Raw genomic sequence first — 45727 nt, 5'->3', positions numbered from 1 at the left:
ATAAACCCAAAAGAAAAAAGAGCAAAGGAGTGTCGCCCGTGATAGCAGACCTGTTCGACTGTTTCTTTTTCGACCTCGACGGCGTGCTGTACGTCGGGGGTGAAGCCACGCCGGGAGCTGCCGAGAGCCTCGATACGCTGAGAAGCATGGGAAAGACCGTGCGGTTTCTGACGAACAACCCCACCACTCGGGTGAGGATAGCCGACCGCCTGCGGGGGCACGGTATCGCCGCCGATATGGACGAGATCGTCACAGCCGGTTCGGCCACGGCCAAGTACCTCGCCGAGCAGGGAATCACCAGGGCATGGGTTATCGGCGAATCGGGGCTTCACAAGGAGGTGGAGATGGCGGGAATCCTCGCCGCAGGCGAAAAGGACTGCGAAGCGCTCGTTCTGGGCTGGGATGAGACCGCCACCCTGGCCATGGTCCGCCGGGCGGCCCTGGCCGTTCGGAACGGGGCGCTCTTCGTGGCCACGAACATCGACCGGACCTTCCCCACGGCGGAAGGACCCGTAGCAGGGGTAGGCGCCCTGGTGGAGGCAATCCGCACGGGGTCGGGCAGGGATCCCGTGGTGGTGGGGAAGCCCTTTCCGCCCATGTTTGCCGAGGCCATCGACTCGGCAGGTTTTCCCAGGGAGCGGACCGTCATGGTGGGCGACACGCCCGATGTGGACATCCTGGGCGCCCACCGGGCCGGCATCTCCGCCATCCTCATGGGCGAAGCCCTTCATTCCGGAGAGGGGGATTTCAGGCGCCCCGACGGGTACATATCCTCCCTTCCCGACCTTTTCTCGCCTGCGGGAACCTGCGGCAGATGGTCCCTTCCAAGGACGGAGTGACCATCCTCGCGGATCCGGCCGGGATTCCTCCGGGGAAAAAAATCCTCATGTCGGCTATCAATCGGTTTATCTCCTCTTCAAGAGCCTTTGCCGGGGGAAGAATTTCGTCCGCCGGATAGTGTCTTTTCGCAGAAGTTTCTCGATCTCCTCCGAGAGGAAACAAACCGGCCCCAGGCCGACGGCGGGGAACACTCCCCCTGAGTTCCGCCCCGGCCCCTTACCCGCAGCCGGCGCCGGATCGGAACGGAGTTCAGCTCATCGATGCCAGGAAATACCCGGCGACGATGGACACTGCCCAGAGAATACTGCCGAAGAGCATGCCCCCCGCTCCCGCTTTCTTCATCACGGAACGGTGGAGGCCGAACCCCACCATGTAGAGGGCTGCGGCCATGAACACCTTCCCCGCCGAAGCGAGGCTTTTGAAGAGGGCCGGGAAGGGAAGCACCGACGCGGCAACCGACGCGAGAAGAAAGAGGACGATGAAGAGGGGCACCGAGAGTTTCCCCTTTTCTCCCTGCCGGAGGGAGAGGACAAAGACGATGGGAGTGATCCACAAGGTCCGGGTGAGCTTCATGATGGTGGCCGTGGACAGTGAGGCGTCCCCGAGAAAGGCGGCGGCTCCCACCACGGAACTCGTGTCGTGGATGCTGAGGGCGCACCAGATGCCGTACTGTTCAGGGGAAAGAGACATCCCCCGGGCCAGCAGCGGAAAGACGAAGAGGGCCACGGTGTTCAGCAGGAAGACCACGCCCATGGCAACACCTATCTCCTCGTCCCGGGCCTTTATCACCGAGGAGACGGCGGCAATGGCGCTGCCGCCGCAGATGGAGGTGCCGAAGGTGATGAGTTTCATGGTGTTCCCTTCGAGGCGGAAGAACCGGAGCAGGAAGTACCCCAGGGAGATGATCACGCCGAGGCTCACCGCCGTCTGCCGGACTCCCTGCCCCCCCACGGAGATCACCTGGCCGATGTTCAGGCCGAACCCGAAGAGGACCACCGCCGTGTTGAGGGCGAGCTTCCGCATTTTCCCGAGGCCGGACGGAGCTGCCGACGGCACCGTATTGCTCACCGCCGCTCCGAGAAGCAGGGCGATGCCCACCGCCCAGGTCTTCGTGGCCGGAAGGATGGCCAGCAGCGCTGCGACGGCGAGAAAGAGAAGAAACGGGGCGTTCGTTCGCTTCAATTCCATAAGGGATTACCTCCGCCCGTCCTCCGGAAACAGTTCCGGGTCGAAATATTTCTGGTAGTGGAAGAGGGCGGGCATGCCTCCCGTATGGATGAAGAGGACCTTTTCTCCCTTTTTGCAGAAACCCTGTCGGATGAGGTCGATCATTCCGGCGAAAGCCTTGCCTGTATAAACGGGATCGAGCAGGATGGATTCCATCCGGGCCAGCAGGACCACCGTCTTCGTCATGGCGGGGGTGGGCAGGGAATAGCCTTCACCCACATAACCGTCGAAGCACTGGATGAGGCCGTCGGGGAGATGATCTCCGATCCCGAGAAGGGCGGCCGTCTCACGGGCGACCTTTTCGACGAGAGGAACCTGCAGGGAATTCGGCCGGCTGATGTTGATTCCCGTGAGGGGAATCCCCGAACGGTTGCCCCAGAGCCCCACGGCCAGTCCTGCGTGGGTGCCGGAGCTGCCGCTGGTGGTGAAAATCCGGTCGAAGGAGACGCCCTTCCGGAACGACTGGGAGAGAATCTCCTCGGCACAGGCCACGTAGCCCAGGGCTCCCACGGCGTTGGAACCCCCGCCGGGAATAATGTAGGGCTTCCTGCCCGATGCCCTGAGTTCCGCTGCGGTCGTTTCCATTTCGGCGGTCATGTCTGCTCCTCCGGGGACCACCCGGATGGAGTCCACTCCCATGAGCTGGAAGAGGAACATGTTCCCCGAGGCTCTCTCGGAATAGGTGCCGGGGACCCTCTCCTCGATGACGAAGTGGCATTCCATGCCCTCCCTGCGGGCTGCGGCGAGGGTGAGGCGGCAGTGGTTCGACTGGGGGGCACCGCAGGTGATCACGGCGTCCGCTCCCTTCTCAAGGGCCTCAGCCATGAGGAATTCGAGCTTCCTGGTCTTGTTGCCCCCGGGGAAGAACCCCAGAAAATCATCTCTCTTGATCCATATCTCGGGGCCGTCGAGATATGCGGACAGCCTGTCGAGCCTTTCCAGAGGCGTTTCTCCTTCGGTGTACCTGCGGCGGGGAAAACGGGCGAGATTCACTTTTATCCAGCTCCTTTAATTAATAAAAATCGAATCTGTCATAAACAGTATACCTTACAGAGGGACAAAAAGAAAAACGTCTCTCCCGGACAGGACAGCCGGGAGAGACGCCGAACAATGCTCGTATAAGAGGAGCTAGGCCGCCCCTTCCTCCAAGGATTTCGCGAGGATGTACATCTCGCCGCTTCCGCTGGAGGTCTGAAGCCGGCCCGTAATCCGGACCGGTGAGCCTTCGCCCTTTCCGCGGAGCCATTCCTGCAGGACTGGATCGAAGACCCGGACAGGAAGGAAGCTCGTCCGCTCCACGCCGTCATACCCGAGGCTCGGGTGCTTCAGCGAAAATCTCAGGTAGACGCCGTTCCGGTTTCTTCCGGCCATGTCGCCCTTGGGAAGGTGGATCGATCCGGTAACCGTGACAGAATTCTCGAAGTTCAACAAAACCCAACTCCTTGTTCGTTATTGATCCCCCCGTCATCAAGGGGTACAGAGAAGAATACCACTCGTTAGCCTTTTTCGCAAATTTTTCTTTATTCCCTAAATCCGCAGGCAGCGGGGAGTGTCACCAGTGCTCGCTTGGGCCGCCGGTGCAGATTGTCGTCCTTGACAACTGCACCTGAAACCGACATCCGTGTCGGTTTCTCGGCCCGGGCGCTGTGCCCGGCGACACTCCCTCTGCCTGAAAAACCTGCGGATTTAGGTATTCCCTGAATCCGCAGGTAGCGGGGGTATCCGACCAGGCGGGTGTCGAAGTTCTCGTCGCCGCCCAGTTTCCATTTCGGGGCATGCTCCGCCGGGTCGGAGGCCTTTTTGAGGCCGAGCCCACCGCCTTTCTCACTCCGGGGATCATATCCTCGCCCCCTTCCGGACCTTCACTTCGATGATGGACGGTGTAGGAACCTCAAAGGCCGACTCCAGCGCCTGTCCGATACCCGCGCCCCCTTCGGGAGCGAAATAGGGAATCCCGTAGGCTCCCGCCAAGACCCGAAAATCGGGGTTCCAGTGATCCACGGCGATCCTGGGGCCGCCGTTCCTGTCCTGGGTGCGGCGGATTTCGCCGAAACCGCCGTCGTTCCAGAGCACCACGGGGAGGCAGATCTTCTCCTGGACCCCCACCGCAAGCTCGGGAAGGGTGAACTGGAATCCTCCGTCTCCGGTGAGGACCGCAACCCTGCGGTCCGGGAAGGCGCACCTGGTCCCGAGGCCTCCGGGGAGGGCCGCTCCGAGGGCGCCGAAGCCGACGGGATGGAGAAACGTTCTGGGCCGGGAACAGGGATATTCGCTGATAGCGCAGTACGCCGCCCCCGTCATGTCCGCCCAGAGGATACCGTCGCCGCCAAGGGCCCCCGCAAGCGCCGAGACGGTGTCATACAGCAGGGGAAGCTCCTCTTCCACGCCGAGAACGGAACCGAGGGCCTCCCGGCATTCGCCGAGAAGGGCCGTCCTGCCGGGAAAGGAGATGTTTCCCCTGTCGTTCACCGCTTCCGCAAGCATGGGGACCACGTCCTCGCACCTGCCCCCGAGGAACAGTCCTTTCCGGGACGAGGCGAAGCCGCCGTCCGTGTCTACCGAGATCATCCTGTCGGGGAAGGGAAATTCCTCCTCCCACAGGTCCGCGGGGGAAAGCTCGGTTCCAAGGGCGAGGATGCAGTCCGAATTCCGCAGCAGCTCCTTCACCGCCGGGAAATGGAGCCGTGCACCGAGGCAGAGGGGGTGATTGTCCGGGAGGATACCCTTCCCCGCCGACGTCAGCACCACCGGAGAGGAGAGCTTCTCCGCCAGCGACCTCACCGCTTCAGCGGCTCCCGCGGCACCTCCGCCGGCGATGATGAAGGGCGACCGGGCTGCCGACAGGCTCCCGGCAGCTTCGCCGACAAGCCCTTCAGAAAGAGGGTACCCCTCCCGGCGCACCGGTTCTCCGCCGGGCAGGCCGCAGGGTTCGTCGAGATAGTCCAGGGGAATCTCCACGTGCACGGGCCCCGGCCGTCCCTCGACGGAGAGTCTGAGGGCCTGTTCCACAAGACAGGGAATCTCCTCCGGGGACGATGCCCGGAAGGAGCCCTTGGTGACCGAGGAGGACATGACGGTGGAATCCCGAAGTTCGTGAAGGTAGCCGGAACGGCCTGAAAGAAACCGCGAGGGAATCTGGGTGGTGACGGCCACCATGGGAACTGAATCGTGAAAGGCCTGGCCGAGAGGCGTGAGGATATTGGTGAGTCCGGGTCCGGTGATGGCGAAGACCACTCCCGGTGTTCCCGTGGATTTGCCCCATCCGTAGGCCATGAACCCGGCCCCCTGTTCGTGGCGGGTGGTGATGTGCCTTATGGGGCTTGTTGAGAGACCTTTATAAAGAGAAAGGTTGTGAATGCCCGGTATGCCGAAGAGAACGGACATGTTCATGCGCTCCAGGACCCGGACGGCTGTTCTTCCGCCGGTATTCCCTGCCATTGAATCGACCTCCTGATTTGAAATGATGGTGTTGTACGAAACGGGACGCCCCCGGAGGGAGAGCGTCCCGATGAAAACGGTGCGGGAGAATGAGAAAAAGACAATGAAATCCCGGCGACGGCGTTTTTCGGAAAAAAGAGCAGATTCGAATCAGGGAACCGGATAGAGTCAGAATTGTTCCGGCACCGGGATCACCCAGTCTCTATCCCTGATGCACCACACCATCTGCACGCACTGCAATGCGCGTCCCCAAGCAACCTTTCGGCCCGCTGGACGGAACGGGGAAGTCCTTAAACCAGAACTTCGATGGCGGTCACGTTGATGTACATCTCGCCGCTTCCCAGGGATGAGCGCACATCCCCATGCACTCTTACAGGCACCCCTTCCTTCAGGTTCTTCATTTCTTCCTGGATGCGGGGATCATAAATCCTGGCGAGAAGAAAGTCCTTTCTGACGCTCCCATCCGTCCCCGGCGTGTCCTGGCGCACCGAAAAGGGTATGTATTTCTTCGGCTTGCCGGCGCCTGCCTCGACGCGGATCAGATGGAGCGTCCCCGAAACCGTCACGATGTTCTCCGTCAGCATCCGGACATCAACTCCCATTCCCCGAAAGTGTGTGTTGCCTCTGCCTGGAAACCTCGTCATCATCCTGTTCTTGACATAACAGGTTCATATTGTACCTTTTTCTCCCCCGTTTGTCTCCCGTCTTTTCCATGTAAATGCTTTGTGCATCCTGTCTTCTATCCTTCAATCCCAAGCCGAAGGAGGGTTTCCTCCAGGGGAGCGCCGGTTTCCCTGTCCCATCCCCTGGCGTCGTAATATTCGTTCAGCATGAGGTCGTAGTTCCGGACAGCGCTTTCCGGGCTGCCGGCATATTTCCCGAAGGCAGGCAGGGACCGTGCCCTGTCCGGAAGACGGTCCTGCTCTCTTCCAAAACCCTCCCGGCAGTTGAAAAGGCGCTGAAGGTTCGTCACCCGCTCCGCCGTCTCCAAAAGATCCTCGCCCGTCACGTTCCATCCCGTCAGCGCCGAGAGCATGGCCGCATATTCCCTTGGGGTAATGCCCACGTACATGTAAAACTTGCAGGTTCCGAGGATATCCGGGAGGGCCCCTCCGTCCTGCAGGATCCTGGTCGCCTCGCCCTTTCCTTCCTCGTCCCACCGGCCGAACCGTTTCGGGTCGGGCAGGCCGAAAGGGATCAGCCCGAAGTCGGTGTGGGCGCAGTCGTAAGCCACCGTTTCAAGGGGATGGATGTGGCACATGCCCCGGTTGCCCGTGCCGTAGCTGACAGCAAGGGTCTTGCCGGCCCGGGGGTCGTGGCAGGGACCCTCCAGGCCCTTCACGTGGACGGCGAACCGCTCCGCCCCTCCGCCGATCTTTTCCGCCGCTCTCCTGACGCCGCCGGCGAGAATATCGCCGATGCCTTCCCTGAGGGCAATCATCTCCACAAGCCGGGGAAGGACGGCGCCGTTCCCCCACGAGAGGTCCAGCCCCCCCGCTGCCTCCGGTGAGACCAGGCCCTTCTCCGCGCACTCGAACAGGAAGCCGATAACCGCTCCGGCGGAGATGGTGTCCACGCCGAGCTCGTTGCAGAGATACCCGCAGTGCACGGCACAGTCCACATCCTCGTTGAGGACATAGGCAGTAAAAGATCCCACGGTCTCGTACTCTCCGCCGTCGTGTTCGGGGGTCTTCCAGGGGCCGTTCTCCACGCGGACCTTCCTCCCGCACTTCATGGGGCATCCCTTGTAGCAGCCGGTGGAGGCAACCTGGTTTTTCCCGAAGAAATGGGAGGAAACCGCCTCCCCCTTCCCCCAGGAGTTGGACTGCCAGTTTTTCGTGGGAAGGTCCCCGATCCGGTCGGAGTTCTCGTACCCTCCCATGGTGCCGAGTTCCGTAAATCCCGGCGTATTGGGGCTTTCCTTCACGATCCCGTGGGCTGCACGCACCTCCCGCATCCAGGCGGCTGGGTCGGCGGGGGCGATTCTCCCTGTCCCCTTCACCGAGACGGCGGCCACGTTCTTCGAACCGAGGACGGCTCCCGCACCGATGCGCCCTGCAGCCCGGTGCCCCACCATGACGGAGGCGAAAAGCACGCCCTTTTCTCCCGCAGGGCCGATGGTCAGGACGGAATGCCCTTCAAGACCGTCCTGTTCCCTCACGAGCTTCTCTCTTTCCAGCACCTTCCTCCCGGTGAGAAAAGATCCGTCCCGGAGTACCACGCTGTCGTCGGTGATGACGATGTGCACGGGACTATCCGAGATTCCGGAGAGCACGACGAAATCGTACCCCGCCCGCTTCAGCTCCGGTCCGAAGTCGCAGCCGACCCTGGCCTCGCCCCACCCCCCGGTGAGGGGAGACTTGCAGCAGACCGACAGGCTTCCGCCGCCCGGAACGCCATTGTCCGTGAGGGGACCGGTGGCGAGAATAAACAGGTTTTCCGGACCCAGGGGGTCCGCTCCGGGAGGCACCCCGTCGTAGAGGAGACGGGCGGCATACCCCGTTCCTCCAAGCCAGGGCCGTATGGTTTCAGCTGAAAGTTCCTTCCGGGAAATCCCGCCGGACGTGAGGTCGATCCACAAAATCGTGCCGGCGTAGCCGAACAGTTTTTCCATGAGGGCAGCTCCTTTTCTCCTTTTACCATACCAGACGGCGCCGCGAAGTCTCTCGGCAGGCCAAACGCCCCGTCCGGACCCCGGACGGGGCGTTTGGGCCTGCCGAGACTGAGGACTTCGGGGCACAGAAGGCTCATTCCACGTCAGCTTCGGTCCTCGGGCGATGGACGTAGACGCTGCACGGGGCATTGGCCACCACCTTCGCCGCCACGCTGCCCAGGAAGAACCGCTCCATGGCGCCCAGCCCCCGGTGACCGACCATGATCATGGACGCCCCGTTCTCCTCGGCGAACTTCACTATCTGATCGTAGATCTTTCCGGATCTCACCGAAATGGACATTCTGGGAATGGTCTTCCCGAGGGCTTTTATTTCCTCTTTGATGAACTCCTCGAACTGCGCCTTTACCTCTTCGTCGGACGGCGGGACAACCACCGTCCCTTCCCCGTAGAACACTGGCTTATACTCCGAAAGGTCGATGACATGGAGAAAGAGCATTTCGGCATCCGGTTCGCGATTTGCGTAATGGATGGCGTAATCCACCACGCCCCTGCTGGCCTCGCTTCCATCGATCGCCACAACGACTTTCTTCATCTGAATCCCTCCTTCGCCGCCCGGGAAAGGGGCGGGCAAATACCTGATTCCACCAGCCTTGGAAGGTTCTCCAGAAGTAATTATACCACAAGATTCCGTACCTCGATTGAATTTTTAGTTTATTTAATCCCTCCGCCGAAACAGACTGAGGGAACCCCGTTTCACCGTCCGTTCCATTTTCTCCAGGCTGAAATTACCCTGAATATACCCGCTATTTTCGGTGAGGCTGGTCATTGTGAATCGTTCCGCAGGTTTTCGCGCTGCCTTTTCTTCTCTTCTTTTTTGTTTGCGGCGGGTTCCTGCCGACCCTGCGTTTGCCCAGGATGATGCCACGAACCCTATCAAGCTCATCCTGGACGCTTCCGGGAGTATGGGGGCAAAACCCGGCGGCAGCACCCATGAATACTCCTTGGTCCCCGGTACCTACCATCAGGGTAAAGGAAGAAGAGAAACGGGAAATATGGATACGGGACATCGAACAGGCGAAAAACGACACGTTTTCAAAGGAAGTTACGTTAAAAAAAGACTGATTCCTTCCACTGACTCCGAAACCGGACAGGGGGCACCTCTATGGCGCCCCCCGATTTTTTTCCGTTCAGGACTTCCCATCCTTCCTGGCCAGCCCGGCGAGAAAATCGCCCCCGGCCTGGCAGAGCTGTACCAGGAGGATGAGTACCGCCACGGTGGCGAACATGACGTCCAGGCGGAAACGCTGATAACCGTAACGGATGGCCAGGTCGCCCAGTCCGCCGCCTCCCACCGCCCCGGCCATGGCCGAGAAACCGATGAGACTCACCACCGAGAGGGTCAGACCGGAAAGAATGGCCGGGAAAGCCTCGGGAAGGAGCACCTTCCGGATGATCTGCCATGACGTGGCTCCCATAGCCTGGGCCGCTTCCACCACTCCCCGGTCCACTTCCCTCAGGGCTCCCTCCACCACCCGCCCGACGAAGGGAGCGGCGGCGATGGACAGGGGCACGACGGCCGCGGCGGTGCCGATGGACGTTCCCGCGATCAGCCGCGTTACCGGGATCAGAAGCACCATGAGGATGATGAAGGGTGTTGACCTTGCGGCATTGACCACCGCCGACAACAGACCGTTCAGCACCCGCCTCTCCAGGAGCCCTCCCTTCGACGTCACGTGAAGGACCACGCCCAGCGGCACTCCGGAAGCGAACGCTATGGCCGACGATGCCCCCACCATGAACAGAGTCTCCCCGAGAGCCTTAAACAGCAACGCTGATACCTGAGCCCACATGGCCGATCACCTCCACTTTCAGGTCGAGCGCCCTGAGATAGCCCAGCGCCCCGCTTTTCGCCCTTTCGTCCCCTGAGAGCCGGATCACCAGGGTGCCGCAGGGGACGTTCCGTATATGGCCGATCCTGGCCACGAGGATGTTCACATCCACCTCGAAGCGGCGGATCATCCCGGAGATTACGGGATCGGCGGCGATATCGCCGAAGAACTGAAGCTGCAGGACAGGGTCTCCCGACCCATGGATTCCCGGACTGAAATCGAGCCCGGCGAAGGTCTCCGGCAATTCCACTCCCATCACGTCCCGGAGCATGTCCAGGGTGACCTCAGCGCGGGGATCGGTGAAAATGTCCAGCACGGGCCCCCGCTCGACGATACTCCCCTTGTCGATTACAGCCACGTCGGTGCAGATCTCCCGGATGACGTTCATCTCGTGGGTGATCAGGACGATGGTGAGGCCGAGCCTGCTGTTGATATCCCTGAGAAGAGACAGGATCGACCGGGTGGTGAGGGGATCCAGGGCTGACGTGGCCTCGTCGGAAAGAAGCACGTCCGGCCTGTTGGCCAGTGCCCTGGCGATTCCCACCCTCTGTTTCTGGCCGCCGGAAAGCTGGGAGGGATACCGGTCCCGCTTGTCGGCAAGGCCCACAAGGTCGAGCAGTTCGTCGACTCTCCCCGCAATATCCTCCCTGCGCCATCCCGCCAGTTCCAGGGGAAAGGCCACGTTCCCGAAGACCGTGCGGCACGACAGGAGGTTGAAGTTCTGGAAGATCATGCCGATCTTTTTCCGGGCCTGCCGGAGCTCCCCTTCATCCAGGGCGGTGAGTTCCAGGCCGCTCACGGCGACCGAGCCGCAGTCCGGACGCTCAAGGAGGTTCACGCACCGGACGAGAGTGCTCTTTCCGGCGCCGCTCCGTCCGATGATCCCGAAGATGGAGCCGTCGGGAATTTCAAGGTCAATATTGCTCAAAGCCTTCAACCGCTTTTCCCCGGCGCCGTAGGTTTTCGTCACGCCCTTCAGGAGGATGGCCATGTCCGAACCTTCCCTACCAGGCGGGAATGAAGCCGCCCTTGTATCGCTCCAGCATGAACTTCGCGGTCTCTTCCGTCCGGTAGGCCTCCACGAGCTTTTTCACCAGGGGATTGTCCCTGTCCTCCTCCCGGACGGCGATCACGTTGGCGAAGGGGGAGGTTTCGGCATCCTCGAGCAGGATCGCGTCCTTCAGGGGGGACAGGCCCGCCTCCACCGCGTAGTTCACGTTCACGGCGCCGATGTCCACGTCGTCCAGAACCCTGGGAAGTTGGGGAGCCTCGATCTCGATAAACCTGAGATTTTTCGGGTTTTCCACGATGTCAAGCACCGAGGCGGTATACCCCGTTCCTTCCCGCAGCTTAATGAATCCTTTCTTTTCCAGCAGGACCAGGGCCCTGCCCACGTTTGCCGGATCATTAGGAACGGAGACCTTCGAACCATCCTTCAGGTCGTCGATGGTCCCTATTTTTTTTGAGTAGAACCCCATGGGGCAGACCACGGTCTTGGCCACAGAGACAAGCCTGTATCCCCGGTCCCTGTTCTGGGTGTCGAGAAAGAGCTGGTGCTGGTAGGAGTTTGCGTCGATATCTCCCTGGTCGAGGGCGGCGTTTGGGGTGATGTAATCGCTGAAGGGAAACACCCTGAGGTCCACGCCTTCGTTCTTCAGTCTCTCCGCCAGGAATTCCAGTATTTCGGCATGGGGCCCCGAAGTCGCCCCGACCTTCAGGGGAACAAGAGCGGCGGCTTCCGCCCCTGCGGCTGTGAAAACGGCTATGGCTGCTGCTGCGCACAGTGCTGCGATTTTTTTCATTCTCTTTCCGTCCTTTCGTCCTGTACTGACATCTTTCGGACTCGTCCGTCCGGCCCGAATGCCATCGTCCGCTTCTTTCATGTCGCTCATGCCGTCGTCATCGGCCATTGCATCCCCTCCTTCCAGGATAAAAAAAACGGGACCCCCCTTGAGCTGCGGGGATCCCGTTCCGGCAAATCAGCGCACGATGTCAGCCGCCGACCCTTCCCGGAGGAGATCCGCCGTTGCCGCACATCATCATGGTGAACATATCGCAGAATCCGTTTCTGATGGAACCGGTCATGGTGATTCCTCCTTTCCGTCGGGCCGGGGGACCGACAAAAAATAAAAACATCTTCGGGAATGCTGGAAGAGGCGTCGCTGGTTCATTCAGCCTCGATCATCTTCCAGGGAAACCTGCAGGAACCGGCACCCTTCCGCAACCTCGCGGAGGTTGCCGCAGCTTCACAGGGCCTGTCCCTCCGTCGCTCCGGATGATTCGATTCAGTATTCAGGTATGACGGAGATTATAGGCTACCTCCGCCGGATCTGTCAACAGTCCGATTTCAACCTAAATCCGCAGGCAGCGGGAGTGTCACCGGTGCTCGCTTGGGCGGGGGGTGCAGATTGTCGTCCTTGACAACTGCACCTGAAACCGACATCCGTGTCGGTTTCTCGGCCCGGGCGCTGTGCCCGGCGACACTCCCTCTGCCTGAAAAATTTGCAGATTTAGGTTCAACCTAAATCCGCCGCAGGGGACGGCAGAGCGGCAGCGGTGAGCAGAAAAAGAGCGGCTGCCGCAAAAACGGCAGTTTTTCTCATGAGGGACACTTCCCTTCGCTGGTGTTTTTTCCGGGACTCAGACCCTTTCCTCGAACTCCTTCTGGTAGACCTTACCGGACCCCATCATGACGCTGATGAAGTTCAGGGAGGGGATATTCTCGCAGATGATCTTTATGATGGCGGCGATGATGGTGGAGATGAGGGCGCCCGCCACGCCCCAGATGAGGCTCCAGAAAAGCAGGGAGATGAGCACCGCGACTGGGCTGAGGTTCAGCCGGTCTCCCATGACCTTGGGGGTTATGAAGTTGCCGATTGTCACCTGGATGGTCAGGAGGACCAGGGCGGTGACGACCGCAGGCATGTAGCTCGGGTAGAACTGTACCAGCGCCACCAGGATCGGGGGGATTGAGGCCACGATGGATCCCACCGTGGGAATAAAGTTCAGGATAAAGGCCAGCAAACCCCAGGTCACCGCAAAGTCCACCTGGAGGAATTCAAGGGCGAACCACACCAGGAATCCCGTCACGGCGCTGATGAAGGCCAGGGCGCTCAGGTACCGGCCGATCTGGAAGGAGATGGTGCCGAGGATGCGTTTTACCTTTTCCGCGGTGCCGGGAGAGAAGGCCTTCTGCAGCTTGTAGTCGAAATAGGGGGCGCCGAGGAGCAGAAACACGAGGAACACGATCACCATGACGAGCTTTGAGACAATGGTGACGAAGGAACCGGACAGCTCGAGAAGGTATCCCCTGACAGTGACGCCCCAGTTGATGGACAACCAGAAGTCAGGCGGAAGGTCAAAGTTCACGGTAAGCGACTTTCCTATATCAAGAAGCCTGGCATAGTATTTCGGAAAGGCCTCTGTGAAGGTGAGAATGCGGGCGTTGAGGAAAAGAGCCCCGAGAACGCAGACGCCGAAGAAGATGGCCAGGACGACGATGACGTTGATGAACGTCGGGATTTTCAGCCGCGAGAGGAACCGCACGATAGGGCCGAAGATGTACGACAGGAGCCATGCGATAATCAGCGGAATGAACACCGCCTGGGCGAAGTTGAGGACCAGCCCCGTGGCCACAATGGAGATGATGCTTACGAGACCGATGATGATCTGGACATTCCCCACAGTATCCACTCCCTTGATAAAAAGGCTTTTTCCATATCCTATTTTACAGGAGGATAGGCATTTTGGAAGAAGGTTTTTCCGTTTCTTCGGAAAAATTGCAATCGTACAGGATATAAGAAAGGATGACCCGGTCCTCCATAAACAGGACGAAGGGGAGCGGAAAAGCCCGCAGGCATTTCCGCTCCCCTTCGTTTCGTTTCACGATTGTTTCCTACAGGCCCCGGTCTGCCTCCAAAATGGCACGGGCAAGAATGTCCGCTCCCCTGGCAAGATCTTCCGGGGTCGTATACTCCTCTTTCGAGTGGCTGATGCCGCCCGCGCTCGGCACAAAAATCATTCCCGCCCTGGTGATCCGGGCCATGGGGTTCGCGTCGTGGGATGCGCCGCTCGGCATGCGCACCCAAGAGACTTTCGTCTCCTCGCAGACGGCTTCCACTGCCGTCTGGAGAAACGGATCGAGATCCACGGCCCCTTTCCAGACCACGGGCTCCATGGAGACGGAAACGTTCTTCCTTTTTTCGAGGAAGGAGCGGAATTTGGTGGCGATCTCGTCCATGACGGAATCCTTCAGCGAACGGATCTCGAGGAGAAAGTCCGCTCTTCCCGGAACGATGGCCACGGCCCCGGGACGGAGGGAGAAGACCCCCACATTGCAGACAAAGTCATCCCTCGTATCCGTCCAGGCATACCACTCGGCGAGCAACTCCGCGGCCTCTCTCATGGCGTCCTTCCGCTCTTTCATGGGCGTGGTGCCCGCGTGGTTGGCCTCGCCGTCGATCCTGACGGCGTACCTGCTGATGCCCACGATACCCGTGGGAATGCCGACGGAGATGTTCCTCCGCTCGAGGTAGGGACCCTGCTCGATGTGAAGCTCGAAGTAGCAGGCGATCCGCCCAGGGTCGGCCTTCGCGGAACGGACTTCTTCCGGCGTCAGACCCACCCTTGCCGGCCTTTCGGCCGGCAGGGGCTCATCCAGCAGTCCGGCAAAGGCCCTGCTCCCGAAGGTACCTCCCATCTCGCCCCCCTCTTCGCCTGTGAACCCGGCGACCACAAGAGAGTGGCGAAGGGGAAGCTTCTTTTCCCGGATGGTCCGGGCTGCCTCCAGGGCCGCCATCACGCCCAGGGAACCGTCGTACTTTCCTCCCCCGGGCACGGCATCCAGGTGGGACCCCGCATATATGGCAGGCAGGGAGGGATCGCTTCCCTCCAGCCTGCCGAAAAGATTTCCGACCCCGTCAACGGTCACGGCGAGCCCTGCCTCCTTCATCCTGTCCTCCACGAACTTCCTGGCCGCCTCGCAGGAAGGGGAAAAGGCGGGGCGGTCCATGCCCTCCCCGTCCACCCAGCCTATACGGCCGAGGGCTTCCAGATCCGCGAGGAAACGGTCTGCGGAGATGATCACGGGACTATACCGTGGGGATCCCCAGCTCCTTGAGGATCCTGGCGATTTCCTTCCTCGTCTCCTCGCCGGCTGGAAGGATGGGCAGGCGGGGCAGTCCCCCCTTGAAGCCGACCATGTCCATGGCTGCCTTCATGCCGCCGATGCCGAAGCGGCTGGTGACGGCGGCATTGAGGGGAAGGAGGGCGAGTTGCATCTTCCGGGCTTTCTCAATATCGCCCTTTTCGAAGTTCTCCTGGATTTCGGCGCAATAGTCGGGAACCACGTTGGCCACCGCCAGGGTTCCGCCGACACCGCCGAGCAGGAGGGTGGCGAGAAGATAGCTTCCTGAGCCGGCGAAAACAGAGAAGCCCTCGGGAGCCTTCGCGAGCACTTCGGAAATCTGGACGATGTTGCCTCCGCTGTCCTTGATGCCGGTGATGTTGGGGTGGGCGGCGAGCTTCAGGGTCAGGGACGAGGGGACGTTCACCCCGGAGTTGCCGGGCATGTTGTAGATCATCACGGGGATGGGAGAGGCGTCGGCGAGCATGGTGTAGAAATTCCCGAGGGCGGCCTCGTGCATGTCCTTCTTGTAGTAGTTGGGGGTCACGACGAGGGCCACGTCGGCCCCGACAGCGGCGCATTCCTTCGTAAGCTGCAGAGTCTCCTTGAAGGACTCGCAACCCGTTCCGGCGATGACCATTTTTTCCGCCGGAAGGTGGTTTCTCGCGGTCTCCACGAGCTTCACCTTTTCCTCGTGGGAAAGCAGGGTGAACTCGCCGTTGCTGCCCAGCACCACGAGGCCGGACAGTTTCGTTGCGCCGAAGGCCACCGTGTTCTCTGCAAAGGTCGAATAATCCACCTCTCCGGAAGCGTCGAAGGCGGTGGCGATGGGGGCGAAAATTCCACGGACTTTTTTCATTTGGTTTCTCTCCTCGTCAAAAATATATGATATTCCGTATATGATACTTCAAAACCTGGCGAACCGGAAGATGGTCTCCCGGCACTTTGCCCTAAACCCGCTTGAAGCTGTTTACTTTTTGGTCCGAAAAATGTTGTCCCCACCTAACAATGGCGGAAGGGGCGTGAAATAGGCTACAATAGGACTGCCCCCGGGAAAGGGATAGCTGCCGCATTGTGCGGACCCCCGCCGGGAGCGGATTCGCATTCATTTTCGGGGAAAGAGTCACATTCCAGGAGTGGAGGGGAAATATGAGAAATTTTTTTGAGGAACTTCTCGGGATGCTTGAGAAGGGGGCAAGGAAGGAACAGCGGTTCGACGGCGAGGAGTGGGGAACGCCTCCGCCAAGGGAGAGGAAAAAACTGAACCTGGGGTTTTTCAAGTATGCGGTTCTCCTGATCGTGGCCGCCCTGGTGGCCTACCAGGGATTCTACATCGTTCCCGCCGGGTCCCGGGGCGTGGTCTTCCGGCTGGGAAGGGTCTCCGGGGTGGCTGACCAGGGTATCAACTTCAAGCTGCCCGTCATCGACCTCGTCACCATAGTGAACACGGAGCAGATCCAGCGTTTCGAATACGGCTACAGGACGGTGAATCCGGGGCCGCCGGCGACTTTTGCCGACCGGCCCGACGAGTCGAAGATGCTCACCGGGGACAACAAAATCGTGGAGATCGACTGGGTTCTCCAGTTTCAGGCGGGAGACCCGGTCTCCTTCGTGGTGAACCTCCCCGAGGACAGGGCTTTTCGTGAGAAACTGATCCGGGACGTGGCGGAGTCGACGCTCCGGGAAGTCATCGCCTCAAGACAGCTCGACGACGTGCTCACCACAGAAAAAGAGGCCTCCCAGACGGAGGCGAAGAAGCTCATCCAGGAAAAGCTGGACTTCCTCAAGACCGGTGTGTTCATCCTGGCGGTCCAGTTCCAGGACGTGAATCCGCCGAAAGCTGTCCAGGCGGCCTTCAGCGAGATCAATACCGCGAGGGCCGAACGGGAACGTTTGATTCTCGAGGCGGACAAGTACTCCAACGAAATACTGTCCAGGGCGGAGGGAGAAGCAGACAAGATCCTCAACGAAGCCGAGGCCTACAAGTTCCGCCGCATCTCCCTGGCGGAGGGCGAGGCGGCAAGGATCAGGTCCCTTCACGGGGCCTACAGGGAAAACCCTGACCTGGTGCTGAACAACCTCTGGCTGGAGAACATGGAGAAGGTCTGGCCGAAACTGAAGGTGTTCATCGTGGACGCCGGGGAGAACGCCCTCCAGGTGCTTCCCCTGGAGCAGTTCTTCAAATCCGCGGGAGCGACGTCTCCCGACGGGGCACAGTAGGAGGGAGCCGGGATGAAAAGAAAACTGTTTTTCCTCGCGCTGTTCGCGGTTTTGCTGGCGCTTTCGGGATGTTTCTACATCCTCCGGGCCGACGAGCAGGCAGTGGTCCTGAGGCTGGGAAAGGTGAACGCCACCCGGACCGATCCTGGAATATACTTCAAGCTTCCCTTTGTCGACCAGCTCACGAGGTACTCGAAGAAGCTGATAGAATACGACGCCGACCCGGTGGCGGTGGTCACCAGCGACAAAAAAAACCTGGTGTTCGATACCTTCGCCCTCTTCCGGATCTCAGAACCTGAAACCTTCTTCCGGAGGGTGCGCACGGTGGGTTCCGTCCAGCAGCGGCTTGACGACTCCATTTACTCTGCTGTCCGGATCGTGTCCGGGCGGCTCACCCTGGATGAACTGGTGAAGGACAGGCGGCAGTATGCCATCGAGCAGGGCACCCTCATCGCCCAGGAACAGTCGAAGGAATACGGTGTGGAAATCCTGTCGGTGGCATTCAAGCGGGTTTTCCTGCCCCAGGACAACGAACAGGCGGTCTACCGCTCCATGCAGGCGGAACGCAACCGTGTAGCGGGACAGCTCCGGGCGGAAGGCCAGGCGGAGGCCATTACCCGCAGGTCCATCGCCGACAGGAAGGAAGTGGAGATGATCGCCGAGGCGAGAAGAAAGGCCGAGGAGATCAAGGGACAGGGGGACAGCACCGCCCAGGACACCCTGGCGAAGGCCACTTCCGAGGCGAAGGACCTTTACCTTTTCATCAAGACCATGGACTTTTACCAGAACACCCTTCCGGGCACCCCGATCCTGCTCCGCCCGGGAGAAGGAATCCTGAAGTACCTCAAGGGCGTGGGAACACCGCCGGCGAGGAACGAGTAGAAAAGCGGCAGCAACCAGGCGCTGCCGAGGAGGAAGACTGCGCTCCTGCCTGTACGGAACCATTGTCTCATGTTCTCAGGACGCAGGTTTATGCGGTGACCTGCTTTCCTTCACTTTTTGCTACCGCACGTTGATTAATTATACGAGGAGGAGGAAGAATGAACGAATTCACACCCTGGCACAACGAGACCCTTGGAAAAAAAGTTGCGGAGGCCCTGAAGAAAAACGGGTTTGAAGCGGAATACTGCCCCTCCGCCGCCGCGGCCGCGGACAAGATCCTGGAGCTCATTCCCGAATCTGCGTCTGTGGGCTTCGGCGGCTCGTGGACAGTGAAAGCCCTTGGCCTTCAGGACAAACTGGCGTCCCGGGGGAACACCATTCTTGACCATGGAGCCCCCGGTCTCTCCAATGAGGAACGCATGGAGGTCAGGAAAAAGCAGCTCACCTGCGACGTGTTTCTCTCCGGAACGAACGCCGTCACCCTTGACGGGCAGCTCGTCAACAGGGACGGGAACGGGAACCGGGTGGCCGCCATGATCTTCGGCCCGGGAAAGGTTATTGTCGTTCTGGGGACGAACAAGATCGTGAAAGACCTAAACGCGGCCGAGGAGCGGATTCGGATGGTCGCCGCTCCTGTGAACAACAAAAGGCTCGGCCTGCCCAATCCCTGCACCCAGACGGGGCTCTGCATGGACTGCCGGACCGGGACGAGGATCTGTAACGTCACCACCATCATCAGCAGGCGCCCGGGATCCACACCATTCCACGTGTTCGTCGTCGGGGAAGAACTGGGCTTCTAACGCTCCCCTGTGAGCGGACGGAAAAAGGCCCTGGCCGGAGCGTTCCTCCGGCCAGGGCCTTTTTCCATGTTCTTCGGGATGCTTATTCCGCTTCCTTTTCCATCTCTTCGAGGATCGCGGCGGCGTCCCCCACAAGGGCGGGGCACATGGTCCGGAAAAGATTCAGTTCCTTCGCCTTTGCGAGTCCTTCCGAGGTGCTCGTGTCCACCCCGAGGAGATCACGGCAGAGAAGAAATTTGTTCCGTTCCCGAAACCGCCTGATGAACTTTTCGACTTTCCCGTACACCGCAGCTCTTCCCGCCGCCGTGACGCACTCTTCGGACCCGTAGCGGAGTCCAAGGACCATAATGGCTCCCGCCACGGCGCCGCAGGTGTCTCCCGTACGCATTCCGCTTGCGAAACCGGATGCGATACGGACCGCCGTTTCCCTCGATAGTCCCAGCCCTTTCCCGCAGGCCGCGAGAACAGCCTGCGCTCAGGCAAAGCCGTCAAGCATGAGCTGGGGGGCTTCCTGTACACAACTCACCGAAAAACACCTCCCCAGGAAAAAAGGAACGGCCGAAATACCAAAATCGAGGGGACGGAGCACCCGTCCCCTCCCCGTTCTTCACAGGGAAATGCTATTCGTTGACGAGCCCTTTCTGGAGAACGCCAAGGGCTTTTCCGAGCTCGATTGTATACCCGCACTTCACGCAGCTCCGCTCCACGGCGGCGATGGCCGAGACGAGGGTGTGCTTGTCGATGTTGCCCATGTGCCCCATGCGGAAGCCCTTGCCGGCAAATCCGCCCAGGCAGCCGGCAGTCTGCGCTCCCTCGCCGGCGAGGACGGTACGGAACTTGACGTCGTCGATGCCGGAACCTTCAGGATAAAGATAGACGGAGAGCGTCGGCGCGCGGAAGGCCTTATCCGCGGCGACCCTGAAGCCGATGGCCTCCAGGGCGGCGTCGAATACGGCGGCCTGGCGGCGGTGGCGGGCATAGCGCTCCTCGAGCCCCTCCTCCTTCATGATGCGCACGGATTCCTTCAGCGCCCAGACAAGGTTGATGGCGGGAGTTCCCCAGTACTTCGAGGGATCGTGCATGACTGGAAGCCACTTGTCGAAGTCGATATAGGACTCCGGGATAGTGCCGAGGCTCTTTCTTCTCTCCATGGCCTTCGCGCTGGCCCACACCATGGTCAGGCCCGGCGCCACGCCGAAGGCCTTCTGGGAGCAGGAAAGAACCACGTCGATACCCATGGTGTCCATGTACTGATCGGCGCCGCCGGAAGCGGCCACACCGTCCACGATATAGACGATCTCAGGATGCTTCTTCATCACTTCGCCGATGGCCGCGATGGGGGCCTCCACGCCTGTGGAGGTCTCCACGTGGGTCACCGTGACCGCCTGGTACTGTTTCTCGGCCAGTTTCTTCTCCACCATCTCAGGGGTCACCGATGTGCCCCATTCGGCGGAGAGGACATCGGTGTTGAGCCCTTTCCGGGTGCACATGTCGATGAACCGGTCGCCGAAGTAGCCGTTGGAGCAGATGAGGACGTTGTCCCCCCGCTTCGTGGTGTTGGCGATGGCCATTTCCATGCCCATGGTGCCGGAGCCGGCGACGACAAACACTTCGCCGTCACATCGCCACATGGCCTTAAGGTCAGCGATGACCTCGGAAAAGTCCTTCACGAAAGCGGTGTCGCCGAAGGCCACGGTTTCCCTGCCCATCTGGTCCTGGATGGAGCGCACCACCGGTGTGGGTCCGGGTATCATGACGAGCTTGTTGGTCTTGATCATACTGTCTTCCTCCTTTGTTTTCTCTTTTTCTTTTATCCGGCGGACCGTCCGCCGGAACACGGACACTCTTCGAAGCAGGCAATCTCCCTGCCGATGGCCTCCGCCGCCCGTGCGACGAGAGAGCCGTATTTCTCCAGGAGTTCGGTGGGGAATCGGTACACCGGGGCGGAGACGCTCACGGCGCCCCTCGGACGCCCCGATCCGTCCAGGATGGCCGCTCCGACGCACCGGAGCCCCTGCTCGTTCTGTTCGTCATCCACGGCATACCCCCTTGAACGGATGCCGGGAAACTCTGCGGCGACTTCGCCGGGAACAGGCTCATGGAGTTCTTTCAGGTCGTCGGGAGATAACCAGGCGAGAAGGGCCTTTCCGGCGGAGAGGCGGAAAAGGGAGGCCCTGCCGCCGATTCGGGAGTGCATGCGCACCTGGTAGGGGCTTTCTATCTTGTCGAGGTAGTAGAACTCTCCTCTTTCGTAGACGAAGAGGTGGACCGTTTCCTTCGTTTCGTTCCTGAGGGAGAGAAGGTGAGGCCTGGCAGCTTCGGCAAAGCCGACCTGGCTGCGGTAGGCGTCCGCCAACAACAGCGTCACTGGACCGAGCTCATACTCGCCGCCCCGGTTCAGGACGGCCCGCTCGGCCTCGAGGCTGTCGAGAATGCGGTACACGGTGGCCTTGGGAAGGGAGACGGCAGAGGCGATCTCGGTGATTCCGAGAGGCCGTTTCTCCTGCGCGAGATGAACCAGTATGGAAAAAGCCCGTGAGATAACCCTAATGTTCCCGTTTTCCATTGTCGTTTCGCTCCATGGATTTTTTATCCGCAATGTAAAATACATTCTAGCCAATAAATCCCCGAGTGTCAATGTCGCCTTGGCCTAAATCCGCAGGCAGCGGGGAGTGTCACCGGTGCTCGCTTGGGCGGGGGGTGCAGATTGTCGTCCTTGACAACTGCACCTGAAACCGACATCCGTGTCGGTTTCTCGGCCCGGGCGCTGTGCCCGGCGACATTCCCTCTGCCTGAAAAACCTGCGGATTTAGGCTTGGTTGGCGGGGAAGACGCATTTGAATTTGCTGATTTTTTCTGTTACACTCCCCCGTAATTTCACTAAGAGTGCAGAACGGGGGTGCTTTCCCGTTCTAGAAGGAGGCCTTTCATGAATTATCCCCTGGAAAATCCGGCGTTCGGCTGCCTGGAGCGGGAGCGGGATTCCCTTCTCGGCTTCTGGGAAGAACTTGTGAACATGGAAAGCGGTTCGAGAGACAAGGAGAACGTGGACAGGGTAGCGGAGAGAGTTGAAAAAGAACTCCGAAACATAGGAGCCGAAACGGAGGTTCTTCGTTTCGAAAAGGCCGGAAACAGCGTAGCGGCCGTCCTTGGTCATGATCGCCCTGGTGCGCCCGTGGCGCTGATCGGACACTACGACACGGTTTTCCCCGCCGGGACCGTTGAAAAAAGGCCGTTCCGCATAGAAGACGGCAAGGCTTTCGGCCCCGGCGTCCTGGACATGAAAGGAGGGGTCGCCCTCCTCATCTTCGCCGCAAAGGCCCTGGAAGAAGCAGGGTACAGGGAGAGGCCCATCCGGTTCATCCTTGCAGGGGACGAGGAAACGGCCCATTGCAATTCCAATATGGCGAAAGAATTCGAAGAGCGCTCAAAGGGCTGCATTGCCGCCTTCAACTGCGAAACAGGGGACCCCTCGAACAAAATCGTTGTGGGAAGGAAAGGAGTCGTCCAGTGCGAGATGACGGTGAAGGGTCTTGCGGTCCATGCGGGCAGGGAGCCCCAGAAGGGACGGAGCGCCATCCTCGAGCTCTCCCATAAGATCGTGGACATTCACCGCCTCACCGACTACAGTCGGGGGCTCACCTTCAACGTGGGAACAGTGAAGGGCGGAGTGGTTCCCAATGCCGTGCCCGACTTCGCCTGGGCCGGAATCGACGTCCGGTGCATGACCACGGACCAGATTGCGGAAGCGAAGGAAAAGCTTTTGGCGGTCGCAGGCACAACCTACGTCGAAGGAACGTCGACGGAACTTTCCTTTCCTGCCTCCTTTTTCCCCATGGAACAGACCCCGGGAAACGAACGGCTTTTTGAGTACGTGGCCGGCATTTACCGGGAACTCGGCCTTCCCGCCCCTTCCATGGAATTCTCCGGCGGCGGCTCCGACTCGGCATTCTCCGTCTGTGCGGGAGTTCCGACGGTGGATCAGATGGGAGTGAAGGGAGAGTGGAATCACTCCGACAGAGAGTACGCCTTCGTGGACTCGATCTTCGAGCGGGCCAGGGTTCTTGCTGCCTGCATCCTCAACATCTGGCGCTTCGAAAGGTAGAGGGTTCCGGCCCCCGGCGAAGAGAGCGGGAGTCCTTCTGTACGAAAAGCTCGGGCTGGACAGGTTCTACACCCCCTTCACCTGCCTCGGTGTCACAGCCTTTTTCGCTTGGCTCTCCTTCTATCTTCAAGGAGTCTCGAAGGGAATGGGCATGACGGTGAGCTATTCCATCTGGGCCCTCATCCTCGGTGCCGTAGCGGGGCATATAGGCATTGTGCCGGAAAAAATCCTGGACAAGGGCAAATCGTCCGGCTTCTTCTCCATGGTGGTCTTTGCGGCCATCATCCCGTCCCTGGCCACCATCAAGGTAGGAGATCTTCAGACCCTTCTCTTCCAGACAGTGGTGATTTTCATCGCCGTCGCGGCAGGAACCTTCCTGTTCATATACTTCCTGCCTCTCTGGAAAATCGTGGGGTCGAGGAATCTTTCCGTGGGCATCGCCATGGCCCAGATGCTCGGCTTCCCCGCCACCACCATCAGGGGAGGCGTCAAGGCGAACGTCATCCCCTAAATCCGCACCTCAGAGGGAGTGTCACCGGAACTTGCTTGGGCGGGGAGTGCAGATTGTCGTTCGTGACAACTGCCCAAGCGAGTCCCGCGGCTCCCTGCGTTCGCCGGTTGCCTGCTTGTGAAACCGACATCCGTGTCGGTTTCTCTCACCTCAGGCGCCCTTCCCCAGGGGATATCTCCGCAAGGAGCGCGGAGCGAGATCTCTTCGCCCCCGGGGAGGGCGAATTCACCGTATGCCCGGCGACACTCCCTCTGCCTGAAAAATGAGCGGATTTAGGTGTTCTGTCGAACATTGACGAATCTCCCCTTGATCGGTAATATTGAATATACACCGTGATAGAAGAGAACTCTCTCTCCCGGCTCCAGGAGGGAATCGCCATGGGAATCATCCGGTGGGGAATGATTGGATGCGGTTCAGTCTGCGAGGTGAAAAGCGGCCCCGACATCGACACCGTCTATATCGCCGCTCCTCCCGATTCCCACAGGGAGTACGCCCTTTTCTGCGCGGAACAACGGAAGCCCGCCTACATCGAAAGACTCCTCGGAAGAACCTGGGAGGACTGCGCGGCCATCGCCCGGGCGTTCAGGGCAACGAAAACGCCTGTCTTCGCCTCTTTTTACTGAAGGTCCATGCTCCGCTCCATCAAAATCCGGGAGGTCCCCGTCTCCGGCGTAATAGGAAAGGTGAGAGGCTTTTCCTCCATTTCGTCCTTTGCTCCCGAAAACGGTGAACTGACCGGCGAAAGGAAAAGCCCGTCGCGGCTGGACAATGCCCGGAAAGCTTCCTTCACGGCGGAGATGATCCTCGCCCCTTACTACGGGCGGCCCGTCCTGGCCCGATGATCTTCCGGCTCCCGGCCGGAGAAAGGTGTGGTGCCCATGAGAATACCCTACGATGAAATGAAGAACCTCTTTGAGAGAATCCTCCTGAAGTACGGCTTTCCTGAAAAGACGGCGGCCCGGGCAGCCGTGATGTTCACCGACAACAGCTGCGACGGCGTGGCATCCCACGGCCTGAACCGTTTTCCCCGGGTTCTGTCCTACATTTCGAAGGGACACATCGACCCCCATGCCGAACCTGCCCCGGAAGCTTCCTTCGGCGCCCTGGAGCGCTGGAACGGCAACCGGGGCATGGGGTGCACCAACGCGGCAGCCGCCATGGACAGGGCCATGGAGCTCGCCAGGCAGTACGGCCTCGGGTGCGTGGCCCTGAGGAACACGAACCACTGGATGAGAGGCGGCTCCTACGGATACCAGGCGGCGAAGGCGGGTTTCATGGCCTTCTGCTGGACCAATACCCTGCCGAACATGCCCCCCTGGGGGGCGAAGGAATGCCGTGTGGGAAACAACCCCCTGGTCATGGCCTTTCCATGGAAGGACGCTCCCGTGGTCATGGACGGCGCCCTGGCCCAGTACTCCTACGGCGCCCTTGACGGATACCGCATGGCTGGAAAGCAGCTCCCCTTCCCCGGCGGCTACGACCGGGAGGGAAAACTGACCACCGATCCTGCGGCCGTGATGGAGACTTGGCGGGTCCTGCCTATCGGCCTCTGGAAGGGCTCGGGCTATTCCCTCGTGCTGGACCTCATAGGTTCGGTACTGTCCAAGGGGAACTCCGTCCACCAGATCGGGAAGCTCGGCGACGAGATCGCCGTGACCCAGGTCTTTCTCGCCTTCGACGTGGAAAATACTTCCGGCAAGGAATACGCCGAAAAGACGGCGGCTGCCATACTGGAGGATTTCAGAAGTGCCGAACCGGCGGAACCGGGAGGAATCTATTACTATCCCGGCGAAAAGGCGGCCCGCACCCGGAGGGAAAACCTCGAAAAGGGAATCCCCGTTGTTGAGGAAATCTGGTACAATCTTCTGAAAGAACTGAACTGACATCGGAAGTTCTTTGCGGCAAACCCGCAAAAATTCACACACGAAAGGGGTACCAAATATGAAGAAACCTGTTGTATTGCTTCTTGCAGCCGTTCTTGCGCTCGTTTTCGTCCTGCCCGTGCAGGCGGCTCCCCTGAAGCTGGTGGCGGCCCATAACCAGACATCCCAGGAGAACCCCTACCAGTACGGGATGCTGAAGTTCAAGGAAGTGGTCGAGAAGCTCTCCAATGGCGAGATCTCCGTGGACGTCCATGCCGGCACCATCGGCACCAACGAAGACGAGCTCGTGGAGAAGCTGAAGCTCGGTGCCGCCGACGTGGTCGTTGCCTCCCCCGGATTCATGACCAAGATCGGCATTCCCGAGGTGGACCTGTTCTCCCTGCTGTACCTCTTCAACAGCTTCGATCACTGGGAGAAGGCCGTGGACGGCGAAGCCGGACAGGCCCTCGCCAAAATCATCAACGAGAAGTCAAAGAACACCTTCCGCATCGCCGCCTACTGGTCCGCAGGCGTCCGGAACTACTACGGCAAGAAGCCCATCAACACCATGGACGACCTGAAGGGTATGAAGATCCGCACCCAGATGTCCGGCGTCGTGGCCGATTTCTGGAAGCAGACCGGCGCCATCCCCACCCAGGTTGCCTGGGGCGAACTGTACCAGGCCCTGCAGCAGGGCATCGTGGACTGCGCGGAAAACGACTACACCAATTTCAGCCTTCTTGACCACCACAAGACGCCCAACGGCAAGTTCATCACCGAGACGGAGCACGACTTCACCACCCGCTTCGTCCTCATGAACGGCAAGAAGTTCGACGCCCTCACCGACCAGCAGAAGGAATGGATCACCGAGGCCCTGAAGCAGGCCACCGCCGAGGAGCGGCAGATCACCTACGCCATGCTCTCCAAGTCCAAGGAGAAGGTCATCGCCGAAGGCGGCATCGTGAATACCATCGACAAGGCCCCCTTCATCGCCATCGCCGTCCCAATACAGGACAAGCTCGCCGAGAAACTGGGCATCCAGGATCTCCTGGAGATGGTCCGCGCCGCCGGCAAATAGGGCGCGCCGCTGAAAGGAAGTCTCCATTTCCATTCCCCGCGCTCCTTTCGAGGGAGCGCGGGGAATGTTCCTTTTTCTTTTAAGAAAAATACTGCGCCCGAGAGGGTTTCAAAGAGGAGGAGAACCGTGAAAAGACTGATCGAACTGCTGGTCCGCATCCAGGAAACCCTTGGAATGGTCCTGCTCTCCATTTTCTTTCTAGCCATCCTGGCCCAGATTACCGCCCGCTATATGGCCATCCCGCTGCTCTGGACAGAAGAGGTGGCCAACTACGCCTTCATCTGGGCCGTTTTTATGGGGGCTTCCGTCATGGTCCACTACAAGGCCCACTTCGCCTTCAACTTTTTCAGGGACAAATTCCGGGGGAAGAGGGGCGCCTTCTACGACGTTTTCATATCCGTCATTCTACTCTGCTTCACCGTTCCCATGACCCTCTACGGGAGCACGGTAGTCACCGAATTCTGGGATTACAACTGGATCACCCTCACCTGGGTGAAAATGGGGTATACGTGGCTCTGCCTGCCCATTGCGGGAGGAGCCATGACCCTCTACCTGGCGGGACACATCGTGGAAGACATCAAAATTCTCACCTCCCGGGAGGCCTTATCATGACGCCCCTGCTTATCGTCGGCCTTTTTGTTCTCCTCATCTTCCTCGGCGTGCCCATCGCCTTCGTCATCGGGATCATCTCCCTGACGGGCATCGCTACCATTCCCTTCATCCCGAACCTCACCGTGTTCATGAAGATGTTCAACGGACTCAACTCCTTCGTCCTCCTGGCCATCCCTCTCTTCATCTTCGCGGCGAACCTCATGAACCACGGGAAAATCACCCAGAAGCTCGTGGATTTCTGCATCACCCTCGTCGGGAACATCCGGGGCGGACTGGCCCATGCCAACATTCTCGTCTCCATGATCTTCGCCGGCGTCTCCGGCTCCTCTCAGGCAGACACTGCCGGGGTGGGAAAGATGCTCATCCCCGCCATGATCAGTACGGGCTACGACAAGGAAAATGCCGTGGGCGTCACCGCCGCGTCCTCCACGATAGGCGTCATCATCCCTCCGAGCATCCCCATGGTGGTCTACTCCGGCCTGACCAACGCCTCCGTGGCGGCCCTCTTTCTCGGGGGAATGATCCCCGGCATCCTCGTGGGATTGGCCATGATGCTCATCGTGTACTTCATGGGCCGCAGGCGCAACTTCCCGAAGTATGAAAAAGCGGTGCCCGGAGAAGTGGGAAAGCTTTTCAAAGAAGCTTTTCCCGCCCTGCTCACACCCCTGATCATCGTGGGCGGCATCACCACGGGCTGGTACACCCCCACGGAGGCCGCAGCCTTTGCGTCGGTGTACGCCATGATCATCAGCTTCTTCTACTACAAAACCCTGAAGATAAGGGACCTGCCGGGGATCATCAAGGAAACCCTGAAGCTGAGCTCCATGTCCCTCTTCGCCCTGGCCACGGCCAGTGCCCTCGGGGAGCTGCTGGGCTACTACAAGGCCTCGGAGCACGTGGCGGGCTTCTTCGCCGCCCATGTGGGAAGCCCTGAGATCTTCATGCTCATCGTCATCGCCTTCTTCCTCTTCGTCGGCACCTTCATGGACGCCATCCCGGCCATGATCCTCTTCATACCGGTCATCCTGCCCTCGGCACTCAGGATGGGGATCAGCCCGGTCCACCTCGGGGTGGTGGTGGTCATGACCCTGGCGGTGGGGCTGGTGACACCTCCCTACGGGCTCTGTCTTCTCATCGCGGGCTCCATAGCCGATTTATCCATCGAACGGGCGCTGAAGGGCGTGCTGCCCTATATCTCCGCCCTGATGCTCATCCTGCTCGCCGTGGCCATGTTTCCCGACGTGGCCTTCTTCGTGCCGAAGCTGCTCGGCATAATGTAACGGGGAACCCGCACGAAACAGGGGAGGATGCCTGCGGGCCCGCGGGCATCCTCCCCTGTTTTTGTACCTGCTTTCCTTAAAGAGCCGTCAGATGTACTGCCGTGCCGTCTCCGTGCCCTTCAGGACTCTGAAGGCGCCGTCCGCAAGAGCCTGCATCTCGTCCTCCCCGGGGTAGATCCTCACAGGGGCGATAAAGGAGACCCTGCCGGCGATGATACCGGTGAATTCCTCGCTGTAGGCAAGACCGCCCGTAAGGACGACCGCATCCACCCTGCCTTCCAGTACGGCCGCACAGGCCCCGATTTCCTTGGACATCTGGTAGGCCATGGCCTCGAAGAGCAGCTTCGCCTTTTCGTCTCCTTCGTGCATGCGCCGCAGGACTTCCCTGAAATCGCTGGTTCCGAGGTGGGCGACGAGCCCCCCCCTGCCGGTGATCATCTTCAGCAGGGTCGGCTGGTCATACCTGCCGCTGAAGGCCAGCCGCACAAGAGCGCCTGAGGGAAGGCCGCCCGCCCGCTCGGGCGAGAAGGGCCCGTCGCCGTCCAGGGCGTTGTTCACGTCGACAACCCGCCCGTGGTCATGGGCACCCACGGAGATTCCCCCACCCATATGGGCAATGATGAAATTGCACTGCTCATAGGGCTTGCCCAGATCTGATGCCGCCCTGCGGGCCACGGATTTCTGGTTCAGGGCGTGGAAGATGGACCGCCGCTCGATCTCCGGCAGGCCGGAGTACCGGGCAAGGGGGCCAAGCTCGTCCACAACTACGGGGTCCACGATAAAGGCCTTCCCGCACCCTCCTTCGCGGGCAAGGCGCACCGCCAGGAGAGCGCCGAGGTTGCTCGCATGAGCCCCCCACCTGCAGGACCGCACGTCGGAGAGCATTTTATCGTTCACTTCATAGGTTCCGCTTTCAATGGGGCTCAGCAGCCCGCCTCTTCCCACGACGGCGTCGATCTCGGCCAGGTTTGTTCCGTGGGTCTCGAGACATTTCCGTACCTCCCCGAGCCGGAATCCCTCCTGGTCGGAAATGGAAGCAAACTTCCCGATGACGTCCGTATCATACCGCTGGGTTTCGCTCCACAGCTCCCTGCCGTCCTCGAAGAGGGCGACCTTGGTGCTCGTGGAGCCGGGGTTGAGCGCAATTACCTTCATGGCCGGCCGTCTTACTTCTGGAAATCGGACAGGGCGACGGCGGCGGCGATGGAGAGGAGCTTCGCCCTGGCGGAGTCGGCCCTGCTGGTGAGCACGACGGGCGCGGACGCGCCGAGGATCAGGCCGGCGGTCTCGTTCTTCGAAAAGTAGACGATGGCCTTGGCGAGCATATTTCCTGCATCGATGTCGGGGACGATGAAGACATCTGCCTTGCCTGCCACGGGGGAGATAATGCCCTTGGTCTTTGCGGACTCTTCGCTCACGGCGTTGTCCAGGGCAAAGGGGCCGTCCACGACGCAGTTCTTGATCTGCCCCCGGCGGTTCATCTGGGTGAGGGCGGCGGCGTCAAGGGTGGCGGGCATATCGGGGTTCACCACTTCCACCGCTGCGAGTACTGCCACCTTGGGCTCGGCCACGCCGAAGGCCCTGGCGAGGTTTACCGTGTTCTGGGTGATGTCTGCCTTGGCGGCGAGGTCGGGATACATGTTGAAGGCGGCGTCGGCCAGGAAGAAGATCCGGTCGTACCCTTCAACGCTGTGGAAGTAGCAGTGGGAGATGATGTTCTTGCCCTTCCGGAGCCCCACTTCCTTGTTAAGCATGGCCCGGAGGAAGTTATTGGTGTGGATCTGGCCCTTCATGTAAATATCGGCCTTCTTCGAGGACACCTGGGAGACGGCGGTGATGCCCATGGCGGGCTCGTCCCGCTCGTCGATGACCTCGTAGTTGGCAAGGTTCACGCCGGCCTGGTCTGCAGCTGCCTTGATCTTGTCAGCGTTTCCGACAAGAATGGCCTCGGCGAACCCCGTCCGCCTGGCCTCCTCGATGGCGGAGAGCAGGCCGGCCTCTTCGGCCATGGCCACGGAGATCTTCTTCGGGCCCTTCTCGGCGCCGATTTTCTTCGCGTACTCGAGAAGCTGTGACAGTGAACGGATCTGTTCCATAATGCAATTCCTCCTCTGAAATTGGGTCTGAATTTTCAGCTCCGGGCGACTACCGCGCCAAGGGCGATTGAAAGCAGCTTGGTTTCCATGCTGTCGAAACGGCTTGTGAGGACGATGGGTTTCCTGGCCCCGAGGATGACCCCGGCGCCCTTGCCTCCCGTCATGTAGAGCAGCACCTTTCCGACGAAGTTTCCCGACTCGATGTCGGGGACCAGGAGCATGTCGGCGTTTCCTGCCACAGGGGAGCTGATCCCCTTGATCTTCGCCGATTCCTCGCTTACGGCGTTGTCAAGCGCCAGGGGCCCGTCCACGATGCATCCCCGGATCTGCCCTCGTTCGTTCATCTTCGCCAGGGCGGCGGCGTCGAGGGTGGCCTGCATGTCCGGGTTGACGGCCTCCACCGCGGCGAGGGCGGCGATCCTGGGCTGGGGAACACCGATCTTGTGATAGCAGGCAGCCGCGTTTTCTATAATCTTTGCCTTGGCGTTCAGGTCGGGGTACGTGTTCATTCCCCCGTCGGAGATGCCGATAACCCGACGCCCCATGGCGGGAACCTCGAAGAGGAAAAGATGGGAGAGTAGGGAACCTGTCCGGAGCCCCCACTCTTTGTCGAGGACTGCCTTGAGAAGGGTCGATGTCTTCACGAGCCCCTTCATGAGGAGGTCCGCCTCGCCGGAGGAGACCATCCGGACGCTCCGCTCCACCGCTTTTTCGTCGTCCTTCTCCTCCACGATGCCGACCCCGGAGAGATCGCACCCGTCCTGCTCGGCGAGGGCACGAATCCTGGCGCCGTCGCCTATAAGCACTGCCTTCACCACACCCTCCCGGCCTGCCCGGGCCACGGCCGCAAGGGCGTCGTCGCTGTAGGGGCATGCGAGCGCGAGGGTCATGGGGCGCCCCTTCCTGCTTTCTTCAAGGAGAAAATCCAGTTTCTGCATGGTCATGCCTTTTCGCCTCCCGAAATAAACCGGCCATAGATTTTGCATTCCTCTTCACCGCGGAGGACACGGAGGGCCCCTTCCGCGAGGGCGGGCATTTCATCCTCTCCCGGATAGACCAGCACGGGGGCTATCCACTGGACCCTTTTCTGCACGGCGGCCACAAAGTCGCTGTCGAAGGCCACTCCGCCGGTAAAGAGAACGGCGTCCACCCTGCCGGAAAGGACCGGGGCCTGGGAACCTATCTCCTTCGCGACGGCGTAGGCCATGGCGTCCAGGACTTCCCGCGCCCGTTCGTCTCCTCCGGCGGCCATGGCTCTCACTTCCCTGACGTCCGACGTTCCCATGTAGGCCATGAGGCCTCCCCTGCCGACTATCTTCCGGAGCATGTCCTTTTCGGTCATGCTTTCGCCGAAGCACATCCGCACGAGATCCCCCGCCGGAAGGCCTCCGGCTCGCTCCGGGGAGAAGGGGCCGAACTCGTTGGTGTTGTTCAGGTCGGTCATCCGCCCCTTTTCGTGGGCGCAGACGGTGATGCCCCCGCCGATGTGGGCCACGATGAAGTTCAGTTCATCCCATGGCTTGCCGAGATCCTTCGCGGCGCGGCGCACGGTGGCCTTGATGTTGAGAGCATGTCCCAGGGAGATTCTCGGAAGTTCGGGGAGCCCGGTGATCTTCGCCACGGGGTTCATCTCGTCCACCGCCACGGGGTCCACGATGAAGGCGGGGATGTTCCGGGGACGGCAGATGGCGTCGGCAAGAATGCCCCCGAGGTTGGAGGCGTGCTCCCAGGGCTTGCCCATGCGGAGATGCTTCAGCAGCTGGTCATCCACGGCGTAAGTTCCTCCGGGGATGGGCTTCACAATCCCCCCTCGCCCGACCACGGCGGAAAGTTCGTCGAAGGATGCCCCGTGAGATGCCACGACCGCCTCGATTGTCTCCAGGCGGAAGGCGAACTGGTCGACCACCGATGAGAAGGCGGCGAGGGCGTCCGGGTCATGGCGGACCGTCTCTCTCCACGCTTCCGTGCCGTCGGAATACCATGCGATCTTGGTGCTGGTGGAACCGGGATTGATTGCAAGGATCTGAAAGGCCATGGTTCGTTCCTCCCCTTTGTACTGCGGATCCTGTCTATAGTTTTCTGATTCCGTGTGTCGAAACTGAACATATTATACAGTATATCCTTTTTTCGGGACACTTACGGAAGGAAAAGACGGTAGCTCCCCCCGTCGAAGGAAAACCCCTCCTCAATGACGGCAATGCAGAGGTCCACCGCCTCAGGGTCGAACCAGGCTCCCCGGCGGGACCGAATTTCGTCAAGAGCGGCGCCGATTCCCAATCCGGGCCGGTAGGGCCTGTCGGAGGTCATTGCCTCCACAACGTCGGCCACGGAGAGGAAGCGGGCCTCCCGGCCGATGGCGTCCCCCCTGAGCCCCTTCGGGTATCCCGACCCGTCAAGGCGTTCGTGGTGCTGGACCACGATCTCCGCAAGGGGCCAGGGCAGATCGACGGAGGAGAGAATGTCCCACCCGTAGGCCGCATGATTCCGGATGATGGCGAACTCGATGTCGGTGAGCTTCCCAGGCTTGGAGAGGATGGCCGAGGGAATGGCGATCTTCCCCAGGTCATGGACGAGCCCGGCGTAGTACACCCTCTCCTGGAACGCCTCGTCGCATCCTCCCTTTTGTGCCATGGCCCTCGCCAGGCCGGCCACGTTGACCTGGTGCCCTACCGTGTAGGGATCCTTCATGGCAAGGGCGTGGCCGAGAATCTCCACGATGCCCCTGGAGGCGCCGTCGAGCACCCTGCCGTTTTCCTCCATCAGGCGCAGCCGCTCTTCCCGGTGGAAAGCGCTTCCGACGAGGTCGCAGTACATGACCGGAAGAGCATCGTCACCATGGGACAATTCCGTACGGCCCGGCCGGAGGATCAGGAATCCCTTCACCGCTCCCCCGGAATAGACGGGCCGGATGTGCAGAGGAGCTCCCCAGACCCGCAGAAACTCTCCGGCGAAGGGTGGAAGAGGGGCGTCGCCCGATCCGGAATCGTCAAGAACCAGCCCGCCTTTTTCCCGAAGATGCAGGGCCGCATTTTTGAAGGAGTCCTGAGAAATTCCTGAAGAATATTCCGGCGGCGACAGAGTTTCCGCCTTTCCTCCCGAGAGGGAGAATTCCCGGACGGGAAGACCGTCGCCGTCAGTCTCCACCAGGCATCCCCGAGAGACTCCGAGAAAGGCCGCGAGCTCCTCCAGGGACGGGGGAACGCCTCCCCGGACACCCTCCTCGAGGAGCCTGGCGGAAACGGAGGATATGAGGGCTTCCCTCTGCAGGTTCCTCAGCATCTCGTCCTCGGACTTTTTCCGCTCCGAAATATCCCGGTAGATGGCGAAGCCCGTAAAGGTTTCATTCCTCGTAGGGAAAGCCACCCCCACGTATTCCACGGGGACCAGACTGCCGTTCTTCCTGCGCCGGCAGGATTCACCGGTGACGGTCGCGCCGGCAAACACCCTGGAGGAGTTATTTTCCGCCTCGGCTTTTATCCCCGGGAAATCCGCCACCACGGAGTCCAGGTTCCTGCCGGCCACCTCGTCGGGGGTGTACCCGAAGAGCCTAGTGAAACCGCTGTTCACCGTCACGATGTTGTTGGCCCCGTCGAAGACCGCGTAGGCCTCCGGGGCATTGCGGAAGAGTCCTTCCCACTGGGCCGTCTTCAGCTCAAGGTCCTGTTCCGCTGCCTTCTTGAGCCGCTCATTCACGAACAGGGCGAGGAGGTAGACCATGGCGGCCGAGACAACAAGAGCGTTGGCGAGAATAAGTTTCCAGTGCCTGTAGAGAAACGTCTCGGGTTCGGACAGGAGAACCGATCCTGCGGGAATGTCGAACCGGGAGATACCGAACCGGACCATCTCCCCGTAGTTGAATACAGGAATCAGGTGCCGGTCCGTCACGGGAGGAATCTCCGAAGGGGACGTTCCCTGCAGGATGCGGACAGCCATTTCCGCGGCCAGGGCGCCGTGGTGTTCAGCGACAAGGACGCTTCCGCCCAGGGCTCCCCCCTCCACCATCATGGACCAGAGGCCGAAGACCGGGAAGGGACCGGCGCTTTTCACGATGGCGACACTTCTGGCCGGTGAATAGTATTCACCGGCGTCATCCTGGAAATACACCAGCAGCAACACCGCCGTGTCCGGAGGAAGCATGGAGAGTTCATCCCGGAGTTCCTCGCCGGAAAGGCCGAAGAGGTCCACGACCTTCAGGCGGTCGAGAAAGGGAGCCATGGCTTTCCGGGCCAGGCTGACGGCCCCCATGCCGGAGATGGAAAGGTCGCTTACCAGGGCGAGGTTCCTGGTCTGCGGAAAGAGCCGGAGGATCAGCTCCACCGTTCCGGGGATGTCCATCTCCTCGAAGACGCCCGTAACCTGGGCATCGCCCCCGGAATCGATAAAACCCGGGGTGTTCAGGCCGCAGAATACGATGGGGACGCCGGGAAAGAGCTCCCTGCCGTGGCGGAGCAAAAAGACGAGAGCATCGTCGTCGGAGCAGAGAAGAATGTCGGGGCGTTTCCCGGCGTACTTGGTCCGGAAATACTCCCCGAAGGCCACCGTCGTCCGGACCGACATTGTGCGCTTCGTGTCCATGTATTCCACGTCCAGGTTGACCCTCAGGCCGCGGGCGGCAAACGTCGAACGGATGCCCTCCGTTATGCCGTCGGTCCAGGGAAAGCCGCTGTGGTAGGAATTCAGAAGAAGGGCGGAATAGGACATCCCGCTCCCGGAGGCGCACCGGGGAAGCACAAGGAGAAAGAACGCCAGAACCGTGATTGCCAGGTAGGTACACACCGTCCTCTTCATCGCCCCCCCCCTTTCTCCGCCCCGGGAAAAAGCCCGTGCATATTTTCTATAATACCCTTATACTGCAAAGGTTCCAAGACCGATTTTTTCGAGGTGATCGTTCATGTCTCTCTGCTATATCAACGGGACCTTCCAGCCGCTTGAGAAGGCGTCCCTTCCCGTTTCCGACTACATTATCCTCAGGGGGGTGGGGGTCTTTGAATCCATCTGCACCTTCCACCGGCGCCCCCTGATGCTGACCCCCCATCTGGATCGGCTCGTCCGGTCTGCGGAAAGCGCCTCCATCGCCCTCCCCCTTCCGGCGGACGACATCAAGGACATCATCCGCGAGGGCATTTCCCGAATGAAGGAGGACTGCCTGGTCCGGCCCTATATCACAGGCGGAGACATCTTCCACGAGGGAGGCTTTCCGGCGTCGCGGCTCTTCGTCCTTTTTGAAAAGGTCCGGAAACCCTCGCCGGAAGTGTACGACAAGGGAGTGCTTCTGCTGCCCGTGGATGGGGGGAGACACATTCCCGGGGTCAAGAGCGTCGATTACATGTTCGCCTACACGGGGTACGGCAAGCGCCACGACGTCTACGAAATTCTCTACTGCCCCGAGGGAGAGATCACCGAGGCGGCCCACAGCACCTTCTTCCTCTACAAGAGCGGAACGCTGATCACGGCCCCCCTGTCGAGGGTGCTCAAGGGAACCACCAGGGACATCATCCTGCAGCTGGCCCGGGAAAAGGGCATGAAGGTCGAGGAGCGGTGCCCCCTGCTCTCCGAGCTTCCGGAAGCAAACGAGGCCTTCATCACCGGATCGGTGAAGGAAGTGGTACCCGTGGTGCAGATCGGCGACCAAGTGGTGGGCTCAGGGAAACCCGGCCCGGTCACCAGGATGCTCCACCACACCTTCCTGGAGGAAATCATCCGCTGGCTGGAATAAGCAGGTGAAGAAACACCGTCACGGCCAAAAGATCCGCGCTTCCGCCGGGACTGAGATTGCGCCGCGTGAAGAGGCCGTTCATTTTCTGGACGGCTTCTTTCCCTTCTTTCGACGACATGCCGCCGAGTTTCACCGCCTTTTCAGCTTCTTTCCGCACGGTCCGCTCCCCTTCCCGGCCGCCCCTTGAGAGGATGTTCGTGTCTTCCACCACGGTCATGAGGGCAAGCAACCCGTCCACCATGGCATCGTTCAGGGAAAGCCCCTTCGACAGGGATGAGCGGAGAGCGGGAAGGGCCGTTCCGGTCACCGAGGGGAAGCCTCTTTCCGCCTCGCCCCGGATGCCCGTTACCCCATCGCTCAGGAAGAGCCGCTCCCCCGCCGTAAGAGGGCGCCCGCCCGGCGTTCCCTTCAGGAAGGCGAAATCCCGCTCCGTGATGCCCCGGACGATGGCAGCTCCCCGGGAAGCGCATGCCTCCGGCGAAAGGGGGATTCCTTCCGAGGCGAGCATGCCCGCCGACGCACAGAGAACCCCCAGGGAAAAAATCAGCCCCTTGTGGGTATTGATGCCCCCTGTGGCGGAAAACATCTTCCGCTCCGCCCGAAGGCCTTCCTCCCGCAGGGAGGAGAGAAGTCCCGCGGGGTCATCCCCGCGGAAACGGGCGCCCAGGCGGGCGAACCGCTCCCATTCGGAGGCAAGGGCCGCCGCGGACGCGAGAAAGGTAAAGTAATCCATGTCCCCGTGGGCTCCCCTGGACAGGGGGTCCACGAGCCCCGGCTTGGGAGAGGCGGCCGTTTCGAACAGGACTGCCTTCCGTGCCGTCTCCGCTGTGAACGAAACGGGCTCTTCTCCCGGGACGCCGCCGGGAAAGGAGAGAATACGCTCCACCGAGGCGCGGATTTCCTCAGTATTGTGGGTCCTGCCCGCAACGCATTCCGCGGCCCTGCGCCCGCAGACGAGGCACCGTCTCGGGGGCAGGGCCAGGCTCTCCCGCCCGACCTCCCCGGAGAGAGAATCCATGACGTCACCGTCGGCCAGGCAGCCCCTCGGGTGCTCCTCCTCGAAGACCACCGCGGCCCTCTTTACCGCCGCCGCGCCGCCCCGGACCGAGCAGAGGCCCTCGGGTCCGTCGGCCCGAACTGCAAAAGCCGTCGATTCCACGGAAAATCCCCGGCTGCCGAGATGAAACACCAGGTCCCTGAAAAGCCCCTCCGCGTCCCGGTCGAATTCGCCCCCCAACCGCAGGGCGGCAGGCATCCTGAGGGTGAAGGAAAGGACAGACCATCCCGCCGGGAGGGTCGCCGCAAGGGCCCTCCTCCTGTTCCAGCGACCCTCCCGGGCATCGAGGACGGAGCTGTTCATGCCTTTCCGGCAGCCCTCTCGATGGCCGTCTCGAGCCGGGCCCGGAGAGTGCACTCCAGGGCTCCCCTGTCCTGAATTCTCACGGCAGCCCCCTCAAGGCCCGAGGAGGCGATAACTTCCTCCGCCACCGAGCGGATCCGCCCGCCGAACTGCCTGAACACGATGCTCTCCACAGAGAGGGTGTTTTCCTCCCCCCCCGCAGGAATCACCGTCACCAGCACGTCGCTTGATTCGAGAGACCCGGCTGCCGCGTCCTTCACTGCCTTCATGATTCATTCTCCCTTCGGGGCCATGGGCCCGTGTTCTGTCTAGTGCCGTGAACCGCTCGTCCGTATCTTCTCAAGAACGGGAGCGGCCTCTTCTGATTTCAGCCATTCCGCCGTCGTCTTCGGGACAAGGGCCGTCGCCTCGCCGAGCCGCCCCTCCCGGATAAGCTCCCTGACCAGGGACGCGCTCACCGGCCGGCCGTCCCTTTCGAACCGGGGAATCTCCCGGACTTCCACGGGAGGGCAATCTTCCCCCCCGACCGGGAGAATCCGTTTCATCCGGTCATTGTAGACGGACGTCACCGGGCAGTAGGGTTCCGTTCCCACGTAGCGTATGGCTATGCCGAGGGTGGGGGCCACGTGCCGCCGGAACATCTCCAGGTCGAGAGCGGCATAGAGCTCGGTGATTTTCCGGGGATCGCCGCCGGCGGGAACCCTGGTGAAATAGGCCGGAAAGGTGGCCGAGGAGATGACGTAGGGGCCTCCGGGCAGCACCGTCACGTTCTCCAGGTCCGCCGTCCCCTCACGGACAAGGCGCAGCCTGACGTCGAAGGGAAAGAGAGACCGGTCTTCCTGGACCACCAGGACGTACAGCCAGGGGCTCACCCCTGCGGCGTACTCGAGAAGTCTCCGGTGCCCAAGGGTGAAAGGATTGCAGTTCACCACCGCGGCCCCGGCCCGGGCAGGCTTCCCTTCGGCAATCTTCGCCGTCCTGGCCTTCCAGCCTTCTATCCCCTCGGCTCCCCATTCCAGCAGGGCCGCCCCCAGGCCGGATTCTTCCACCGCCGCCGTGGCGAGGAGAGAAAACCCAAGCTCCTGGAATATCCGGGCCTCCTGGGGCTTGGAGTAGAGGAAAACCTTCCTCATTCCCCGCTCCACGGCCTTTTTGAGCAGGGCCGATGTCACCGCCGCAGCGGCCCCCTCGCCCTCCATTTCCCTGGCGACGGCGATGCCCTGGAGAATGTTCCCCACCAGCGCCCCCGCGGCGACCAGCCGGTCGCCCTGGAAAAGGCCGAGGACAAGGTCCTCGCCTTCCGGCACCGCAAGATCCCGGGAGGCGAGCAGGGCGGCCCGTTCCTCCAGGTCCCTCTTCGTTTCAAGCATTCGTTCCTCCAGCCCGAACAGGGCCTTCACCCCCTTTCCGGACAGCCTCAGCAGGCGGCCCGGCACGCATTTGCCCCAGAACCGGCTTGCCGCGTGTCCTGAAAAATATACCAAAAAACGGGAATCATACCACTTTACACTTTTCCTTTCCGGGGATATTATACGATATGGATACTGGATCTAGGATCCAAATTTTATCGGAAAAGACAAAAATCTTTTTTCCGGAGGAACGACAATGCCCCTGCTGAAAAACGTTCCCGATCTCCGTACCAAGCCTATGAGGGACGTCATTTACGAACACCTCCGCAAGGCCATCGTCCTCGGTGATCTCAAGGCCGAATCCACCTTCACCGACGGTGAGATCGCGGAGGAGTTCGGCGTCAGCCGCACCCCGGTCCGGGAGGCCGTACAGAAGCTCGAGGCCGACGGCTATATCGAGCGGGTCCCCATGAAAGGGAACAGGGTCTGCGGCGTCTCCCCTTACGAACTTGCCCATGCCATGGCCATCCGGAAGGCACTGGAAACACTGGCCGTCCGCTACGCCGCCCTCCGGATCACACCCGAGGAACTCCACCGCCTTGAGGAACTGCTGGCCGAGGCGGACATCGTCTTCACCCAGTTCACCGGAGACGAACTTCTTGAGCGGTTTTTCCCCATTGTAAAAAACTTCAACCATACCCTCTTCGAGGCGTGCAAATCCACCAGTCTCTCGGCCCTCATCTGGGCCCAGCGGGAGATTTTTGACCGCTACCGGGTCATGAGAATCATCCTGCCCAACAGAATCCACAAAAGCCTTTCCCGCCGGAAGGACATCTACTGTGCCCTCCGGGACGGCGACCCTGACCGGGCCTGTGCCGTCTGGACGGATCACCTGAACGAATCCTTCACTATCTGGAGGGACAAGTCGGGATACGGAAAGGAACTTGAAGGTTTCACCTTCTTTTAGGGCTTTTCCCGCGCACCGCGGTGCGCGGAGACGCATCATCATATTTTAAAGGGGGAAACAGAGGAATGAAAAAGTTGTTCGCAGTTCTTATGCTCATCGCGCTGTTCGCGACCGCAGGGGCGGCTTCGGCGGAGTGGAAGCCCTCCCGGACCATCGAACTCATCGCCCCGGCCAACCCCGGCGGGGGATGGGACATGCTCTGCCGCACCGTGCAGAAGGCCCTGACCGACGAGAACCTGGTCGAGAAAAACGTCATCGTTGTCAACAAGCCCGGCGGAGGCGGCGCCACGGGATGGAACTACCTGAAGGGCAAGAAGGGGCAGGGCGAGTACCTCGCCGCCACCTCCACCCTCATCATGCTCAACAACCTCCTCGGCAAGAGCGAACTGACCTACCATGACTTCACCCCTATCGCCGCCCTGCAGACCGAATGGATCTCCGTGGCCGTGGAACAGGATTCTCCCTGGAAGACCGTGAAGGACCTCTTCGAGGCCATCAAGGCCGACCCCTCCTCAGTTCCCGTGGGCGTGGGACCCACCCTCGGCAACAATGACCACCTTGTCTTCCTTGAACTCGCCAAGGCCAACGGAGTCGATCCCGCAAGCATCAAGTTCATAGTCTATCCCGGCGCCGGCGGAGAAATTGTGCCCGCCCTTCTCGGCGGCCACGTGAAGGCGACGGTCATCGGCCTCGCCGAGGTTCTCGAGCAGCACAAGGCGGGCAAAATGAGGGTCATCGGCGTCAGCTCCGAGAAAACCCTCGCCGACATCCTTCCCGGTGTTCCGAGCTTCAAGGAGCAGGGAGTGGACGTGGTATTCCCCCACTGGAGGGGCATCATCGGCGCCCCCGGCCTTACCGAGGACCAGGTGAAATACTGGGACGACGTATTCTCGAAGATGGTGGAGACCGAGACGTGGAAAACCCTCCTCAAGAACCTCGGCTGGGACAATTTCTACCAGAATTCCGCGGAGCACAAGGCATTCCTCGAGAAGCGCACCAAGGAATTCGACGAACTCCTCACGCAGGTCGGCCTGAAGAAGTAGCCGAACCGGACAATCCCGGCGGAAGGGGCGTTTCTCCGGCCTCTTCCGCCCCTTTTCTTTTGTGAGATTTCTGGAGACGGAGGGAGCTCAATGAGCAAAAATTTTACCAGCGGCTTGATTTCCATCATCCTGGGAGCCATATATTTCTACACCGCCATGCAGTTTCCCGAGGTCCAGGCTGGAGACAACACGGGGCCGAAACTCTTCCCCTTGATCGTCGGAGCTGTGGCCGTGATCGCCGGCATCCTGCTCTGCATCACCGACAGGATGTCTGGAAAATCTGAGCCCGTGGCCTGGAATTTCATATCGGACCGGGCCGTCTGGCTCAAAATTCTCGTCACCATGGTCCTCGGCGTTGTCTACGGGATGGTCCTCGATACCTGGGGCTACCTGCTTGCCACAACGGCCTTCATGTTCTTCGCGACCATGATGATCAACCGGGGGCGGTTCGTCCAGAACGTCCTCATCTCCGTCCTGTTTCCAACGGTCACCTACGGAGCCTTCGCCATAGCCCTCCAGCTGAGCCTGCCCCGGGGGATCATAGAGAACATGCTTCCCTTCTAGGAGGAAGAACATCATGGACGTCATTTTCGATAATCTCGCCATAGGGTTCGCCACGGCCATAACGGCCACCAACATTATGTGGGTCTTCATCGGCGGCCTGCTGGGCACCATCATGGGCATGCTGCCCGGCCTCGGGCCCGCCACGGGGGTGGCCATCCTCATCCCCATCACCTACGGGATGAACCCGTCCACGGCCCTCATCACCATGTGCGCCGTCTACTACGGTGCCATGTTCGGCGGCTCCAGGGCTTCCATCATGATCAACACCCCCGGTGACGCGTCGGCCATCGTGTCGTGCTTCGACGGCTATCCCATGACGAAAAACGGCGAAGCCGGAGCGGCCCTGGCCATCTCCGCCATCGCGTCCTTCATAGGGGGTACCGTCGGCATGGTCTTCCTCGTCTTCCTGACGGGTCCCATCGCCGCCGCCGCACTGAAGTTCGGCCCCGCCGAAATGTTCTCCCTCATGCTCTTCGCCCTCGTGGCCACCATCACCCTTGCCGAGGGAAGCCTGCTCAAGGGCATCATCGCCATGTGCATCGGCTTCATGCTTTCCACCATCGGCATCGACCCCCTCACGGGCATCATCCGCTTCACCTTCGGCGTGGAGGAACTACAGGACGGCATCGACTTCCTCGTGGTCATGATCGGGGTGTACGCCATTTGCGAGGTCTTCAAGAACTATAAAAACCTCGACACCAGATACACCCTCGACTCCCGCAGCATAGGCAAGGTCTGGGTGAGCTGGGCCCAGTTCAAAAAATGCATTATGCCCATGCTCCGCAGCTCTCCCCTTGGATTCTTCGTGGGCGTTCTCCCGGGAATGGGGGCGAGCATCGCCACCTTCATGTCCTACGCCATGGAGAAGAACCTGAGCAAGACCCCTGAAAAGTTCGGCAAGGGAGCCATCGAGGGTCTCGCCGCCCCCGAGGCGGCGAACAACTCCTGCGCCGCCGGCGCCATGGTCCCCCTGCTCACGCTCGGCATTCCGGGATCGGGTACCACGGCGGTCATGCTCGGCGCCCTCATGATGCTCGGCGTCAGACCCGGGCCCATCCTTTTCTCCCAGTATCCCGAGATCGCCTGGGGCGTCATCGCGTCCATCCTCGTGGGGAACATCATGCTCGTCATCATCAACCTGCCCCTGGCCATCCCCCTGGTGCAGCTCCTCAAAATCCCCCAGAGGATCATGCTGCCCCTGATTCTCGGCATGGGCTTCATGGGAACCTACTTTCTGAACTACAGCGCCTTCGACTTCATCCTCGTCATGGGCTTTGCCCTCGGAGGGTACATTTTCTCCAAGCTGGAGATTCCCCTGCCGCCCCTGGTGCTCGCCCTCATTTTGGGAGGCACCACGGAGCAGTCCTTCAGGAACTCCATGTCCCTCTCCGACGGGTCGCTGGCCATCTTCTTCCGGAAGCCCATCTCCGTGACCCTCATCGTCCTCGCCGCCGTCTCCCTGGTCTATTCGCTCCTGAAGAGGAGGAAGTATTCATCATGAACCGAATTGACGGCCGGCCCCGGCGGTCGCTGCTCTACATCCCGGGGAACAACCCCGGAATGATCCAGAACTGCGCCATCTACGGATCGGACGGAGTCCTCCTTGACCTGGAGGACTCCATCTCCGTCACCGAAAAGGACGCCGCCCGGAAACTGGTGAAACATGCCCTGAAAACCCTGGATTTCGGCTCCGTGGAACGGGTGGTGCGGATCAACGGCCGGGACACGCCCTTCTTTGAACGGGACCTCGAGGAAATCATCCCGGCGAGGCCGGATGCCGTCCGCATACCCAAGATCGACTCCCCCGACGACATCCGGGCCGCGGACGACATCATCACCCGCCTTGAAGAAGAGAACGGCATGGAACGAGGATTCGTAAGAATCCACGCCATGCTCGAGACCGCCCGGGCCATCGTGAACGCATCCGCCATAGCGTCGTCGTCTCCCCGCATCCTGGGACTCACCATCGGAGGCCAGGACCTGGCTGCCGACCTCGGCATCAAAATAACCAAGGAAGGCCTGGAGATGCTCTATGCCCGGAGCGCCGTGGTCCTGGCGGCGAAGGCTGCCGGCCTTCTCGCTTTCGACACGGTCTACACCGACATCGACGACCTAGAGGGACTCCGCGAACAGGCAGCCATGAGCGTCGCCCTCGGGTTTTCCGGCAAGGCGGCCGTCCATCCGTCCCAGATCGCCGTCATCCACGAGGCCTTCCGCCCCGAAGAAAAGGACGTGCGGAAGGCGGAGCGGATCGTCAGGGGAGCCCGGGAGGCGGAGGAACGGGGACTGGGAGTGGTGGCCGTGGACGGTCGCATGGTGGACGCCCCCGTGGTGGCCCAGGCGCGAAGAACCCTGGAACTTGCCCGACTCGCGGGAATGGAGGTGGAGACCGAATGAAAATTGAAACCGTGAAGAACACCATCGGCAGGGAGGTGCCTGTCCTCGTTCCCGGCCTCGGGGAATTCACCCCCTTTGCGGGCCCCTATGCCAGGCTCGGCGGGGACTATACATGGACGCCCCGTCTCTTCCCCAGGAAGGTGCCCGCCCCGTCCACGGACAAGGTCGCCGAAAGCCTCGAAGAAGCCGTCCGCCGCTCGGGCCTGGCGAGCGGCATGACCATCTCCTTCCATCATCACATGAGGAACGGAGACTCCCTGGTCTGCCAGGTTCTGTTTCTTCTTGAAAAGATGGGCATCCGGAACATCACCCTCGCGCCAAGCTCCCTGGGCGACTGCCACGACTGCGTGGCCGAGATGGTCCGGAAGGGCGTGGTCACACGGCTGAACACCTCGGGCGTCCGGGGCGAGGTGGGCCGGGCCGTCTCCGGCGGCATGTTCGAAGTGCCTGTGATGATCCGGAGCCACGGAGGTCGGGCCCGGGCCATCGAGGAAGGCAGCCTGCACATTCACGTGGCCTTCCTCGCCGCCCCGGCGTGCGACAGGCTCGGCAACTTCACCGGCTCCTCGGGAAAAACCGCCTGCGGCTCCATGGGCTACGCCATGGTGGACGCCCGGTACGCCGACCATGTCATCGCCGTGACGGACAACCTCGTCGATTACCCTCTCGCACCGCGGATCTCCGTGCCCCAGTACCTGGTGGACCAGGTAGCCGTAGTGGACTCCATCGGCGACCCGTCGAAGATCGCCAGCGGCGCAGCCCGGGTCACCCGGGACCCGGTGCAGCTCCGCATCGCCGAGCTCGCCTTCGGCCTCATTCGAGCGTCGGGGATGCTGAAGAACGGCTGTTCCTTCCAGACGGGAGGAGGCGGCCCGAGCCTTGCCGTTGCGCGGTACGTGAAGGAGTACATGAAAGAGAAGGCCGTCCGGGGAAGCTACTGCATAGGCGGCATTACCGGCTACATGGCCGACATGCTCCGGGAGGGCCTCTTCACCGCCCTTTTCGACGTGCAGAGCTTCGACGCCGCGGTGACCACATCGATGGCGGGCAACCCCTACCACATGGAAGTGGATGTCTCCTGCTACGCCAACCCCTTCAACAAGGGCTGCCTGGTGAACGACCTGGACGTGGTGGTCCTGGCGGCCCTGGACGTGGACACCGACTTCAACGTGGACGTCCTCACGGGACACGACGGCATCCTCCGTGGAGCCTCGGGAGGACACTCCGACACGGCGGCGGGGGCCAAGCTCTCCGTCATCACCATCCCTTCCATGCGGAACGGCGTGCCGTCGATCCGGGAGCGGGTCCAGACCGTGGTCACCCCGGGGGAGACCGTGGATGCCATCGTCACCGAGCGGGGCATCGCAATCAATCCCCGGAGGGAGGACCTCCGGAAGGCCGCCCTGGACGCAGGCCTTCCGGTGAAGGACATCCGGCAGCTCAAGGCGGAGATCGAAAAGATCACGGGTATCCCCGACGAGGTGCGGTTCTCCGACGAGATCGTGGGGCTCGTGGAATACCGGGACGGCACCATCATCGACACTATCCGGAAGGTCCTGTAAGCCCGGAACTCTTTGAAGCGAACGAGCCCGCCCCTTTTGACCGGGGCGGGCTCGTTGTTATCCGCAATGAGCATTAAAAATCGCACCTGATTGCTGCCGGCGGCGAGAAGTGTTACCGGCGCTCGCTGATCCGGCATTTTTACGGTACCGCCTTCACCATACCCCCGTCGGCGAGGATGGTCTGCCCGGT

43 protein-coding genes, 1 pseudogene and 1 riboswitch are annotated in these 45727 nt (G+C 61.0%); of the genes and pseudogenes, 20 read left to right on the top strand and 24 right to left on the bottom strand.

Annotated elements, in window-relative coordinates:
• Window positions 1-839 (top strand): HAD-IIA family hydrolase (locus JMJ95_RS10810; protein WP_290685224.1); only part of this gene is annotated, 839 nt, incomplete at its 5' end.
• A gap of 250 nt (window positions 840-1089) precedes the next feature.
• On the opposite strand, the gene JMJ95_RS10805 is transcribed toward JMJ95_RS10810, so the two are convergent.
• From JMJ95_RS10805 to JMJ95_RS10775, 7 genes are all read right to left on the bottom strand, one after another.
• Window positions 1090-2028 carry a putative sulfate exporter family transporter gene (locus JMJ95_RS10805; protein ID WP_290685223.1) on the bottom strand — a complete coding sequence of 313 codons (939 nt, stop codon included), beginning with the start codon at window positions 2026-2028 and terminating at the stop codon, window positions 1090-1092.
• Window positions 2029-2034: 6 nt separating this feature from the next.
• Window positions 2035-3060 (bottom strand): D-cysteine desulfhydrase, encoded by a 1026-nt coding sequence (locus JMJ95_RS10800; RefSeq protein WP_290685222.1) that lies wholly within the window; start codon window positions 3058-3060, stop codon window positions 2035-2037.
• A gap of 135 nt (window positions 3061-3195) precedes the next feature.
• Window positions 3196-3495 carry a DNA-binding protein gene (locus JMJ95_RS10795; RefSeq protein ID WP_290685220.1) on the bottom strand — a complete coding sequence of 100 codons (300 nt, stop codon included), beginning with the start codon at window positions 3493-3495 and terminating at the stop codon, window positions 3196-3198.
• A gap of 408 nt (window positions 3496-3903) precedes the next feature.
• On the bottom strand, window positions 3904-5505 hold the full coding sequence (locus tag JMJ95_RS10790) for a thiamine pyrophosphate-binding protein (protein ID WP_290685218.1): 1602 nt from the start codon (window positions 5503-5505) through the stop codon (window positions 3904-3906).
• 290 nt (window positions 5506-5795) lie between these two features.
• The gene (locus tag JMJ95_RS10785) at window positions 5796-6089 is read right to left on the bottom strand and encodes a DNA-binding protein (protein ID WP_290685216.1); all 294 of its coding nucleotides are present in this window, start codon (window positions 6087-6089) and stop codon (window positions 5796-5798) included.
• Between the two features lie 155 nt (window positions 6090-6244).
• Window positions 6245-8119, bottom strand: a complete 1875-nt coding sequence (locus JMJ95_RS10780; RefSeq protein WP_290685215.1) for an aldehyde ferredoxin oxidoreductase family protein — start codon at window positions 8117-8119, stop codon at window positions 6245-6247.
• 133 nt (window positions 8120-8252) lie between these two features.
• Window positions 8253-8711 carry a universal stress protein gene (locus tag JMJ95_RS10775; protein ID WP_290685213.1) on the bottom strand — a complete coding sequence of 153 codons (459 nt, stop codon included), beginning with the start codon at window positions 8709-8711 and terminating at the stop codon, window positions 8253-8255.
• 398 nt (window positions 8712-9109) lie between these two features.
• On the opposite strand from JMJ95_RS10775, the gene JMJ95_RS10770 reads away from it, so the two are divergent.
• Window positions 9110-9241 (top strand): hypothetical protein, encoded by a 132-nt coding sequence (locus tag JMJ95_RS10770; protein ID WP_290685212.1) that lies wholly within the window; start codon window positions 9110-9112, stop codon window positions 9239-9241.
• 65 nt (window positions 9242-9306) lie between these two features.
• On the opposite strand, the gene JMJ95_RS10765 is transcribed toward JMJ95_RS10770, so the two are convergent.
• From JMJ95_RS10765 to JMJ95_RS10740, 6 genes are all read right to left on the bottom strand, one after another.
• The gene (locus JMJ95_RS10765; protein ID WP_290685210.1) at window positions 9307-9969 is read right to left on the bottom strand and encodes a methionine ABC transporter permease; all 663 of its coding nucleotides are present in this window, start codon (window positions 9967-9969) and stop codon (window positions 9307-9309) included.
• Window positions 9938-10999: a methionine ABC transporter ATP-binding protein gene (locus JMJ95_RS10760; RefSeq protein WP_290685208.1), complete on the bottom strand. Its 1062-nt coding sequence runs from the start codon at window positions 10997-10999 to the stop codon at window positions 9938-9940. Before JMJ95_RS10760 ends, JMJ95_RS10765 begins: the two co-directional genes overlap by 32 nt.
• A gap of 13 nt (window positions 11000-11012) precedes the next feature.
• A complete protein-coding gene (locus tag JMJ95_RS10755; protein ID WP_290685206.1) occupies window positions 11013-11918 on the bottom strand; it encodes a MetQ/NlpA family ABC transporter substrate-binding protein in 906 nt (301 codons plus the stop codon).
• Window positions 11919-12186: 268 nt separating this feature from the next.
• Window positions 12187-12290, bottom strand: a riboswitch (SAM riboswitch).
• A gap of 358 nt (window positions 12291-12648) precedes the next feature.
• Complete coding sequence (locus JMJ95_RS10750) at window positions 12649-13692, bottom strand: AI-2E family transporter (RefSeq protein WP_290685205.1); 1044 nt, start codon at window positions 13690-13692, stop codon at window positions 12649-12651.
• Window positions 13693-13903: 211 nt separating this feature from the next.
• Complete coding sequence (locus JMJ95_RS10745) at window positions 13904-15094, bottom strand: M20 family metallo-hydrolase (RefSeq protein ID WP_290685203.1); 1191 nt, start codon at window positions 15092-15094, stop codon at window positions 13904-13906.
• Between the two features lie 4 nt (window positions 15095-15098).
• Window positions 15099-15992 (bottom strand): dihydrodipicolinate synthase family protein, encoded by an 894-nt coding sequence (locus JMJ95_RS10740; RefSeq protein ID WP_290685202.1) that lies wholly within the window; start codon window positions 15990-15992, stop codon window positions 15099-15101.
• Between the two features lie 290 nt (window positions 15993-16282).
• Here JMJ95_RS10740 and hflK point away from each other — a divergent pair, with 290 nt between their 5' ends.
• From hflK to JMJ95_RS10725, 3 genes are all read left to right on the top strand, one after another.
• A complete protein-coding gene (gene hflK / locus JMJ95_RS10735) occupies window positions 16283-17353 on the top strand; it encodes an FtsH protease activity modulator HflK (RefSeq protein WP_290685200.1) in 1071 nt (356 codons plus the stop codon).
• 12 nt (window positions 17354-17365) lie between these two features.
• Window positions 17366-18235 carry a protease modulator HflC gene (hflC, locus tag JMJ95_RS10730; protein ID WP_290685198.1) on the top strand — a complete coding sequence of 290 codons (870 nt, stop codon included), beginning with the start codon at window positions 17366-17368 and terminating at the stop codon, window positions 18233-18235.
• A 158-nt stretch (window positions 18236-18393) separates the two neighbouring features.
• Window positions 18394-19035, top strand: coding sequence for a lactate utilization protein (locus tag JMJ95_RS10725; protein ID WP_290685197.1), 642 nt, complete (start codon window positions 18394-18396; stop codon window positions 19033-19035).
• An 82-nt stretch (window positions 19036-19117) separates the two neighbouring features.
• Here JMJ95_RS10725 and JMJ95_RS10720 read toward each other — a convergent pair.
• The 3 genes and pseudogenes from JMJ95_RS10720 to JMJ95_RS10710 all read right to left on the bottom strand — a co-directional run.
• Window positions 19118-19498 (bottom strand): annotated as a pseudogene (locus tag JMJ95_RS10720) (C-GCAxxG-C-C family protein); the annotation flags it as partial.
• Between the two features lie 157 nt (window positions 19499-19655).
• Complete coding sequence (locus tag JMJ95_RS10715; RefSeq protein ID WP_290685196.1) at window positions 19656-20813, bottom strand: alanine--glyoxylate aminotransferase family protein; 1158 nt, start codon at window positions 20811-20813, stop codon at window positions 19656-19658.
• Between the two features lie 32 nt (window positions 20814-20845).
• A complete protein-coding gene (locus tag JMJ95_RS10710) occupies window positions 20846-21601 on the bottom strand; it encodes an IclR family transcriptional regulator (protein ID WP_290685195.1) in 756 nt (251 codons plus the stop codon).
• Between the two features lie 363 nt (window positions 21602-21964).
• On the opposite strand from JMJ95_RS10710, the gene JMJ95_RS10705 reads away from it, so the two are divergent.
• From JMJ95_RS10705 to JMJ95_RS10670, 8 genes are all read left to right on the top strand, one after another.
• Window positions 21965-23140 carry a M20 family metallopeptidase gene (locus JMJ95_RS10705; protein ID WP_290685193.1) on the top strand — a complete coding sequence of 392 codons (1176 nt, stop codon included), beginning with the start codon at window positions 21965-21967 and terminating at the stop codon, window positions 23138-23140.
• A gap of 145 nt (window positions 23141-23285) precedes the next feature.
• The gene (locus JMJ95_RS10700) at window positions 23286-23651 is read left to right on the top strand and encodes a hypothetical protein (RefSeq protein WP_290685192.1); all 366 of its coding nucleotides are present in this window, start codon (window positions 23286-23288) and stop codon (window positions 23649-23651) included.
• 377 nt (window positions 23652-24028) lie between these two features.
• A complete protein-coding gene (locus JMJ95_RS10695) occupies window positions 24029-24274 on the top strand; it encodes a Gfo/Idh/MocA family oxidoreductase (RefSeq protein ID WP_290685190.1) in 246 nt (81 codons plus the stop codon).
• A gap of 6 nt (window positions 24275-24280) precedes the next feature.
• On the top strand, window positions 24281-24493 hold the full coding sequence (locus JMJ95_RS10690; RefSeq protein WP_290685188.1) for a hypothetical protein: 213 nt from the start codon (window positions 24281-24283) through the stop codon (window positions 24491-24493).
• A gap of 36 nt (window positions 24494-24529) precedes the next feature.
• Entirely contained in the window at window positions 24530-25534 is a 1005-nt protein-coding gene (yiaK, locus tag JMJ95_RS10685) for a 3-dehydro-L-gulonate 2-dehydrogenase (RefSeq protein WP_290685226.1), read from the top strand.
• Window positions 25535-25592: 58 nt separating this feature from the next.
• Window positions 25593-26591: a TRAP transporter substrate-binding protein gene (locus tag JMJ95_RS10680; RefSeq protein ID WP_290685186.1), complete on the top strand. Its 999-nt coding sequence runs from the start codon at window positions 25593-25595 to the stop codon at window positions 26589-26591.
• A 126-nt stretch (window positions 26592-26717) separates the two neighbouring features.
• A complete protein-coding gene (locus JMJ95_RS10675) occupies window positions 26718-27203 on the top strand; it encodes a TRAP transporter small permease (RefSeq protein WP_290685184.1) in 486 nt (161 codons plus the stop codon).
• Window positions 27200-28483: a TRAP transporter large permease gene (locus JMJ95_RS10670; RefSeq protein WP_290685182.1), complete on the top strand. Its 1284-nt coding sequence runs from the start codon at window positions 27200-27202 to the stop codon at window positions 28481-28483. The genes JMJ95_RS10675 and JMJ95_RS10670 overlap by 4 nt, the downstream gene beginning before the upstream one ends.
• 87 nt (window positions 28484-28570) lie before the next feature.
• Here JMJ95_RS10670 and buk (JMJ95_RS10665) read toward each other — a convergent pair whose 3' ends face one another.
• The 5 genes from buk (JMJ95_RS10665) to JMJ95_RS10645 all read right to left on the bottom strand — a co-directional run bounded on the left by buk (JMJ95_RS10665) (window position 28571) and on the right by JMJ95_RS10645 (window position 35367).
• Window positions 28571-29638 carry a butyrate kinase gene (gene buk / locus JMJ95_RS10665; protein WP_290685179.1) on the bottom strand — a complete coding sequence of 356 codons (1068 nt, stop codon included), beginning with the start codon at window positions 29636-29638 and terminating at the stop codon, window positions 28571-28573.
• 11 nt (window positions 29639-29649) lie between these two features.
• Window positions 29650-30612, bottom strand: coding sequence for a bifunctional enoyl-CoA hydratase/phosphate acetyltransferase (locus JMJ95_RS10660; protein ID WP_290685225.1), 963 nt, complete (start codon window positions 30610-30612; stop codon window positions 29650-29652).
• A 2-nt stretch (window positions 30613-30614) separates the two neighbouring features.
• Complete coding sequence (locus tag JMJ95_RS10655) at window positions 30615-31523, bottom strand: bifunctional enoyl-CoA hydratase/phosphate acetyltransferase (protein ID WP_290685177.1); 909 nt, start codon at window positions 31521-31523, stop codon at window positions 30615-30617.
• Window positions 31520-32614, bottom strand: a complete 1095-nt coding sequence (gene buk, locus JMJ95_RS10650) for a butyrate kinase (protein WP_290685175.1) — start codon at window positions 32612-32614, stop codon at window positions 31520-31522. Before buk (JMJ95_RS10650) ends, JMJ95_RS10655 begins: the two co-directional genes overlap by 4 nt.
• A gap of 101 nt (window positions 32615-32715) precedes the next feature.
• Window positions 32716-35367 carry an ABC transporter substrate binding protein gene (locus tag JMJ95_RS10645; RefSeq protein ID WP_290685173.1) on the bottom strand — a complete coding sequence of 884 codons (2652 nt, stop codon included), beginning with the start codon at window positions 35365-35367 and terminating at the stop codon, window positions 32716-32718.
• Between the two features lie 103 nt (window positions 35368-35470).
• On the opposite strand from JMJ95_RS10645, the gene JMJ95_RS10640 reads away from it, so the two are divergent.
• Complete coding sequence (locus JMJ95_RS10640) at window positions 35471-36295, top strand: aminotransferase class IV (protein ID WP_290685171.1); 825 nt, start codon at window positions 35471-35473, stop codon at window positions 36293-36295.
• Here the strand turns inward: JMJ95_RS10640 and citG are convergent.
• Genes citG through JMJ95_RS10625 form a run of 3 tightly spaced genes read right to left on the bottom strand, consistent with a single transcriptional unit; the run spans window position 36276 to window position 39025 of the window.
• The gene (citG, locus tag JMJ95_RS10635; RefSeq protein WP_290685169.1) at window positions 36276-37655 is read right to left on the bottom strand and encodes a triphosphoribosyl-dephospho-CoA synthase CitG; all 1380 of its coding nucleotides are present in this window, start codon (window positions 37653-37655) and stop codon (window positions 36276-36278) included. The two genes, JMJ95_RS10640 and citG, sit on opposite strands and share 20 nt — an antisense overlap.
• Window positions 37652-37924 (bottom strand): citrate lyase acyl carrier protein, encoded by a 273-nt coding sequence (citD, locus tag JMJ95_RS10630; protein ID WP_290685167.1) that lies wholly within the window; start codon window positions 37922-37924, stop codon window positions 37652-37654. Before citD ends, citG begins: the two co-directional genes overlap by 4 nt.
• Window positions 37925-37963: 39 nt before the next feature.
• Complete coding sequence (locus JMJ95_RS10625) at window positions 37964-39025, bottom strand: [citrate (pro-3S)-lyase] ligase (RefSeq protein WP_290685165.1); 1062 nt, start codon at window positions 39023-39025, stop codon at window positions 37964-37966.
• A gap of 235 nt (window positions 39026-39260) precedes the next feature.
• Here JMJ95_RS10625 and JMJ95_RS10620 point away from each other — a divergent pair, with 235 nt between their 5' ends.
• The 6 genes from JMJ95_RS10620 to citF all read left to right on the top strand — a co-directional run bounded on the left by JMJ95_RS10620 (window position 39261) and on the right by citF (window position 45537).
• On the top strand, window positions 39261-39971 hold the full coding sequence (locus JMJ95_RS10620; protein ID WP_290685163.1) for a GntR family transcriptional regulator: 711 nt from the start codon (window positions 39261-39263) through the stop codon (window positions 39969-39971).
• A 65-nt stretch (window positions 39972-40036) separates the two neighbouring features.
• A complete protein-coding gene (locus JMJ95_RS10615; protein WP_290685161.1) occupies window positions 40037-41014 on the top strand; it encodes a tripartite tricarboxylate transporter substrate binding protein in 978 nt (325 codons plus the stop codon).
• Between the two features lie 90 nt (window positions 41015-41104).
• Window positions 41105-41578 (top strand): tripartite tricarboxylate transporter TctB family protein, encoded by a 474-nt coding sequence (locus JMJ95_RS10610; protein WP_290685160.1) that lies wholly within the window; start codon window positions 41105-41107, stop codon window positions 41576-41578.
• A gap of 13 nt (window positions 41579-41591) precedes the next feature.
• Window positions 41592-43079 (top strand): tripartite tricarboxylate transporter permease, encoded by a 1488-nt coding sequence (locus tag JMJ95_RS10605; protein ID WP_290685159.1) that lies wholly within the window; start codon window positions 41592-41594, stop codon window positions 43077-43079.
• Complete coding sequence (locus JMJ95_RS10600; RefSeq protein WP_290685158.1) at window positions 43076-43975, top strand: aldolase/citrate lyase family protein; 900 nt, start codon at window positions 43076-43078, stop codon at window positions 43973-43975. Before JMJ95_RS10605 ends, JMJ95_RS10600 begins: the two co-directional genes overlap by 4 nt.
• Window positions 43972-45537 (top strand): citrate lyase subunit alpha, encoded by a 1566-nt coding sequence (citF, locus tag JMJ95_RS10595; protein ID WP_290685156.1) that lies wholly within the window; start codon window positions 43972-43974, stop codon window positions 45535-45537. Before JMJ95_RS10600 ends, citF begins: the two co-directional genes overlap by 4 nt.
• Window positions 45538-45727 lie beyond the last annotated feature (190 nt).

It is taken from the genome of Aminivibrio sp., assembly GCF_016756745.1.
Lineage (GTDB): Bacteria > Synergistota > Synergistia > Synergistales > Aminobacteriaceae > Aminivibrio.
The sequence above is the reverse complement of the archived record's forward strand: the minus strand, read 5'-3'. Positions and strand labels throughout refer to the sequence as shown.

Excerpts from the sequence above, each read along its gene's own strand:
- JMJ95_RS10805 (WP_290685223.1), bottom strand. The coding sequence starts at position 2,028 with ATGGAATTGAAGCGAACGAACGCCCCGTTTCTTCTCTTTCTCGCCGTC.
- JMJ95_RS10790 (WP_290685218.1), bottom strand. The coding sequence starts at position 5,505 with ATGGCAGGGAATACCGGCGGAAGAACAGCCGTCCGGGTCCTGGAGCGC.
- JMJ95_RS10785 (WP_290685216.1), bottom strand. The coding sequence starts at position 6,089 with ATGCTGACGGAGAACATCGTGACGGTTTCGGGGACGCTCCATCTGATC.
- JMJ95_RS10780 (WP_290685215.1), bottom strand. The coding sequence starts at position 8,119 with ATGGAAAAACTGTTCGGCTACGCCGGCACGATTTTGTGGATCGACCTC.
- JMJ95_RS10775 (WP_290685213.1), bottom strand. The coding sequence starts at position 8,711 with ATGAAGAAAGTCGTTGTGGCGATCGATGGAAGCGAGGCCAGCAGGGGC.
- JMJ95_RS10770 (WP_290685212.1), top strand. The coding sequence starts at position 9,110 with ATGAATACTCCTTGGTCCCCGGTACCTACCATCAGGGTAAAGGAAGAA.
- JMJ95_RS10765 (WP_290685210.1), bottom strand. The coding sequence starts at position 9,969 with ATGTGGGCTCAGGTATCAGCGTTGCTGTTTAAGGCTCTCGGGGAGACT.
- JMJ95_RS10760 (WP_290685208.1), bottom strand. The coding sequence starts at position 10,999 with ATGGCCATCCTCCTGAAGGGCGTGACGAAAACCTACGGCGCCGGGGAA.
- JMJ95_RS10755 (WP_290685206.1), bottom strand. The coding sequence starts at position 11,918 with ATGGCCGATGACGACGGCATGAGCGACATGAAAGAAGCGGACGATGGC.
- JMJ95_RS10740 (WP_290685202.1), bottom strand. The coding sequence starts at position 15,992 with ATGAAAAAAGTCCGTGGAATTTTCGCCCCCATCGCCACCGCCTTCGAC.
- hflK (WP_290685200.1), top strand. The coding sequence starts at position 16,283 with ATGAGAAATTTTTTTGAGGAACTTCTCGGGATGCTTGAGAAGGGGGCA.
- hflC (WP_290685198.1), top strand. The coding sequence starts at position 17,366 with ATGAAAAGAAAACTGTTTTTCCTCGCGCTGTTCGCGGTTTTGCTGGCG.
- JMJ95_RS10725 (WP_290685197.1), top strand. The coding sequence starts at position 18,394 with ATGAACGAATTCACACCCTGGCACAACGAGACCCTTGGAAAAAAAGTT.
- JMJ95_RS10715 (WP_290685196.1), bottom strand. The coding sequence starts at position 20,813 with ATGATCAAGACCAACAAGCTCGTCATGATACCCGGACCCACACCGGTG.
- JMJ95_RS10710 (WP_290685195.1), bottom strand. The coding sequence starts at position 21,601 with ATGGAAAACGGGAACATTAGGGTTATCTCACGGGCTTTTTCCATACTG.
- JMJ95_RS10705 (WP_290685193.1), top strand. The coding sequence starts at position 21,965 with ATGAATTATCCCCTGGAAAATCCGGCGTTCGGCTGCCTGGAGCGGGAG.
- JMJ95_RS10700 (WP_290685192.1), top strand. The coding sequence starts at position 23,286 with ATGGGCATGACGGTGAGCTATTCCATCTGGGCCCTCATCCTCGGTGCC.
- JMJ95_RS10695 (WP_290685190.1), top strand. The coding sequence starts at position 24,029 with ATGGGAATCATCCGGTGGGGAATGATTGGATGCGGTTCAGTCTGCGAG.
- JMJ95_RS10690 (WP_290685188.1), top strand. The coding sequence starts at position 24,281 with ATGCTCCGCTCCATCAAAATCCGGGAGGTCCCCGTCTCCGGCGTAATA.
- yiaK (WP_290685226.1), top strand. The coding sequence starts at position 24,530 with ATGAGAATACCCTACGATGAAATGAAGAACCTCTTTGAGAGAATCCTC.
- JMJ95_RS10680 (WP_290685186.1), top strand. The coding sequence starts at position 25,593 with ATGAAGAAACCTGTTGTATTGCTTCTTGCAGCCGTTCTTGCGCTCGTT.
- JMJ95_RS10670 (WP_290685182.1), top strand. The coding sequence starts at position 27,200 with ATGACGCCCCTGCTTATCGTCGGCCTTTTTGTTCTCCTCATCTTCCTC.
- buk (WP_290685179.1), bottom strand. The coding sequence starts at position 29,638 with ATGAAGGTAATTGCGCTCAACCCCGGCTCCACGAGCACCAAGGTCGCC.
- JMJ95_RS10655 (WP_290685177.1), bottom strand. The coding sequence starts at position 31,523 with ATGACCATGCAGAAACTGGATTTTCTCCTTGAAGAAAGCAGGAAGGGG.
- buk (WP_290685175.1), bottom strand. The coding sequence starts at position 32,614 with ATGGCCTTTCAGATCCTTGCAATCAATCCCGGTTCCACCAGCACCAAG.
- JMJ95_RS10645 (WP_290685173.1), bottom strand. The coding sequence starts at position 35,367 with ATGAAGAGGACGGTGTGTACCTACCTGGCAATCACGGTTCTGGCGTTC.
- JMJ95_RS10640 (WP_290685171.1), top strand. The coding sequence starts at position 35,471 with ATGTCTCTCTGCTATATCAACGGGACCTTCCAGCCGCTTGAGAAGGCG.
- citG (WP_290685169.1), bottom strand. The coding sequence starts at position 37,655 with ATGAACAGCTCCGTCCTCGATGCCCGGGAGGGTCGCTGGAACAGGAGG.
- citD (WP_290685167.1), bottom strand. The coding sequence starts at position 37,924 with ATGAAGGCAGTGAAGGACGCGGCAGCCGGGTCTCTCGAATCAAGCGAC.
- JMJ95_RS10625 (WP_290685165.1), bottom strand. The coding sequence starts at position 39,025 with ATGCTTGAAACGAAGAGGGACCTGGAGGAACGGGCCGCCCTGCTCGCC.
- JMJ95_RS10620 (WP_290685163.1), top strand. The coding sequence starts at position 39,261 with ATGCCCCTGCTGAAAAACGTTCCCGATCTCCGTACCAAGCCTATGAGG.
- JMJ95_RS10615 (WP_290685161.1), top strand. The coding sequence starts at position 40,037 with ATGAAAAAGTTGTTCGCAGTTCTTATGCTCATCGCGCTGTTCGCGACC.
- JMJ95_RS10610 (WP_290685160.1), top strand. The coding sequence starts at position 41,105 with ATGAGCAAAAATTTTACCAGCGGCTTGATTTCCATCATCCTGGGAGCC.
- JMJ95_RS10605 (WP_290685159.1), top strand. The coding sequence starts at position 41,592 with ATGGACGTCATTTTCGATAATCTCGCCATAGGGTTCGCCACGGCCATA.
- JMJ95_RS10600 (WP_290685158.1), top strand. The coding sequence starts at position 43,076 with ATGAACCGAATTGACGGCCGGCCCCGGCGGTCGCTGCTCTACATCCCG.
- citF (WP_290685156.1), top strand. The coding sequence starts at position 43,972 with ATGAAAATTGAAACCGTGAAGAACACCATCGGCAGGGAGGTGCCTGTC.